Source organism: Gloeocapsopsis crepidinum LEGE 06123 (assembly GCF_015207655.1).
GTDB classification, from domain to species: Bacteria; Cyanobacteriota; Cyanobacteriia; order Cyanobacteriales; family Chroococcidiopsidaceae; genus Gloeocapsopsis; species Gloeocapsopsis crepidinum.
Genome location: NZ_JADEWN010000046.1, coordinates 1 through 49,317 on the forward strand (window position 1 = coordinate 1; position 49,317 = coordinate 49,317).

Consider the following 49,317-nt stretch of genomic DNA (forward strand, 5'->3'; position numbering starts at 1 on the left):
GCTTTCAAACTATTATTCTTTTCTTGGTTCAGTTGCCCTTCCGGAGGCGCTTTGCGCTTGCCTTTCCTTCTGGCGCTTTACTAATATATCTAACCTCAATTGAAATTGTCAAGCTTTTTGAGAGAAAAAAATGGAAAATCTTGAAAAGCTTACCGGATAATAGTTGTAGGCTATATTGCTAAAGAAAAAGCAGAAAAGGAACCATCAACTGTGAAAAATTTTGCGTTACCACCTCTTTTAATTCTCGATCCAATGCTTAGCGCTTGGTTAATAGAGGATATTGGACGAGGCGATCGCACAACTCAAGGTTTATTGACAACCGAAAATCCTTGGATAACAGCACAGTGGGTAGCAAAAGCTTCTGGAATCGTTGCTGGTCTACCATTTGCAGCGAGAGTATTTCAGCTTTTGTGTGAGAAAACTAGTTTCGTCGCTACTACTAATGAAGGGCAATGGTGTCAACCAGGACAAGTGATAGCACAAATAGAAGGTTCACTAAATGCGATCCTTACAGGAGAACGAGTAGCGTTGAATTTAGCTATGCGTTTGAGTGGGATTGCCACTTTGACACGAAAGTATGTAGAACAGCTAGCAGAACTGCCTACGCAGTTAGTTGATACCCGCAAAACAACACCAGGCTTGAGGTTACTTGAAAAATATGCAACTCAAGTAGGTGGAGCGAGAAATCATCGCATCGGTTTAGACGATGCAGTCATGATCAAAGATAATCATATTGCTGCTGCTGGAGGAATCAAAAACGCGATCGCCCGCATTCGCGCTCAAATTCCTTACCCTTTAACCATAGAAGTTGAGACAGAAACGATTGAACAAGTACAAGAGGCTTTACAGCATCAAGCAGACATTATCATGCTTGACAATATGCCTGTAGAAGTGATGCAACAGGCAGTTAAACTGATTCGTCAATACGATCCTCACATTAAAGTTGAAGCTTCGGGCAATATTACATTAGAAACAATTTATCAAGTAGCATCTACTGGAGTTGATTATGTTTCGACAAGTGCTCCTGTGACTCAATCTTCATGGCTTGATTTAAGTATGAAAATTAAAAGCTAGGGTTGTAGTATAGAACTTCTTGACTGCTGTGATGTTTCTTCTTCTTAACCCTTAACTTTATGAGTGCGACGCTGGATCAATTAAAACATCGATTTACACAAGCTTTAGTTGCTGCTTTTGGCAACAATTATGCTGAAGTAGATCCAATACTTGTACCTGCGAGTAATCCCAAATTTGGTGACTATCAATCTAATGTAGCTTTATCTTTGAGTAAGCAATTAAAACAGCCAGCACGAGCGATCGCTGAACAAATTACGGACAAGCTGGATGTAGCTGACATTTGTGAACCACCAAGTATTGCGGGTCCTGGGTTTATCAATTTATTGTTAAAGACCGAATATTTAGAAACACAACTGCGTTCTAGCCAGACAGATCCAAGATTAGGTATTGCATTAGCGAAAACTCCTAAGCAAGTTGTTGTTGATTTCTCTAGCCCGAATATTGCGAAGGAAATGCATGTAGGACATCTGCGTTCTACAATTATTGGGGATTGTATTGCACGAATTTTAGAATTTCGCGGTCATGATGTTCTGCGGCTAAATCACGTTGGAGATTGGGGTACGCAGTTCGGAATGTTGATTGCTTACTTGCGCGAAGCTTACCCTGATGCATTGACTACAGCTAATGCTTTGGAACTTGGAGATTTAGTTGCTTTTTATCGCAAAGCCAAGCAACGGTTTGATGAAGACGAGACATTCAGAGAGACAGCACGACAGGAAGTTGTAAAACTGCAAGCAGGAGTAGAAGATACTCAAAAAGCTTGGCGATTATTGTGCGAACAGTCACGGCGTGAGTTTCAAGTTATTTATGACTTACTTAATGTTCATTTAACAGAGCGGGGAGAATCTTTTTACAATCCATTGTTAGCAGCAGTTGTAGAAGATTTAGACCGCCAGGGCTTACTTGTAGAGGACGCAGGAGCAAAATGCGTTTTTCTAGAAGGCTTTACTAATAAAGAGGGAGATCCACTGCCGTTGATTGTGCAGAAATCAGACAGTGGTTACAACTATGCGACAACTGACTTGGCTGCACTCCGTTACCGAATTAAACAAGATCAGGCAGAACGGTTAATTTATATCACAGATGCGGGACAAGCAAATCACTTTGCACAGGTGTTTCAAGTAGCACGACGGGCGGGTTGGATTCCTAGTAATGTAGAAATTGTTCACGTTCCCTTTGGTTTGGTTTTGGGAGAAGATGGAAAGAAACTCAAAACACGCTCTGGAGAGACTGTTCGACTGAAAGATTTACTTGATGAAGCGATCGCGCGATCGCGTGCTGATCTAGAATCTCGGTTAAAAGCAGAAGATCGAAGTGAGACAGAAGAATTCAAAGCTAAAGTCTCCCAAGCCGTTGGTATCAGTGCCGTTAAATATGCTGACTTAAGTCAAAACCGGACAAGCAATTATATTTTTAGTTACGACAAAATGCTTGCCCTGCAAGGTAACACGGCACCTTATATGCTGTATGCGTATGTGCGAATTCAAGGCATTAGTCGTAAGGGACAAATAGACTTTGAACAACTAGGTTCAGAAGCACAAATTTTCTTACATGAACCAACAGAATTTACGCTAGCCAAACACCTATTGCAACTAAGTGAAATCCTCAGTGGGGTTGAGCAAGATTTGATGCCAAATCGCTTGTGTCAGTACTTATTTGAACTCAGTCAGAAGTTCAATCAGTTTTACGATCAGTGTCCAGTTTTACAAGCAGAAGAACCGACACGGACATCTCGGTTACTCTTATGCGACTTAACCGCGAGAACACTGCAACTCGGATTATCTTTACTAGGTATATCTGTTGTTGAAAGGATGTAGATTGTTGAAACCGCTATCAGCAACTCGCACAAGTTAACTCAGGCATTAATCGGTGTAAAATCTGCTTGAGTACCGTTGCTGTCCAATCAACATCTGCTGTTGTGACGTCTCTTCCTAAAGTGAGACGGAGTGCACCTAATGCTTGCTGGTGAGTATAGCCCATTGCAGACAATATTGGACTTGGAGAGAGCTTACCGCTATGACAAGCTGAACCAGAACTAATAGCAATTCCAGCTAAGTTCAGTTGGCGGACAATGGTTTTACCAGTAATGTTTTTATTGGTATGTGTGAGGCAAAAACTCACATGATGTGGGAGGCGGGATGTAGGATCGCCTGTAGGAATTAAATAAGGTGTGTCGCTGAGTAAATTAAAAAGGCGATCGCGCAGTTGAATCAAGCGTGGTGTCTCTATAGTCATGTCTTGTGCAGCCAATTCAGCCGCTACACCAAATCCTGCAATCATTGGTACAGCCTCTGTGCCAGAACGTCGGCGTGATTCTTGTCCACCACCACCAAGCAGAGGGACTAGCTCAATTCCAGGACGTATATAGAGTGCACCAGCACCTTGAGGACCATAAATTTTGTGACTAGAAACCGAAAGTAAGTCAATTGGGAGATGTTGTACATTAATCGGTAATCTTCCAGCAACTTGCACCGCATCAGTATGAAATAAAGCACCATGCATATGCGTAATTCTACTTAAAGAATCAATTGGCTGTAATGTTCCTACTTCACTTTGTCCATAAATAATTGAAACTAAGACTGTATTGCTGCGTAATGCAGCTTTTAATTCTAATGGACTTACTCTTCCTTGCGCGTCTACTGGTAAGCGAGTGACTTGCCAGCCCCATTGTTCTAGTAGTTTGACTGGCTCAGCGATCGCAGGATGTTCTACTTGAGAAATAATAATATGTTGTGGTTGTGAGTACTGACGCGCAACTCCCATAATTGCTAAGTTATCTGCTTCAGTACCGCCAGACGTAAAAACAATTGATTCGGCGGATGCATTAATTAAGCTAGCAACCTGCATTCGCGCTTGTTCCACTACTGTGGCTGCACGTCCACCCCACTCATGTAAGCTAGAGGGATTACCCCAATATTGTGTTAAAACTGCTTGCATTGCAGCGATCGCTTCAGGGCGTGGCGGTGTTGTCGCACTGTAGTCTAAATAAATTTGCATGGTGTCAAGCTCTAAATCATTCAGCAACCAGCTAGCTAGGGTTACTTCTTTCAGGATATCGCTTGAATGACTGTGCGATCGCACATTACTACTGGGAAAACTCGGTTTAGTAGCAATTCATAAATTATTCTGTGCGTCTATTATCTGTCACTGCCAGCCGCCTATTAGTTTTACTGTCCTTAAGTTTAACTGCGTGTCAATCGGTACAATCACAACAAAAACCGCAACCTCTACCACAAGATCCTTTTGTTGAAGCGTACTTTAATCACATAGAAGCAGCAAAGTATCAAGAACCTTATCGCCAGCAAAAACGTCAGGGTGACAATTTAGAGCAAAAAATTGTTGAGGCGATCGCTTCTGCCCAAGCTACAGTGGATGTGGCAATTCAAGAGTTACGTTTACCGAAAATTGCTCAAGCCTTAGTAGAACGTCATCAAGCTGGAGTACAAGTTAGAGTTATTTTAGAAAATAACTATAGTCGCCCGTGGAGTAGCCTTACTGCTGCAGAAGTTGAGAAACTCACACAGCGCGAACGCAGCCGCTATCTAGAATTTCGGGCTTTAGTAGATCGCAATAAAGATGGCAAAATAACTGCTGAGGAAATTAATCAAGGTGATGCTTTAGTCATCCTTAATCAAGCGCGAGTTCCTTGGATTGATGATACTGCGGATGGTTCAGCAGGTAGTGGATTGATGCATCACAAATTTGTCGTTGTTGACAAACAAACCGTAATTGTGACATCTGCTAACTTCACGACAAGTGATATTCATGGTGATTTTAGTTCTCCTGGCAGTATAGGTAATGCCAATAATCTTTTAAAAATTGATAGCCCAGAGTTAGCCAAGCTATTTACTGAAGAATTTAATTTAATGTGGGGTGATGGTCCAAGTGGTCAACTTGACAGCCAGTTTGGTTTAAAAAAGCCATTGCGATCGCCGCAATATGTTCAAGTTGGCAATAATCATATTTCAGTACAGTTTTCTCCAACTTCGCCTACTGTTTCTTGGCAAAACAGCACGAATGGTCTAATCGGACAATTTCTCAATACAGCTACTCGTTCAGTAGATTTAGCTTTGTTTGTCTTTTCAGAACAAAGGTTAGCAAATATTCTAGAGACTTCGCATCAGCAAAATGTCCAAATTCGAGCATTAATTGAGCGAAGTTTTGCGTTTCGCACTTATAGTGAAGCGTTAGACATGATGGGAGTGGCGTTAAGTGATAATTGTCATTATGAAAAAAATAATCGTCCTTGGCAAAATACGATCGCTACTGTTGGAACACCACAATTACCGCAAGGCGATTCCCTACATCACAAGTTTGCTGTTGTAGACAAACGAATTGTTATTACAGGCTCGCATAACTGGTCAGCTGCAGCAAATGCAAAAAACGATGAAACATTATTAATCTTACAAAACTCAACTGTTGCAGCGCATTATGTACAGGAATTTGAGCGACTGTATGCAACTGCACAACTAGGCGTACCAGTCAGTGTTCAAAAGAAAATTAGGGAACAACAGCAACAGTGTGCGCAATTTCAATCTGCTGATGCAGCCAACAAGAACACAGCCGACAAAGTTAATCTCAACACAGCTAGCTTAGAAGAACTCACTGCATTACCTGGCATTGGTGAGAAACTAGCACAAAGAATTATCACTGCACGTCAGGAACAACCTTTTACATCTCTAGCAGATTTAGAACGCATATCAGGAATCAGTACAAATTTAGTAACTAGGTTAGGCGATCGCGTGACTTGGTAATTAGCTTGTTATCCTGAAAGAAGCTCTGCTGCTTATGCTTGACTAGAATTATGACCCAGCAACCTGCACGCATTTGTATTCTCGGTGGTGGTTTTGGTGGTCTTTATACTGCCTTAAGATTGTCACAATTACCGTGGAAGTCACAAAAACCAGAAATTGTGCTTGTCGATCAAAGCGATCGCTTTTTATTCTCACCATTACTTTACGAACTCCTGACAGGTGAACTACAAACTTGGGAAATAGCACCACCATTCTCAGAAATATTCGCTGGCACAGGTATACGTTTTTATCAAGGAACTGTTACAGGTATTAATATTGACGAACAGCGAGTTCATTTACAAGAAGGTTCAGAAATTCCTTACGATCGCTTAGTTCTTGCATTAGGTGGCGAAACTCCACTCGATATGGTTCCTGGAGCAACATCATATGCTTTTCCTTTCCGAACGATTGATGATGCGTATCACCTAGAAGCGCGACTGCGACTGCTTGAAGAGTCCCCTGTTGACAAAATCCGCGTAGCAATCGTAGGAGGAGGTTACTGTGGCGTCGAGTTGGCGTGTAAATTGGCAGATCGCTTGCAAAATCGCGCCCGCATTCGTTTGGTCGAAATGACGGATCAGATCTTGCGGACATCACCAGAACACAATCGCATTGCTGCTAGTAAAGCTTTGGATGCGCGGGGAATTTGGATTGATTTGGAAACGAAAGTCCAAGAAATTGAACCACAGGCGATCGCACTCGAATACAAAAATCAAGTTGATACAATTCCTGTAGATATCGTCATTTGGACAGTAGGAACGCGGGTTTCACCTGTTGTGCGATCGCTTCCTCTCAAGCAACAGCACGGTAAATTAACAACAACATCCACTTTACAAGTTGTAGACCATCCCGAAATTTTTGCTCTAGGGGATTTAGCTGACTGTCGTGACGCAGAAGGGCAACAAATACCCTCTACTGCTCAAGCTGCATTTCAACAAGCAGATTACGTAGGCTGGAACGTCTGGGCTTCATTAACAGAACGTCCTTTACTTCCCTTCCGCTATCAACATTTAGGTGAAATGATGACGTTGGGAACAGACAACGCTACTTTTACAGGTTTAGGAATTAAGCTTGATGGTCCGTTAGCTTATGTAGCACGTCGCTTAGCGTATCTTTATCGTATGCCTACACTAGGTCACAAACTCAAAGTCGGGATTAATTGGATCACTAGCCCGTTTACTGAACTAGCTGAATAGTTTTAACAGTAACGATTACCAGGGTATGATTAGAGGCAAACAATTTCTACTTAGATTCCGCGATCGCCGTAGGCTAGCAGCTAATAACAGATGATGCAAAAACCAAAGATCATTTTTCTTGATGCAGTTGGTACGCTTTTCGGAGTTAAAGGTAGCGTTGGTCAAGCCTATAGTGAGGTAGCACAAAAATTTGGAATCTACATCTCAGCTAAAACATTAAATCAAGCATTTCTACAAAGTTTCCAAGCGGCTCCACCACCAGTCTTTCCAGAAATGGAACCAGATGAGATCGCAGCGTGTGAGTTTCATTGGTGGAAATCAGTTGCACAGCAAACTTTCCAGCAGGTGGGCGTTCTTAATCAATTTACTGATTTCTCTGCTTTCTTCACAGAATTGTATCGGTATTTTGCAACTGCTGATCCTTGGTATGTGTATCCTGACGTTGCTCCGGCCTTGGAGCGTTGGCAACAGATGGAAGTTGAGCTAGGAATAATATCAAATTTTGATTCTCGACTCTACTTAGTTCTAGCAGAGCTTGATTTAGACAAGTTCTTTACTTCTATCACTATTTCTACTGAAGCAGGCGCAGCGAAGCCCGATCAGGAAATTTTTATGACAGCACTCGCGAAACATAACTGCAGTCCTGAGCTAGCCTGGCACATTGGTGATAGTTGGAATGAAGACTATCATGGAGCAACAGCAGCTGGAATTAAAGCATTTATCATTGACCGTAGCACGTAGTTATACTCGTTATTAAACTAAAACCTAGCTAATGTTGATCTAGCTAGGCTTTGAGCAAGAAAGCTGATTGTTCAGTAATCTAGTTACGTGCAATAAGCTGACTTGCTTCTATTTCTAGCATTTGAACTAGTTTTTGGTCGCCTCTAGCCCGCGCTACTTCCAACCGATGTTCCAAATTTTGACGAATATTAGCAATGTGAGTGTGATTTAACTGCGTTAAAGCTTTTTGGCGGTTGCTCATTATTGATTCTTGCTGTGGCATTGACTTAGCTACCGCTTTATCTTCGTACTGTCGGCGTAAGATACTTGCTTCCACATCTATTGGATGTCCAGAGGAGTAGCTAACTCCGCGATACTTTAGTCCAACTACAGGTTGAGGTGTAGGAATATGTCTTGGGTAGTGATGTTTCCAACTTACACCTCGATATTGTCCGCCCGCTTCACCTTCTATCATCTCAGTAGCAGGTGTACATGATTCATAGTTAATCCCTCTGTACTTAAATTTCATCTCCCTAGCCTTTTCTATAAATTACTTGAGTTTAGGTTTTGATTATGTAAGGCGCGTTCCTTCGGGAGTGATCCCTACTTCCGTCTCTACAAAACATCTAACTTAAGGCAGATCTTGTAAAAAAGTAGAGATGAACGTTTTGTTTTCTGTATCCTACTTTACTGTTTATTATCAAAAACGTCAAACTTAACAAGACTTAATATAATAGCAAATATGTTTTGATAAATGACTTATAAAGACTTTTGTCTAAATTTAAAACTTTAAAATCTATTCAGTAAGAGCACTGCATCAATAAATTTATTAGTCACAACGCTGCATTAATCTTTAGACTGCAATAGAAAAGTAGATGTGTATAGATGTTTAGGTATCTTTGTACAACTTAAATTCCACTGAGAAACTTGAGAAGAACAATTATATGTATTGTTCCAATGAAATAATTCAGTTACTGGTATTGGTAAACCAATATGATAGCCTTGAGCATAATCAATACCTAATTGATGTAATAGCTGTATAGTTTCTGAATTAGCTACAAACTCAGCAATTGTAGAAATAGATAGCCCACGGGCGACTTCTACAATTGCTTTAACTAAGTGACGATCTAAAGTATCTTTCGCGAGATTTTTAATAAAACTACCATCTATTTTGAGGTAGTCTACTGGTAAGTGTTTGAGTTGCGAAAACGAAGAGTAACCTATGCCAAAATCATCAATAGCAAATTGGCAACCCATTTGCTTGAGCGTATTAATAAATTTACGGGCTTGAGAAAAATCAGCGATCGCAGCCGTTTCGGTAATCTCTAATATCAAAGATGCAGGATTTACCCCTGTTGTGGCAAGCTCTCTTTGAATCATCGGCAAAAGTTCGCTATCAGATAATGATTTGCCAGAAATGTTAACTTCTAATCTCAAATCATTACCTACTTTTGCATGACTAGCAATTAAATGAATTGCTTGACGAACAACCCAGCGATCAATATGAAAAATTAATCCACAGTTCTCAGCAATTGGTAGAAATGTATTAGGACAAATAACCTCTCCATCTTTACCTAGCATCCGAATTAAAACTTCGTAGCAAGAAGTACTGTTACTTTGCAAATCTAAAATGGGTTGACAGTAGAGAACAAATAAGTCTTGCTCAAGTGCTTCGCGAATTTGATTTTTCCAGAAATTTCGCGACTGGATTTGAGCTTGCCAATGAGGATCAGGAGTGTAAAAGCTAAAACAATTGCTACCAAGTTCTTTTGATTTATACATTGCAAGATCTGCATAAGCAAGGAGTTCATCTGCAACAACTCCATGCTCTGGAAACAGAGTAGCACCCAAGCTTGCTGTTACTCTTACTGGTTGACCATTTGCAATAACTACATGATTTTCAAGTGCATTTAAAATCTTTTGCTGAATTAAATGAACTTGACTCATAGAAGTTTGTGGGATAAGTATGGCAAATTCATCTCCACCCAAGCGTGCCAAAATATCTTTATTTTCTACTTGCTCTTGTAGTAAAGTGGCAAGATTTCTAAGCAGATCATCTCCTGCCTTATGCCCAAAAGTGTCATTAATATCCTTAAAGTCATCTATGTCTATTAAGATTAAGGCGCCACAATGGCGATCGCGCTGTGCTAGCTCTAAATAATACTCAAGTTGAGCTTGAAAGTAGCGGCGATTGAACAAGCCAGTTAAAGAATCGTGGTTAGCTAAGTATGAAAGTTGCGCTTCTAAACGCTTACGTTCAGTAATATCGCGAGCAATAGTAGCAACAAAATCAAGCTCCCCAGAAGTTGAGCTTTTGGCAACAACGACTTGTGAAACAGGAATTTCTTCTTTGTTGCGGTTGAGTAGTGCCATTTCTCCGTTCCAAACTCCATGTGAAAGAAGAGTAGGTACGACTTCATTAAGAAAAACTTTATTCACCCAGTTAGGGTGACAGTGAAAAACACTAAGCTGTGAAATGTCTTGTTGGGCATCTAACCCTAGCATATTTCGACCAGCTTGATTAAGATACAACGGTTTTCCTTGACTATCCGCAATTCCAACAAAGTCTGTTGTTGCTTCTAAAATTGCAGTGAAGCGGGCTTGCGCTGCTTCAGTTCGTTTGCGCTCAGTGATGTTTTCTACAGTACCTTCATAACATAATAATTCGCCATGCACGTTACGCACAGTTCGCGCATTTTCTGAGATCCAGATAGTACTACCATCTTTGCAGTAAACTTGCGATTCAAAGCCAGATACAGCATTGTGTTGTTGTATCAAATCAACAAACTCAGCACGACGATGACGATCGACATAAAGTTGATATTCAATATCAGTTACATTTGCAATAAGTTCTGCAGGTGACTCATAACCATAAATTCTTGCTAATGCTGGATTTGCGCTGAGATACTGTCCTGTGGGTGTAGTTTGAAAAATCCCTTCACTTGCATTTTCAAAAATACTACGATACTTTTCTTCTGCTTGCCGTAGTGCTCCTTCAGTTTGTATTCGTTTTGTTACATCGTAAGCAGAAACAACGACAGCCTGCTTTCCTATAAAAGTTAGGGAGTGGGAGGAAATTTCTACGTTAATGATAGCTCCATCTTTTTTACAGTGTCTCCAAACACCATGAGAACTCATCTCAGGCGTCAAATATTTGAGTTACTGCATCAAACGGGCTATATCTTCAGGCGGACGAAGATCTTTAATCGTCATCGATAAAAATTCATCACGTTTGTAGCCATAATGCTGAATGGCAGCATTGTTTACAGCAAGAAAAGAAAGAGTTTCAAGGTCGTACACCCACATTGGACAAGGGTGACTTTCAAATAATTCTCGGTATCTTTGTTCGCTTTCCTTGAGAGCAACTTCCGAACGCTTAAGTTCAGAAATATCGGTAATAAATCCCTCTAATCCAAGAATTTCTCCATTACTATTAAAAACTCCATTACCCTTTTCCCATAACCACTTTAGCTCACCTGACTTTGTGAAAATACGGTACTCAATGACATACGGTCGTTTTACTTCTACGGCTTTCGTAATGCTTTGTAGAACTCTAGATAAATCTTCTGGGTGGGTGATAGCGTTATACAATCCTGTAGTTCCTGTCAGCTCATCACTTCGATAACCTGTTAATTCTAAGCAACCTTCGCTGACGTAGGTCATTGTCCAACCAGGATCATTACTACAAACAAATGCAATTCCTGGTAGTGAGTCAATCAAAGTTGTTAATCGACGTTGACTTTCTGCTAACGCTACTTCTGTACGCAAGCGTTGTGCAGTGAAAACTTCCTGAAATTCTAAAAATAGAATAACTATAGTTGTAATGATAGTAGCTTCTGGTAGTGAAAAGTGAGTGAAATTGTTTACTACAAATGCTAACTGTTGCCCAGTATGTGTAGAAAATGCAGATTTCTCCATATAATAGTAGGTTCCAACACTAATCGCGATCGCAGTTGCAACATAGAAAATCCACCAGTTAGATGCCACTTTTGAGATAATATGATGTTCATACCATAATCTCAATAAGCAACCAAAACTCATACCTCCAATCAAAGTTGCTATCAACAACGAGTAATAATCAATTTGTAGTATTGGCAGTGATAACATTGGTACTCCAAAGCAGCTTACTCTTGTAAAAAACTTTTCTATAAGAGGATTAATGGTCAAGAAATAATGATATAAACTGTCAAAAATTAATATCTTAAATAAAAAAGATATCAAGAGAATTATAACGACAACAATCAAACTGTTAATTTGCATCTGTTGTGATTGATTGTATGCTATCAAGCCTATCAAATAAATTAAGTACATACTGGTTTCTAAAGCGATCGCACTACCAATAAGTACTTCTCTACGCAAATAAAGCGTTCTCCAGAATTCTGAAGGTTCTTCTAACACAGTAGAAGCAATTGTTATGACAGTCACTATTGAAATAATCAAATACAGATTATATGTAGCTATCATGACTAGGCATTTTTATATACGTTAATACATTGCTGCACTTTCAACGTGATATTTGATTTTCCATCAAACAAATTCTTATTATTCAATTTATTTGTGCCCTATCTTGTCATCTTTTTATTCTGTGTTAGTACTGATATTAAATATGGTAATCTTAGATTTTTTAACCTCACTTAGTTGATCAATACTGCTAAGTCACTGAGATGGTAAGTAAAAAATTGGTAAACTCTCAGATTCTTTTATAATATTTTAGTTAAAGATATATAGCAAAATTGGACAAAAATGGGTGTCAATTTTCAAGAATAATAGCAGTAGTGTGCGTGGGATTAAGAAATTAATTGATACCTGGCAAAGGTACTCGGAATTAACACGGTTTATAAATTAGCCAATAACGTGCAGAATATAGAAAGAATTACGCTTAGGTGACACAGTAAAACTATGGCTGTTAAAAAGGGAGACTTAGTTCGTGCCGTTCGGGAAAAGCTAGAAAGCACTTTAGAAGCTCAAGCTAGCGACGCACGTTTTCCGTCATACATTTTTGAAACTAAAGGGGAAGTTTTGGAGATTAAAGGGGATTATGCACTTGTTGTATTTGGACAAGTGCCTACTCCAAACATATGGTTGCGGGTAGATCAGCTAGAGTCATTTAAGTAAATTGTCGATTGTTATTGATTCATTTTGTGTCTTAGTAGCAAGCAATGGGAAATTGTCTTCTACAATAATGGTCATTAGCACTCAGTGACAGTGTCTTATGAGACTAACTGGCTAACAGCAGGTCAGTTACACTGTAGATTAGTCTACATAACACGTAAGTGACGCTTTATCTTCGGTAAATGCATTTTCATCTATGCCTATCGCCTCTACTTCCTCTCATTTAGTAAATGCTTCTCCCCGCGTTACGATTGTGGGCGTCGGTAAAGTTGGTAGCACTTTAGCTCAACAAATTGGTGAGAAAAATCTTGCTGATGTAGTGTTATTAGATGAAGTAGAGGGTTTACCTCAAGGTTTAGCGCTCGATTTGATGGAAGCAAAAGGAATATCGCAGCATAGTCGTCAGTTTATTGGCACAACAAATTATGCTGATAGTGCTGGTTCAGACATCGTAGTCATTACAGCAGGGCAACCACGTAAACCAGGGATGAGCCGAGATGCGTTGCTTAAAACCAATGCCAAAATCGTAGTTGAGACAGCAACAAATGCGATCGCTCATTCTCCTAATGCAATCTTAATTGTGGTGACTAATCCCTTAGATGTGATGACGTATCTTGCTTGGCAAGCCACTCAACTTTCTGCCCAACGAGTAATAGGTATGGCTGGAGTTCTAGACTCAGCGCGCTTCCAGGCTTTTGTTGCGATGGAGTTAGGCGTCAGTATTGCAGATGTACGAGCAATAGTGTTGGGTAGTCATGGCGATTTGATGGTACCTTTGCCACGCTATTCTACAGTTAATGGTGTTCCAATTACAGAGTTGATCAATGCTACAACAATCGAGCGCTTAGTAGAAAGAACTCGGAAGGGAGGCGCAGAAATTGTCGAGTTGATGCAGACAGGTAGTGCTTATTTTGCGCCTGCGGCGTCTACATTTTTAATGGTTGAAGCTATTCTACTTAATCAGTTCCGTTTAGTGCCTGTAGCAACTTATCTGCAAGGTGAATATGGCTTGCATGACATCTTCATTGGCGTGCCTACCTTGCTTGGGGCTAGTGGTGTCGAGAAGATATTAGAACTACAACTAACAGATACAGAAATTGCTGCATTACACTTAGCAGCGCAAGAAGTTCGACAAAATGTTGAGCAAGCACGATCGCTTGTAAAAATAAACTAAGTACAAAAAGTATTTTGCTTCTTAAAAAGACATACTTAATTTCACTGAAAATTTACGTACGTCTACGGTAGAGCAGCTTTTTTTCTATCAATATACTGAAATAAGCAGTATTTTATTGGTATTAGTACTTTGCCGTAAAAGCTTAGAGCTAATCCTACAAAGATTAAAGGATAAAGGTCTTACTTTTTAAGTATTACTGAAAAACTCCTCACCGAGTTTCCCTACTTTTCCTTATTGAGAAATTACAAATCTCAGTAGTAATCTAACAATACGTAGCAAAATCTTTACTGAATTTTCATTACTACTGTTTGATTAAACCTTAGTTTCTTTACTCAAAATCAGGCATGCTCTAATTGTTGGTACTTATCTTATTTAAAAGTATTTATGAATACTATTTTCTTGCTCTATCTGGTTACTGCCTATCTCTTTTCAGGATTTGTTTGCTGGCTAGCTATATTAAAAAGCTGTAATCGGCGCTTTTCACCTCCGCGCTGGCAATGTCCTCTAATAGTGACTTTTTGGCCAATTTGGATTATGTTTGAGATTAGAAACTAGCAGAATTATGTCAGTGGATTAGCCATTTAGAAGCTTTACTTAAAATACATCAAATAGTAACTATTTTTTTATACTTTAATAGCAAAATATTAACTTACTACACGTCCTAGCATTTCTCTCAGAACTGAAGAATGATTTATTGCTGACAGTTAGGACAAAAGTGAGAAGAACGTCCTGCTAATCTAATCCGTTGAATTGGTGTTTGGCAGATGCGACAGGGTTGTCCGGTACGGTTATAAACCCAAGCAATACCGCTGTATTTACCATTAACACCTTGTACATTCAAAAAGGTACTAAAGGTCGTCCCACCTGCTGCGAGACTTGTTTTTAATACTTGGATAATGGCATGGTGCAGCATTTCTATCTGAGATAAACTCAACTCAGTACAAAGAGTTGTTGGTTGCAGTTTACTGAGAAATAATGCTTCATCAGCGTAGATATTACCTAATCCAGCAACAAGTGCTTGGTCTAGAAGAGCAGTTTTGATTGCGCGGTGGCATTTCTTGAATTTTTGTGCTAAGTACTCGACAGAGAATTGGGGAGCAAACGGATCTAATCCTAGTCTGGCTAGACCTGTCATAACGCTTTCAGATGGAATTCCTGGTGGTACCCACCACATTTGACCAAAAGTTCGTTGGTCAACAAAGCGCAACTCTAGCCCATGAGCAAAAAAAAGTCTAACGCGAGTGTGCTTTTGTAAATCTTCGTCTTGGTTTAACCACAACAACTGACCAGTCATGCGCAAATGTACGCCCAACCAGCCAGCTGCAGCTTCTGTAGAATTTTGAGTTAGTTCAGCTAATAAGTACTTGCCATAACGATGCCAATGAGCGACCGCACTTCCTTGAATACCTGTAAGAAAGTCTGCTATAGAAATAGGGTGGGCGATCGTGCGCTCTAATAACACATCCCCACCCATAATTTTTTTGTTCAAGGTCAGTTGATTTAGACCCTGTCGTACAGTTTCTACTTCAGGTAGTTCCGGCACAATTTAACGAGAATCGGTTCCTTGGTTAGCATCACCCACTACAGTAGAACTACCTTCTCCAGACTCTGGTGCAGCTGTCGTCTTGCCTTCAGGTTTTAGCGGAGTTCCCTGACCAGTTGTCCGAGTGCGCTCATCGATGGTAGTTTGTTTACCACCGGAAGCGGATGGAGTGGCTTTTTTCGCTTTGGATACAGGTTTTTCAATCTCTACTAGTTCTGTTTCAGAAAAGTTATTGGTGTTTACACCTGCGTAGTTGACTTTATCAAAGCGGACAATCACTGGGTAGCGAATGCCACTTTTGTCAACAGAGGCAACAACTCCTGTATCTTGAAACCAGTAGGACTCTTTGCGGAGGATTCGCACTTTTGAACCACGTTCAACCATTTGTACTTTTCCTTTTAATTATCAATGCCACTGATACGGCTAATAGATTTCACTCTACAACCTGTTGTCAGCAATAAAGTCAAGTATTAAGTTATTTGTCTGACTGAGGCTATCAACTATTTTTCAGCGTACTACTCAGCAGCAACTTACTGTACTCTTCAAGCTTTAAGTTTTATGAATTTGTGATAAGTCGATCTACTCATTAATTAATGTTAAGTTATGGATTTTTAGTTGTCTGATGGCTCAATCCAGCGTACTGCAATAAAATGTGCCGTTTGACCCCAAGCATCGCGCGTTATCCTGACGTTCTCCACTGCCAAGTTAAAAGGAATTGCTGTTGTGAGGTAACGTTGAGCTAATATTCCAACATTTGGTGCTAAATGAGCAGCTGTAGTTGCCGCTAATCCTAAACCAAAAAGTTGCTCAATTGGTCCACGTGGTAAAAGCAGATGAAATCCTACAGTTAGCCCTGCCGCTAGTAAAATTCCCACAGAAAGATTCGTACCACAACGCGGATGTATGGCTAGACTCCATTCTCCTCCTACTAGTCGTTGCAAAGCTGTTTCAACCGCGCTACTTAGAGTGGCTTGACTGAAATGACCGTAGAGATAAAATCCTTGCTCAGTAGATAATCCTCCTAGCAACTGACTCTCAGTTGAGTTTTGACTCGTATTATGTAGTTCGCTTAGTACCCATACAGTTGCATGTTCAAGGGCATGAACCTGCCTCAGCATTACAATATCTTTTATTCTTGGAATAAAAGCTAGCTGTCTAACAATTTCTGTATCTTGGTTTTGTATAGGCTGGATTAGACTATCAAAATCACAAAAGTTGAAAATACCCTGAGAAGATTTTGTATCAGTGATATTCATGGCAGCATTTCTCCAAAAGCTGCTAAGTAAAGAGTTGCCATAGGAGTTTGTTTCTAGCTGCGTGCTGGTTAAAACAGCACTACGGTGTAGTTATGCTCACATCTAACGCGCGTTGCTTTTTAGCTCATTTAGGTTTCCTACCAAATTGAGAAAGATACAAATACTATATTCACTGTACAAAATTTGATTAAGAAACTGTGCCATCACTATGATTCGGCAGAATACAGCAATTTACATCATTTAAGCAGACTTTTCCCCACTGCAAAGCCCACCTTACTAGGGCAACACGGTTTTCCGTCGCTGTTTTAGTCAGAATGTTACTAATGTGATTGTCAACAGTACGCTTACTAATATCTAACTTTTCTGCTATCTCTTGGTTTGTTAAGCCAGCAGCTACTAGATCGATAATTTGTAATTCTCGTTCAGATAAGGAAACAGGGGTTTGAGATTCGCCACCAGCCATACTAGCAATTAGTCCTTAGTATATCTACTTACTCTCCTTCTTCAATTCTAAAGGATTCTTTGAAGGGTGGCTTCTCTAGCCTTTGGATCAGTTGTCTTTTTTTGTCTGAACAATGAAGATAGCTGTAATCTACTTCGTACCAAAAAAGTCAGTTTTTCTTCAAAAACTAATTTGATAAAGTTTTAAGTAGAAATACTCACAACACTTAAAGAAAAATTGTCAATTTGAAACACCAAAAATAGTAAAAAAATAGCTATTTGCTTTTTGTATGAACTTGTACTTAAAAACGACATTTTTAGAAAAGTCAAATTAAGTTTTCTACTTTTATTTAAATACAACTTACTTACGAAAGTACTTTTAGGCGATCGCAAAAATAAATATTGCGACATCAGCGCTATTTGCCAGAGCGTAATTCTTATTATATTTAAGTTGAAATGGGTAATATAAGTAAAGTTTAAGTAACTTTGGTTAAGCTGTATTGTACGTAATTATGCTTAAATTTTATCCAACTCCAGCAATATTAATTATTTCAAGTACACTTGCGATCGCTGGTATTGCTTGCAGCAGCAAACCAAATATTAATTCATTAAATAGAACGCCCACAGTTTCCATATCACCTGTGCCCAGTGCGGCAGTCAACCCATCTACCGTTCAGAAGGCATTGCCGTTTACACCAGAATTACAACCTAGTCAATTTGATTTGGCACTAGACAAAGCAGCGTCAGCATATAGCATCAGCCAATCTGCACAATCAGCAGATGATTGGAAGTTGGTCGCGAGCAAATGGCAAGAAGCGCTAACCTTAATGCAGGCAGTACCTGTAGACAGTCGTTATCGAGCGATCGCCCGAAAAAAAATTGCTGAATATCAACGAAACATTAATTATGCTCAGCAGCAGATAAAAATTAGCTTGACTGCTGTACCTCAATTAGAAAGCTTACCTTTGAGCCTTCAAGAGTCTCAAGTCATTGAAGATACATCATCAGGACAACAGACTCAAACCATTGTTCGAGTTCCAGTTCAACGCCGAGAAAGCGGTACACCAGTAATAAATGTTACTTTTAATGGCACAAAACAGTTTGAGATGATCGTCGATACAGGGGCAAGCAGTACGGTGATCACTCAAGAAACTGCAACTCAGTTGGGAATAGTGCCAGTAACAACTGCAAAAGCAAATACTGCCAGTGATAGAGGTGTGGATTTTTTTATAGGATATGTCGATTCTATAGAAGTTGGAGGAGTAGTTGTTAACAATTTACCGGTAGCGATCGCACCATCATCACAACTAGAAACTGGTCTACTAGGACACGATTTCTTTAATAATTATGACATTACATTCAAGCGTGATGTCATTGAATTTCGCCTGCGTTAGCCGACTATTATGCGAAGCTAAAAAGCGAAAGCTAAATCATATAAACAATACTTACTTCTTGATTAATTAAAGCTAGTTTTAGGCACAACTAATGCAGCGAATCGTTTTAATTTCGATCAAAATTATTGTGACTGTTGCTGGAATCAACCTCATTTTGTCGAAAGCGGTACCTACAGTAAGCTACGCTAACACTCAAAAAGCAGAAAACTGCTACATGATCAATGCAGCGGGCGCAGTTGTTAACCTGAGCAACCTTTGTCCAGACAGCCAGCGATCGCAGTCAAAAACCCCAGAGGTATTTACTGCTAGAATCAAACGTCGTTATGGTGGGATACCAGTTATTGACGTAACGTTCAACGGTCAACAGCAATTTGAAATGATTGTAGATACAGGAGCAACACAAACATCAATCACCCCAGCGATGGCAGATCAACTAGGGTTGATACCTGTGGATAGCCAAATTGTTCAAGTTGCCAGTGGAGAGGCTGTCAGATTGCCCGTAGGACGCGTTACTTCAATTGAAGTTAGTGGTGCTATTCTTGGAGATACCCAAGTACTAATCGCACCATTGCCACTATTAGGGCAAAACTTTTTTAGCCATTACGATGTAACAATTAGGCAAAATGTCGTTGAGTTTCATGTTCGTTGAAGAAACTCGACTAATTGCTCCAGCTTAGTCCAAGCAGCCCCACTCAGAAGAATATCCTTCGCCAACGTAATTCCAGTTGCCAGATCTTCCGCAGGAACAAGCCCTGCTACTTGTAAGGCTAACGAAGCATTAAGGGCTACTACGTCTTGTTGAGCTACTGTTCCTCTACCCTGTAAAACCGCCTGCAAAATTTCTGCGTTTTCTTGCACATCACCTCCACGAAGTGCTGTTGTCGGAGCAGGAGTTAAGCCAAATTGTAGAGGATCAATAGTTGTCAAATGAACTTGACCTTGAGACAGAATAGCCAAATCAGTGAGATCAGCTAAGCCTGCTTCATCTAGCTTTTCACGCCCATGAAGTGCGATCGCTCTTTGTGTACCCAATTGACATAATGCCTGAGCAACAGTTTGTAAAATTGTGGCATCAAATACTCCAATAACTTGCCCTGTAGGACGCAACGGATTAATCAAAGGTCCCAAAAGATTAAACACAGTTCTTACTTTAAGCGTTTGCCGCAGCGGCGCTACAACCTTCATGGCAGGATGCCAACCACGCGCAAACAAAAATGTAATTCCTACTTCCTCAAGCGCAGCTTGAACTTGTTGTGCTGACGCGTTTAAATCAACACCTAGTGCTTCCAAAACATCAGCAGAACCAACGCGACTTGAAGCAGAACGATTGCCGTGTTTCGCAACACGAACTCCAGCAGCAGCTGCCACAAAGGCAACTGCAGTTGAGATATTGAATGTAGCAGCACCATCACCGCCAGTGCCACATGTATCAATCACTGGCTGATCGTGAATAATTTGCTCTTGGCATTGAGACTGAACGAGTAGAACCTCAGCCATTCCTGCAAGTTCTTCTGCCGATACGCCTTTCACTTGAATTGCGGCTAAGATTGCACCTGATAGAACAGGTGGAATTGTTTCATTTAGCCATCCTTGCATCAGTTGCGCGGCTTGTTCCCGAGATAGCGACTGGCGATCTAAGAGTTGTTGTAATAACTCGCTATTCCAGTTTGCAGGAGGCTCTGAAGTGGCAGTTGCTAATGATGGAGAGTAGGTCATAGATTAAGTTAAATGATCTAGCACTGGATGAGATACAAAGCAACTAAACTGCTACGATTCAATAGCTACAGGAAAAAACCGCTTATCTTCAGAAGAGTATTGCCAAGCAATTCCTTCAGGATCGCGGCTACGACTCCATTCAGAGAAATCTGGATTTGAGCGATGCTTGTAAACTGTACTAGAGTTGACAGCTAATCGCTTGGCAAGTTCAGATTGCAAAAGTGAGTCTGGCACTAAGTGCTCTTGAGTATGTGTTGGTGCGGCAAAGCTAGGATCTGCCTCACCAAGTCTTGTCAGTTCAGCTTGTGCTTGTGAATGGTTTTGTAGATTTTGCTTTAAGTTTTCAGTTGCTCTAGGCAAATCTTCAACTACAGTTTTTTGCTCAGATTTTAGTTCTGGTAAGGTTACAGGTATTTCGCTGTCATCAAAAATACTACCCAGAGTTTTAGCTGTGATAAAGAAATAACCACTATTTCCATCTTCTGGTTCAAGAACCCGTGCTCCAAATTCTGCTGCTTTGTAGTCAAGATAGCGTTTTGCCTTTGCTGCGGGGAGGTTTGCCCGCATTACTAAATCAAGAGTTGTGATTCGTCCTTGATTTTCTTGAATTAACTTATGGAAAGTAGGATTTAGAGTTTTACTCCACTTTTGCCATCGATAGCGTTGGAAAATATTCAAAAGCAAAATAAAACCAGCAATTGCCAGTAGCAATCGCCAGGTGGAGAAGAGGAAAGTAATCGCAAGCGCGACTGGCAATATGAGAATTAGAAAACTATCAGCGCTGTCGGTTGATTTTACTGTCATGCCCATTGTTGCAAATCAATTTGCTGGCAAACAATCTTATCTTGGCAAAAATTGCGCCCAATTTTACCAACGACTTTATAAAAAACAAACTATTCGAGCAATTTTTTTCTAGCTCGGTTTGCCCTAGCCTCTACACTTGCCATCACTTCATCTCTTTTTTCCAGCATTTCGCCAGGATAATTTTCTAAAACCTTTGTAGATAGGGAGATTCGGCTTTGAGTTTCATCTACATCAACAACGATCGCATGAATCTCTTGACCAACTTGGAACAGCAAGGGCAAAGATTCTATATAGTTTTGGCTTATTTGCTTGATGTGCAACAACCCATTGATATTGTTTAAGTCAACAAAAACCCCAAACGGCTTGATAGCAGTAATTTTGCCTGTTACTAGCTGACCTAGTTCAAACTGAGTGATTGCTTGCGATCGCGTTGCCAAACGTTGCGAAAGAACTAGCTTATTGCTACTGGAATTGATCTCTAGCAAACTTGCAGTGAGATTTTGCCCCACAAGATTTTCTAAGTTTTCTCGTTCGAGTAAGTGCGATCGCGGAATAAACCCTCGCAAGCCATGTACATCTACTATGACACCACCTTTGTTGACTCCACTCACTCGCACTTCTAAACTTTTACCGTCTTCTTGCATTTCTCCCAACTGTTCCCATAGTTGTTTAATTTGCAGTTGACGGCGAGATAAGGTAACTTGCCCATCAGCATTTTGTTCGCGGATAATCAGAAATTCTCGTTCTTCCTGCAAAGGCAAAACAGTAGACAGATCGGTTACTGAGTGCAAGCCTACTTCAGTTAGGGGGATAAAAGCTGCCGATTTTCCGCCAATATCTACATAAGCACCATCACTCTCATATTGAAATACCTTTCCTCGCACGACTTGTCCTTTGCGAAATTGAAAGTCTTGTTGATCCAAAGCTTTGGCAAAATCATCCATAGAAAAGGATGAACTAGTAGCAGAAGGTTTAAATTCAGATGTCATGAGATAGTACTAATTCACAAAAACAAACAAGCCGTTTATATATCGTATGTCCTCAAAATCTGGAGGAGCAAGCCATTATAGTTCTTTCAGCTTTAAACTTCCTTAAGATGGTTCTGAAATAATTGTTTGACATGTTCCCACGCATCAGCAGCAGCTTCCGGATTGTAGCTAGCACGGCGATCGCAGAAAAAACCATGATCGGCTTGCGCGTAGCGAAAGATCTTATGCAAAACTTGATACTTTTTTAATTCTGCCTTAATTTGATTGACATCTGTTTCAGGAATACTCGCATCTTCCGTGCCAAAAAAAGCGTAAATTGTACCGCTGATTTCAGGAGTACGCTTAATAGTAGGAGAGCCACCTCCAGGAGTTTGATGTACAATTCCTGCTCCGTAGAAAGATGCAGTCGCTTGGATATCTTGGAGAGTAGCAGCTAAGTAAGCAACATGACCACCGAAGCAAAAGCCAATACATCCGAAGCCGTTTTTTCTCACTTGTGGTTGGTCTTTGAGATAGTCAATTGCAGCTTGAATATCACTCAAGAGTTCAGTAGCTTTGGTTTGTTGTTTGTATTTTCTGCCAAGTTCAAGATCTTGTGGCGAGTATCCTACTTCAAAATTAGGCACAACACGGTGAAAAATTGCGGGAGCGATCGCAACATATCCTTCTTTGGCAATTCTTTCTGTCACATCCCGAATATGTTCGTTGACACCAAAGATTTCCTGAATCACAACAATTCCAGGGTAAGAACCTCCACCAACAGGCATTGCCAAATAAGCTGGGATTTGAAGCTCAACGTTAGGAATTTTTACATGAGAAGTCTGAATTTCTACCATAGCTATGATGAATGTTAGCTGTCTCGTGGGATGCTGAGATAAATGTGTTAATAAATTGATGTTATCGAGATATTGAATAATGGTGCAGTAAGCTCAAAGTCTAAAGAAATTTTGCTAATTGTTGAGAACTTATGCAGATTTGCTAAGAACCCAAGGAATGCAGTAAAGATTTTAAGCACAGTTAACTCTTAACACAACAAATATGCATTGCCCTTGGCTGCAGGTATTATCTGTTTTTTGTCTTTTAGTCTTTTCATAGTCAATCTGTAGTAAACCATTTGAGTATTAAATGCATTCGTTGATTCTCGCTACGGATTGTCTTTTGGAGGAACAATGGTTCAGTTTCATATTCAACCAGATAGTGAAATTCCAGCTTCAACTCAGTTACTCAACCAAATTTGGTACGCGATTACTTCTCGGCAATTTCCCCCAGGGCATCGGCTACCCAGTACGCGTGCTCTTGCGATGCAAACAGGGTTACACCGGAACACAATCAGTAAAGTCTACCGCCACCTAGAGGACGACGGACTTGTTGAAAGTCGAGCTGGATCTGGTATTTACGTCCGTGCCCAACCATCAATGCGGAACCCAGCGCCAATTCCTATTTTGGAGAAGTATCCTCAAGCAGAAAAAATTGTCCAAAATAGTCTCGATGAATTGCTTAAAATTGGTTGTTCGTTAAATCAAGCAAGGGAACTATTTCAAGCAGAAATAGATTGGCGATTGCGTTCGAGTGCCAGAGTGTTGGTGACAGTACCAGCAGATGATATTGGTGCAGGTAAGTTGATGGTTGACGAATTAGAGCAATCTCTAAAAAGACCTGTACAGTTAGTTCCATTAGAAGAACTTGCACAAGTACTAGAGCAAACACCTGCAGGAACAGTGGTAACAACTCGGTACTTTATTGCCAGAGCTGAAGCGATCGCTACTCCTAAATCTGTTCGTGTTATCCCTATTGATATCTATGACTATGCCAAAGAAATTCAATTACTGAAAAAATTACCTAAAGGCACTAATCTAGGTATGGTTAGCCTCAGTTCTGGTATTCTTCGAGCAGCAGAAGTGATTGCTTACAGTCTTAGAGGTGATGAACTGCTAGTTATGAGTGCACAATTAGGAGATAATTACAAACTCAGCGCTATTGTTAAAAGTGCTCAGGTTATCATTAGTTTTGATCAAGCAAGTTTTCCTGCTATTAAAGCAGCTGTACAGGCAGCTAGAGAAGACATTATCCGTCCTCCGCAGCTGATTTGTAGTGAGAATTATATTAGTGAAAAATCGATTGATTTTTTAAAGAGAGAACTTGGCTTAGGATAGACCTAGATGTAGTCAAGGTTGCTTTAGCGCAATAGACTAGGTGCTGCTTCTCTCAATAAAGAAAACGTACCATCAGCAACAAACTGAACAGCGATCGCCAAAATAAAAAACCCTAGCACTCGATTTAAGGCTCCCAGCCCATTTTTTCCCAACACGCCAACTAAAGGTTCTCCCAAAGCTAAGCATAGATATATCGTCACTCCAAGCAAGACAATTCCAAGTAAACAACCCGCATCATCAACCCATCTGGTGTTACTTGCTGCAAAACCAATAACGACACCAATCGCACCAGGTCCACTAATCATAGGAATTGCCATCGGTGTAAAAGAAATATCTTCTTTATCTACTGCTTCATCACTTTCTGGGCGCGTGAGTCGTTGACGCGCTGTAACCATTTCCCAAGCTGTATGGGCAATCAATAACCCTCCTGCAATTCGCAACACTCCTAGTGAAATGCCAAAAAAGCTCAGGATTTCTCTTCCTGCCAGCAAAAAAACTCCCAAAATCAAAACGACATTAATTGCTGTCTGACGTGCTTGATGTAGACGATAAAGTTTCGTATTCACTGCTGTCAAACCATAAAAAATTGGTATTGCACCGACTGGATTGGTAACGGGAAATAAAGTCAAAAATGTTCCGATCGCAGCGGAGGTTAGCTGTTGCCACATAGGTTCCTTCAGCCAGCTATTTTTATTGGTTGCTCAATCTGCAAGAATGTACGAACCTTTTGCAGATAAGTTTCTGCATCTTCCAACATAGGAAAATGAGCAGTTTTAGGAATCATGACATATTGTACCAACGGGTTTAATTCTGCGGCTTGGCGTCCCATTTCTGCTGGAATAATTTTGTCATACTCTCCAGCTACTAATAGAGTTGGTACTGCAATTTGCGCAAACTCTTGCGGCATCATTTCAGCTGCTTGTTTGCTCACTGAAGTAAAAATTGTGCCTAAGGCTGCTTGATAATCGGCAATGAGAAAATCTTGTAAAAAAGCCTTGCGTTCAGCCGCAGGTATCGGACGATGCAAAAACCGAGCGATAAACATCCGATCCACTAAAGGTATTTGACTGAGCCACTTTGGACGAAATTTAACAACATACCCACCAAACTTGTGAAAAGCAGTAAATGCTTTCTCGTCATATTCAAAAATGCCGCTACAAGTAAGAATAGCTCGATTTACCCGCTGTGGGTAGCGGTTGAGAAATAAAGTAGCAATAGATGCTCCCATTGAGTGAGCATTAAGATACACCTGCTGAATTTGCAAGCAATCTAGTAGGACTGCTAAGTCTTCTGCGTATTCTTCTAACTCGTAAGTTAACTCTTTCACTGCTGCTGACTTTTCTTGAGATTCTGAGTCAGCAACTGTCATACTGGTTGATGTTAGCGGAGATTTACCTAAAGATCTGCCAAACCCTCGAAGATCGTAAAGCAAACAATCAAAGCTATCTGCAAGGGCATAGGCTACACTTTGCCAATACCGCGCTGAGCCAGCCCAACCGTGGATAAATACCATCACAGGTTTAGCTTGTAACTCTGTTGGTGTCCGAACCCACTCGTAGTAATGTTCAACGCCACGAATACCAATGTAAGGCATTTTCCCCAAACTTTTGCAAAAATAATTTCCTAAGTTGAAATTCAGCTAAAGATAATAGCAATTAAGCTTGCACCTTTAACCTTTTTCTTTTAACCTACGACTGATTGGCAACTTTTGCAAAATGTCTAATCTGATGCCTAGGCTGATTCTGGCTTAGGAAGTGATGAAGGATGCATTAATAGTTCTGCTGTCGAGCGTTTTTCTACCATTTCTGGTGTCACGGTGCAGCGAGTAAGATCCTTGCGTGAAGGCAGCTCATACATAACGTCTAACATCAATTCTTCCACAATGCCGCGTAGTGCTCTTGCACCAGTTTTACGACGATACGCTTCTTGTGCGATCGCTCGCAGTGCATCTGGTTTGAACTCAAGTTGAACGTTGTCCATCTTAAGTAATTTTTGATATTGCTTCACCAACGCACTGCGGGGCTGAGTCAAAATTGCCATTAAAGCTTCCTCATCCAGCGGATCGAGCACAGCTACCACAGGTACTCTGCCAATGAACTCAGGAATCATGCCAAACTTTACTAGGTCATCCGGTTCTAAATGCCTTAAAACATCGGCAGTTCGCTGATCTCGTGATGAGCTTTCTCCAGGCTGAATAAAGCCCATTGATTTTTTGCCAGTACGCTGTTCTACAACTTTTTCTAAGCCGACAAATGCACCACCACAAATGAATAGAATGTTACTTGTGTCTATTTGAATGCAGTCTTGATAAGGGTGTTTGCGCCCTCCCTGAGGCGGTACATTTGCTAGCGTTCCTTCTAACATTTTGAGCAATGCTTGCTGCACGCCTTCACCAGAAACGTCGCGTGTGATTGAGGGATTTTCACTTTTGCGAGCAATTTTATCGATCTCATCAATATAAATAATTCCCCGCTGTGCTTCTTCTACATCCAAATCAGCCACTTGCAAAAGCCGCAGCAGAATGTTTTCAACATCTTCCCCAACATAGCCTGCTTCTGTAAGCGTTGTTGCATCGGCAACAGCAAAAGGTACGTCTAAGATCTTTGCTAAAGTTTGTGCTAAAAGCGTTTTGCCGCAACCTGTAGGACCAATTAAGAGAATGTTCGACTTTTGTAGTTCTACAGCCTCTTCTGACGCCTTACCACTGTTTTTGGCTTGTACAACACTTAACCGCTTGTAGTGGTTATATACCGCAACTGATAAAACCTTTTTTGCCTCATCTTGACCAATAACATGATCGTCAAGATGGTTTTTAATTTCTCGCGGCTTAGGCATTTGACTAAACGAGAAATTACTCGAACGGTTGCGCCGCTTTGGTGGAGTTTCAACTCGATTTGTCTGCTGTGGCGCTGTTTCTTTTGAATCGAGTAATTCCTCATCTAATATTTCGTTACATAAGTCAACACACTCGTCACAAATGTAGACTCCCGGTCCAGCAATTAGCTTGCGCACCTGCTCTTGAGATTTACCGCAGAATGAACATTTTAGATGGGAGTCGTACTTTGACATACCTGCCTCTTAATTTACTGTGCTTACTGGTTCGTTGGCTTTGGGGAGATTTTGTCTAGAAATAACTTGGTCGATTAAACCATAGTTGCTTGCTTCTTCAGCTGACATAAAGAAGTCTCTTTCAGTATCAGCTTCAATACGCTCTAGTGGTTTACCTGTATGATGCGCCAATATTTCATTGAGCTTCCGCTTAAGGTATAAAATCTCTTTCGCTTGAATTTCAATATCGACTGCTTGACCTTGAGCACCACCAAGTGGTTGGTGAATCATTATCCGTGAGTTTGGTAAAGACATCCGTTTACCATGCGCTCCTGCTGCCAAGAGAAAAGCACCCATACTGGCAGCTAATCCAAAGCAGATCGTAGCAACATCACAGCGAATTTGCTGCATAGTGTCATAAATCGCCATGCCAGCTGTTACAGATCCCCCTGGCGAATTGATGTAGAGCTGAATGTCCTTTTCTGGATCTTCTGCATCTAGAAATAATAACTGTGCAACAATCGAGTCGGCTACAGTGTCATCCACCTGAGTTCCCAAAAAGATAATACGCTCTCTGAGTAATCGCGAGTAGATATCAAATGCCCGCTCACCCATACCCGATTGCTCTACAACCATAGGAACAATGTTACTGGCACCAAGCGAGTTGATTTCTAAGTAGTGTGAACTAATAATCGGGTGATTTGAAGTTTGAGATACGAGCATATCACAGTGTCTCAGAACGATACTGAATGTGTGGTGCATCTAAACAATTTGAAGCTATGAGCATTTAATGTTATTGGATACACTATCTGTGAACTATTATGCCTTATCTATCAAAGAATCAACTTTGAGATATGTTCTTAACTTAAAAAAACAATGTTACTTTAAGTAGAGTACATTGTTTTTATCTTTATATTTTTAAGATAGCAGCAATAGCATCTTTACGGCTGTAGACAGGGTAATTTCATCCAGCAGTTTTTCTACCTAAACGTTACCGATGCTAATTGCTGCTGCTTGAGCAGACATTTATGCAGATGCTGTAATTATGCCGTTGTCTCAACTTCAGATAGCGGAGAATCATCGCTAGCAGAGTCAGAAAGTGCAGCTTCTACTTCTTGTTGCGAATCTGCTGAAGCACTCAATGAGCCTTCAGGCAACAACTCCATAGTACTACGATCTTCCAACCAACTCATAATTTTTTCTTTGAGTAAGTCTTCTTCTACAACTTCTCGCAATCTGTTTATGTCAATGTCATCGTTTGAGTACTCTGACAAAAGTTCTTTCACTTTTGCCTCTACTTCTGATTTTTCTACCTTGATTGACTCGCGTTGAGCTATTTCTTGAAGTGCTATTGCGCTTCTAAGCCGCTCAATAGCTTCTGGACGGGAATTTTCTCTTAGCTTGGCAACACTCTCTTGAGTAAACAGTTTTTTGACATCAATTCCTTGTTGACTCAACTGTACTGCTGCTTGAGTAAGCATATTGTTGACTTCTTGTGCTATGAGCGTTTCAGGCAAGTCTACCTCTAGATACTTAACCAGCTCATTTGTCAGTGCTTGCTCTTTGTTTGCTTTAGTTTGGCGCTCAGCCTCTGCTTTAAATCGCTCTTCTAACGAACTACGTAGTTCTGCTAGAGTTTGAAATTCGCTCACTTCTTGAGCAAAATCATCATCAAGCTCTGGAAGTTCTTTTTCTTTAAGCTCTTTCAAAGTTATTGTAAAAGTAGCTGCACGCCCTGCAACTTCTTGTTGAGGATAGTCTTCAGGGAACTGGGCTGTAACTTCTTTGGTTTCTCCAGGTTGCATCCCGACAATGCCATCAATAAAGCCAGGAATAAAGCGTTCTTGTTGCAGTTCTAGTTGAAAATCATCAGCCGATGCACCAGCAATTTCTTGTGGCTCCTGTTCCTCTTCTTGAGCTAGATAGCCTTTAAAGTCAACTATAGCAACATCTCCAAGTTGTGCTGCTCTTCCTTCTACTGGAATCAGAGTTGCCATTTCACTGCGTTGCTCTGCCAGTAAATTATCGACTTTTTCAGGGTTATACTTAACCTCCTCAGCTTTAACATGCAAATCGGTGTATTGGGTAAGATTTACTTCTGGTTGGACGTCAACTGCTGCAGAAAACTGTAAGGCTTGTCCAGGTTCATACTGCGCGATCAGTTCTTCAAATGAAGAGCGTAGCTGAGGTTGACCAATGGCTTGGATATCTTCTTGCTTAATTGCTTCAGTGATTCCTGTTTGAATAAGTTCTTCTAAGGCAGCTGCCTTGACTTGCACCGAACCTAATCGCTGAAGTAAGATTTGGCGCGGTACTTTTCCCTTGCGAAACCCAGGAACATTCATTGTGCGCGTTAGTTTTTGAATGACCTGGTCATAGGTTTGTTGAGACTTTTCTGCTGAAATTTCTATAGCCAAACCAATTTGACTAGCGGGAAGTTTTTCCTGGGTGACTTTCATGTTGCGCTTGTATTTCCGAACAATTTGACTACTCAAGCAAGACTGAACTAATTGCTACTTAGGATTTGCTCTTGAGCATTGAACTATTCTATCTTTAAGCTTAGTCTATGCCAGATAGTGCCAGAACATAAATTGTGGGCGATCGCATTACTTTTTGTCTAAATAAAAAAGTGCTTCACTCACTTGTCTTGATTAGGTTCTGTAGTGTGATATTCTGGTTGGCACTTTATGAATAACACTATTCGTTGTCCAAGCATGACATTTTAGATTAAAGCATCTGAAAGGTTCCAGCTACTTATGATGGTGTCAGTAGCAATTATGTACAGTATAAGTTCAAGAGGCGTTTAGGGTTAAAGTGCATACGTATCTATACATTGGTTACTCAATTTCGCGTGTCTTAATTAAATTCATCTGGCAGTAGAACCATGACTTTTGTTAACTGGCACAATAGCAGATGCGCCATCTAAGTTGTTAAAATTAGTTTAAAATAAAAAATATCCTATCTAATTTTGCATACTAAATTTAAAGAAAATTAAGAATTGTTTGATTGATAAAAATTACCTTGTTGTTAGTCAAAAAAGTTATTAGTTGTCATCAGAATGGATAGGAAACTAAGTAGGTAAATCTAAGATTAGAAAAAGTATCTATTTTTTTATAAAAAGATAAGTTAATTAAATAATTTTGTTTAAGGAGGAAAGTTTGACAAAATCATATCGTGTTGCAATCTTAGGTGCGACAGGCGCTGTCGGTGCAGAATTACTAGATCTGTTGGCTAGTAGAAATCTTCCAGTAGCTGATTTGAAACTACTAGCATCGTCTCGTAGCGCAGGCAAAAGTTTACAGTTTCAGGGAGAAAACATTGTAGTAGAATCAGTGAGCGATCGCTCATTTAATAATATAGATATTGTTTTGGCTTCGGCTGGAGGTTCTACCTCAAAAGCTTGGGCGGCAAAAGCTGTAGCATCTGGTGCAGTTGTTATTGACAATTCCAGTGCTTTTCGTATGGAGCCGCGCGTCCCTCTGGTAGTTCCTGAAGTAAATCCGCAAGCTGCTGCTAGCCACCAAGGTATTATTGCTAATCCTAACTGTACAACTATTTTGATGACAGTTGCTGTTTGGCCGTTACATCAAGTTAAACGAGTGCAGCGCATCGTTGCTGCAACATATCAATCAGCAAGTGGGGCTGGAGCAAGAGCAATGGAGGAAGTAAAAATTCAAGCTCAGGCAATACTCAATGGTGAAACGCCAACAGCAGAAGTTTTACCTTACCCATTAGCTTTTAACCTGTTTCCTCATAACTCTCCTATCAATGAACTGGGATACTGCGAGGAAGAAATGAAAATGGTCAACGAGACTCGCAAGATCTTTGACGACCAAAATATTCGAGTTACGGCAACCTGTGTTCGGGTTCCCGTCTTACGCGCGCACTCAGAAGCGATTAACTTAGAGTTTGAGACACCGATGAGTGTTCAGGAAGCAAAGGAAATTCTAAGCAAAGCTCCTGGCGTGCAGATTGTGGAAGACTGGAAAGCAAACTATTTTCCGATGCCAATTGAAGCGACAGGGCGCGATCCAGTTTTAGTAGGTCGCATCCGCCAAGATATTTCACATTCTCATAGTTTAGAGCTGTGGATTTGTGGAGACCAGATCCGCAAAGGTGCAGCACTCAATGCGGTACAAATTGCCGAACTATTGATTAAAAACGATTGGCTACAACCAACCTCTGGAAACCAACAACCAGTGACCATAGTTAATAGCTAACACACTGCTAAGATATGGACTGCTACTCAATGAGGAGTTAAAGGGTGATAGACTTTGGACGCGTTATGACGGCTATGGTTACGCCATTCAAGGAAGATGGCAACGTAAATTATGCCGTGGCAGAGCAATTGGCAGTGTATCTAACGGAAAACGGCACAGATACCCTCGTCGTCTGTGGTACTACTGGAGAATCACCCACTCTCTCTTGGGATGAAGAATATGAATTATTTCAAGTCATCCTTAAAGCAGTAGCAGGAAAAGCTTTGGTTATGGCGGGGACAGGCTCTAACTCAACTAAAGAAGCGATCGCAGCCACAGAAAAAGCCGCTAAAATAGGAGTACATGGATCTTTACAAATTGTTCCTTACTACAACAAACCACCACAAGCTGGTATTTATCAGCACTTCAAGGCAATTGCTCAAGCTTGTCCTGAACTGCCGATTATTTTATACAACGTGCCTGGACGCACTGGGCAAAACTTACAACCAGAAACGGTGGCTCGTTTGGCAGAAGTCGAAAATATAGTAGGGATCAAAGAATCAAGTGGTAATCTAGACCAAGCTAGTGAAATTCGCCGATTGACTTCAAGCGAATTTAAACTATACTCAGGTGACGACTCTTTAACATTACCCTTGTTATCAGTTGGTGGGAGTGGGGTTGTTAGTGTTGCTAGTCATTTGGTGGGTACACAACTCCAAAAAATGATTCAAGCTTTTACGACAGGACAAATTCAAGTAGCAACTCAAATTCATTTGAAACTTTTTCCATTATTCAAAGCTCTATTTGTTACAACCAATCCAATTCCTGTAAAAGCAGCACTTAAAATTCAAGGTTGGGAAGTTGGCTCAACACGCCTGCCATTACATGAAGAAGCAAATGAAGTTAGTCAAAAGCTAAAGAAAATACTAATAGAAATAGGCTTGAAATCTAATTCTTGAAAGATAAATTAAGTATAATTAAATATTAAATTTTAATTGAAGAAAGCTTTGTCAGAACTTGAGAAATACAGGTTTGTTGTATTTCTCAAACATCTTATTAAAACTTAAACAGTAGATATCTTATCGCTCGTTTGTAAAAAACTCACACGTAAAACTAGTAAAGTATGAAAAACAACGAATCGACATCAGCAGTAAAAATTATTCCCCTTGGCGGTCTACATGAAATCGGCAAAAATACATGTGTTTTTGAGTATAAAGACGAAATCATTTTATTAGACGCAGGATTAGCATTTCCTACCGATGAAATGCATGGCGTAAATATTGTTCTACCAGACATGACATATTTGCGTGAAAATCGCCATAAAATTAAGGGAATGATTGTTACCCACGGTCATGAAGATCACATAGGAGGAATTGCTTTTCATTTGAAGCAATTTGAGATTCCAGTCATTTATGGTCCTCGCTTAGCGATGACAATGCTAGAAGGTAAGCTAGAAGAAGCAGGAGTACGCGATCGCACCGAATTAAAAAGTGTTCGTCCCCGCGATGTTGTGCGGTTAGGCTCGTCATTTTTAGTCGAGTTTATTCGTAACACCCACTCAATTGCTGATAGCTTCACGATAGCAATTCACACTCCAGAAGGTGTCATTATTCATACTGGAGACTTCAAAGTTGACCATACACCGGTAGATGGTGAGTTTTTTGATTTACATCGTCTTGCAGAACATGGAGAAAAAGGAGTTCTTTGTTTAATTAGTGACTCCACTAACTCAGAAGTCCCAGGACACACACCTTCAGAACGCTCTGTTTACCCCAATTTAGACCGCACTTTTAGCCAAGCCTCTGGACGACTACTAGTAACAACCTTTGCCTCTTCAGTACATCGCATCAATATGATTTTAGAGCTGGCGAAGAAGCACGGTCGCTCTGTTTCCGTAGTTGGACGGTCGATGCTTAATGTTATTGCCCACGCTCGCAACCTAGGCTATATCAAGTGTGAAGACGATCTTTTACAACCGTTACATGTTGCGCGATCGCTACCTGATGATAAGGTACTAATTTTAACTACTGGTTCTCAAGGAGAACCAATGTCTGCTTTAACTCGAATCTCCAGGGGCGAACATTCTCAACTGCGCATCCGCGAAGGAGATACTGTGGTATTCTCAGCTAATCCAATTCCAGGAAATACAATTGCTGTTGTTAACACCATTGATCGACTAATGATGCAGGGAGCAAAAGTCGTTTACGGTAAGGACAAAGGAATTCATGTTTCTGGCCACGGCTGTCAGGAAGACCAAAAGTTAATGCTAGCGCTGACAAAACCCAAATTTTTCCTCCCAGTGCATGGTGAGTATCGCATGCTAGTAAAGCACGCAGAAACTGCGCAAAGTATGGGTATTCCTGCAGAAAATATGGTCATTATCCAAAATGGTGATGTTGTTGAAGTCTCTAAGGAATCAATTCAGATTGCAGGCAAAGTGCCTTCAGGAATTGAATTAGTTGATACTTCTGGTTCAGGAATGGTCAGTGGTAAAGTTCTCAAAGAGCGTCAGCAGCTTGCCGAAGAAGGCATTGTTACTGTTGCAGCAGCAGTAGATTGGAATGGTAAGTTGATGATCAGACCAGAAGTTCATGTAAGAGGTGTTGTTATCTCAATTGAGCGATCGCTACTGCAAAAATGGGTAGAGGAGCGAATTGAAGATTTCTTACACTATCGTTGGTCAGATTTTGCTCAATCTGCTAATGGAGAACAAGCTGAAGTAAATTGGGCTGGACTTCAAGGTCAACTAGAACGCGAACTTTACCGAGAAATTCGGCGCGAACTTCAGTGTCAACCCTCGGTTACTTTGCTATTACAATCTCCAGAAGAACCCGCGAAAGCTACTGACGGTAGACGTCGGCGACGTACTGCTGCCCAAGTTGCTTCGTAGTGAGATTAAGCTACAACCACACAGGCAGGTTTGCGTATAGAAAGCTCTAACAATTAACAATAAGATGAAACTCACAACAACAGTGAGTTTCTTTTTGTTTAGCACCTACATATGCAATCTTATGATTATGTGAATTCACTGAAACTAGAGTTTACTGGTGAACAAAATTCAGTAATGTTTCTCATTCTGTTTTGAAACAAATTGATGAAGATAATAACAGTTGTTAGTCGCACTGCTCAAGGAAAATACTCCTTAAGCATGAGTACGTTATAGTTTTATAGTCTCTCTTTTTTATCTATGGATATTTCATAATTGGTGTTAGCGGCTAAGAAATAGACTCAATGTATCCTTGTCTTTAACTCTTAGCTTCATTAAATTTTTAAGTAAAGCAAGTTATAAACAAGATAAGCTTAGTAGCCTTACCTACGGCAAATTTTCTAGTTAATCTAAGTCTTGTAGAGAAACGTTTCTCAACCAATTACGTCAATAAATAATAAGACTGCATCTTAATTTAGAGCAGGATAATTCCGATATGGCTAATTAACGCCTTGTAGATCCAATTTGGGAGTTCAAATTGCCTCGCTGTTTTTGAGGAGTGAACGATGAATGTATCGCAATATACAACAAAGATTTTACTAACTAGCTGGGTGGGAATTGATCAAGCTATTGCTTCAGATAAAAATATCAAATTACGACCTCAGCCTGAGAACAAAACCAAGTTTGATATGCTGCAACCATTGCGCCAACGGGTCAATAAGATCAATATCTGCGATCGCACTTTTGCTCATCGCTTGTGTAAACTAATTCCTGCACAATGTCCTTTTGAGCGTGACTTAAAACTTTTTGGTCGCACACTTCATATTCCTCCGATGTGTAAGCTTAATCCACTTTATGAAGAAGTTGTAGGTTTACGCTTTCGTGCGTTGTGTTACTTAGCTGACGAGTGTGGTGAAGATATTACGTCCTACTGCTAAGTTCAGCATTGTTGCAAATACAGATTAGTCGCTGTGTTATTCAATTTGATGGCTGTAATACTAAGATCGCATAGTGGAACTATGAATAACCTTTAGCCATCTAACTTCCAAAATTAAGTTATGAGTATGACTCACTGGGTATGTTGGTTTCCTCCAGTGAGTTTTTTATTACAGTTTGAACCTATTGTACTGTCTACTGACTCTACGAGCAAAGGGCAATTCTTGACAAAGACAATGCGATCGGAACAGGACATTATGGCACGATGGATACTGCCCTTATAGCTTAGGAATACTTAAGAATGACTAGTTTACCTGTATCGAGTAGGTTGCAATTTACTTCTGATCTAAATATTTGCCGTATTTTGAATGGAATGTGGCAAGTTTCTGGTGCGCATGGGCGTATTACGCCAAAAGTGGCTATCCAGAACATGTTTGATTACAAAGATGCAGGCTTCACAACATGGGATTTAGCCGATCATTATGGTCCTGCAGAAGATTTTATTGGCGAATTTCGGCGACAACTATTAGCTCAGTACGGACAAGCTGCCTTATCTGAAATACAAGCCTTTACTAAGTGGGTACCAAGACCTGGCAAAATGACGAAAAAAATAGTTGCAGATAACATCGACATTTCTCGCCGCCGGATGGATACAGAAACTCTCGATCTACTTCAATTTCATTGGTGGGAATATCGCGACTCGAACTATTTAGAAGCATTGAGATACATGACAGAGCTTAAAGAAGAGGGCAAAATTAAGCATTTAGGTCTAACTAACTTTGATACAGAGCACCTAAACATTATTCTGCAAAACGGTATCAATATTAAGTCTAATCAAGTGCAATACTCTTTGGTTGATCGTCGTCCTCAAGTGCACATGAGTTCGTTTTGCCAGCAGCATAACCTACAGCTATTCGCTTATGGTTCTTTGTGTGGTGGGTTTTTAACTGAGAAATACTTAGGCAAGCCAGAACCACGAGGAAGTGAACTTAATACTGTTAGTTTGCGGAAGTACAAGAACATGATAGATGCTTGGGGTGGATGGCAATTATTACAGGAGTTGCTAAAAGCGTTGAAATTAATTGCAGAGAAACATCGTGTCAGTATTGCGAATATTGCAGTTCGCTATGTTTTAGAACAACCAGCCGTAGCTGGTGTAATTATTGGTACGCGGCTTAGTATTTCCCAACACATTGAAGATAATGCTGCAATTTTTAACTTTGGGTTAGATACAGCAGATTATCAACAAATCAACACAATTTTGAATCAGTCACGAAATCTGTATCAACTTATCGGTGATTGTGGCGATGAATACCGCCGTTGAAGGATTACATAATTATAACGGAACACAATTTTACCGCATTCAAACTAAGTTTTATCTAACATAAGATAGATATTTGTGGAAAAACAGAACAAAAGTCTGAAATAATCAGTTATATTTGACGACAAAATTTAACATTCAAGGCAAGGCTAAGTCATAGGCTTGTCTAGTCAGGTGTTTACTAAGGAGAAGTGCGGTTATGATGTGGTTTCACCATCAGCCCTCAAAGAAAACTCAACTTACCTGTGACAACTGGACAAAGTATCGCAAGATCGCTGCGAATGTAAGTAAGACAACATTATTAACTGTGTTATTGGGACTAGGATGCGATTTTTTAGTAACTCGTGCAGCAATAGCACAGAATGCACCACAATCTGATCAAGCTCAAGCCAGACCAGCTCGCATGAATCTTGCTGTAAACAGACAACCACAGGAAACCTACGAAAGTTTAATGAATCGAGCAGAAACAGTTGCTATAACTGCGGTAAAACAGCGTTTTAGCCAAGACAAACATGCACCAGCAGTTTCTGTAATGATTGTGGCCCACAGTTATGGGGCGATCGCTCCAGTTTTATCTTTGGAAGTTAGCCGTAATCAATGGCAGTACAGTAAAGCTGAAACCAAAGATCAAATGAAGTACTTCTCAACAGCAAAGATGCTATTGGGATTTGATGGTACTGCTAGTAGTAACTCGGATCAGCCGCAAACTTCTCAAGCAACTCCTGAGATCACACCAGAGATGGAGCAAATTGATCGATTTATTCGAGAATCTGATGCCAAATCAGAGAGCGCACCAGAGGAAATACCTGATGGTGAAACACCAGAAGCACCAGCAGTCGTACCTGTAGAGACACCTACTCCTGAGTTACCTACAATCATACCTGGTGAAACTTCTGTTCCTGAAAATAGTACATTGCCTAGTGATAGTATTGTTCCTAGTCCAGCAGTATCTACAACAGTACCTGAAAACGGCTCCATGTCTCCCAGTCCTACACTGCAACAAAACAGTATAAATTCAATTCCTGTTCCAACAGATGGAGCCTTGCCAGAAAATACTATTCCTAATATTAGTGATGTAGTTCCAGAAGATAATCAAGACTAATATTTTGGATAGAACCCCTTTTACCTCTTAAACGTGAAGGGAACGAAGCAAGTATACGAGTAAGCAATAGTCGAATTGTGTTAATGACAGGTTACACATCAGGGTTGCACGCTCACTATGGTGAATTGGTAGTGATGCTCTAGAATAGAAAGGTTGTCAATAATTGCAGTGTAGCTTGTTATGGCGGTTCCTAAGAAGAAAACATCTAAATCAAAGCGCGACCAAAGAAGAGCCACTTGGAGACGTAAAGCAGCGGCGGAAGCGCAAAAAGCCCTTTCCTTGGGTAAATCAATTTTGACTGGGCGCTCTACTTTTGTCTATCCGTCTAAGGAAGAAGAAGCTGAAGAAGAGGAATAAATATCTGTGGGGTGACAAGCTTAAGACAAGACAAGCTCTAGTTTGAGGTTTTCCCTAGCAATCTCAAAGAGTTTGATCTCAAAATGGAGTTAGATATATCCCATAGCAAAGTAATCTACCCAAGCAAATGCTAGGAAAATTTTTTCAAAAACCAGGAGGCGAACAAAGCGATCGCGTTCCTCCTGGTCAGTATTTAACTAAAGGGTTTCCAGTACTTACCTACGGTCAAACTCCAAAAATCGATGTAGAAGAATGGCAGTTTCGAGTGTGGGGTTTGGCAAAGCCAGCAACATTCACTTTATCAGATTTTATAGCATTGCCCCAAAATGAATTCACTGCGGACTTTCACTGTGTTACACGCTGGTCTAAGCTTGATGTGAAATGGACTGGGGTAAAAGTAACAGATTTCATGAAATTGATAGAAGTAGATCCTAAAGCTATTCATGTCATGGAACACTGTTATGGGGGTTATACGACAAATATTCCCTTAGAAGACTTTGTTCGCGAAGAAAATTTTTTCGCTCACACTCTGTTTGGCGAACCGCTACCGGCTGAACACGGTGGTCCGTTGCGACTTGTTGTTCCTCATCTATATGCTTGGAAAAGCGCAAAGTGGATTAATGGTTTAGAATTTCTCGATCGTGAAGAGTCGGGCTTTTGGGAAAGAAATGGTTATCATCGACGCGGTGAACCCTGGGCAGAAGAACGCTATAGCAGCAGTTTTTTTGGATAATTAATCTTGTAAACCGAGCGATCGCTTTTGTTTTATAAATCAAGCAGAGCGATCGCGTCTCATATTAGCGCAGCCTAGCCAATTAATCGTTTGATAAGGTCTAATTTACCTGCATAAGGTGCGTATCGCCACTTTAAATCGAAAAGAAAAGGTTTTTTTAAGACACTTTTCTGATGTGAAAATGTATCAAAACTAGCCTTCCCATGATACTTACCAACTCCACTATCACCAACTCCACCGAAAGGCAAGGAGGAAACTGCAACCTGCATAACTGTATCGTTAATACACACTCCACCAGAGGAAGTTTCTTGTAAAACTCGTTGTTGAATCTTCCTGTCGCGAGAGAATAGATATAGTGCCAAAGGTTTAGGTTTCTCGTTGATGATTGCGATCGCTTCACTTAAATCGTTATATTCTATGATGGGCAAAATTGGACCAAAGATCTCTTCTTGCATAACTGGCGCTTCTAGTGAAACGTTATCCAAAATTGTTGGTGCAAGGTAACGAGTACTTTGATTAATTTGTCCTCCAGTTACAATCTCTCCATCTTGCAATAACTTTGATAAACGAGTAAATTGTTTTTGATTTATAATCCTGGCATAATCAGAACTTTGTTCAGGATTTTCTCCATAAAAGCTTCGAATAACTTCTTGTAAGCTTTTTAATACTTGTGACTTTACTTTGCTATTAACTAAAAGATAGTCAGGTGCAATACATGTTTGCCCAGCATTAATGAATTTACCCCAAGCAACTCTATTTACTGTGTGCTCAATATTGATATCAGTATCTATAATACAAGGACTTTTACCTCCTAATTCTAAAGTTACAGGTGTTAAATGTTTTGCGGCTGCTGCCATCACAACTTTACCAACTGCTGTGCCTCCAGTAAAAAAGATATGATCGAACTTCTCAGCAAGTAGCTGTTTGCTGACATCAATACCTCCTTCTATGACTGCAATATAAGCAGGGTCAAAATATTTTTGAATAATTTGCGAAACGACTTTTGAAGTGTTTGGTGCAATTTCTGAAGGTTTGAGGATACAACAGTTTCCAGCAGCGATCGCGCCAATCAAAGGAGCAATTAATAACTGAAATGGATAGTTCCACGGACCAATAATTAAGACAACTCCTAACGGTTCGGGACGAATGTATCCACTACCAGGAAGCTGCTCTAATGAAAGTTTAACTTTTTGAGGTCGTACCCACGATCTAATATGCCTGAGTGCGTAATCAACTTCTCTAACAATACTAATTTCTGTAGCATATGTTTCTAATTCTGGTTTATGCAAGTCTTTGTGAAGAGCATCTACAATACTTGCCGTATTTTCTTGAATTGCTCTTTTTAGAGTGTTTAATTGCTCAATCCGAAATGCAATTTCTTTTGTATGACTAGAATGAAAATATGTACGTTGTTTCCGAATGATATCATTGATAGTCAGCTCAGCTAGCATTCTTAATTCCCAGGACTAGATTGACTCTTAACTTTATAAATTTTTGATGATAGTCTAAGAATTCATTTTGGAAACTATCTTGCCAATTTTACATCATTCTAAATGTAGAAACACTAATATTCTTAAGCTAAAAATAAGATATTTTTGCGAGTCAAGGTACTTAACAGATCTATAAAGCTCTTGGTTTAATACCTTTTTGGATTGCTAAAACAGCAGCTTGGGTGCGATCTCGTACGCCTAATTTTTGAATAATTGTATGAACGTGTACTCGTACTGTACCAGTGCTGATATAAAGTGCTGCAGCAATTTCTTGGTTTGATTTACCAGCAGCAATAAGAGCAAGAATTTCTTGTTCGCGTCGAGTCAAAGGTAGATTTAGTTCTTCTCTATTTTTGGTAACATCTGTAGTGACTGCGCTGTCAAATTTAGCACGGATCTCACTTGTTGCAGCCCGATCCCACCACGATGCACCTGCGGCTACTGAACGCAGTGCTAAAATCAAATTTTCTGCGGCGATTCCCTTTAAACAGTATCCCTGCGCCCCCACTGCAATCAACCGCTTGATCAAAGACTCGTGGGAATGCGAAGTTAGCACTAAGATGGGCAAATCAGGATTTAGCTGCTTGATTTGACGACAAGCTTCTGTTCCTCCGATTCCTGGTAATCCGATATCTAATAGCACAACATCAAGTGGAGAATGCTTGACTATCTCTATCGCCGTCTCGCCATCTTCAGCCTCAGCGACAATTTCTATGTCTGATTCTTGTTGCAACTTGACTTGCAAACCAAGGCGAAAGAGTTCATCATCTTCAACAAGTAGAATCCGCAATGTCTTTGCAGGTAACATATCACGCCTTCTCAAGCGGTTGAAATGGTAAGGTTGGTAATCGAAATGCAAAGAGTCCGCCACTAGATGTTTGCATAGGATTTCCTACACTCCGATTCTCTGCCCAAATTGTACCGCCATGCGCCGCAATAATCTGGCGAGTCAAGTAGAGTCCTAATCCAGAACCTTTAACTTGGCGATCGCCATGTCCTTGGTAAAATCTTTTAAATAAGTGTGGTAGTTCTTCCGGTGTAATTCCTAAGCCATTATCTAACACTTTAACAATGTGGTAGTCAGATTGCGACTGCAATATAACTTCAACCTTACCACCACGTAGCGAATGATGAATTCCATTGGTAATCAGATTGGCAAAGACTCTTTGGAGTTGCAGCGGATCGCCATTAACCCACAGCGATCGCCGAAATTCTGATTCTCCAAAGCTTAAATTAATACAAACTTGGCGTGATAAGGCTAAATCTGTGAGTGTTGCGATCGTTTCTTCAGCGATAGTGACGAGATCTACTGGTACTAGTTGTAGTTTTAATCCTTCAATATCATTACGATACACATCTAACAACGTTTCCACAAGCTGTAATGTAGACAAATGACTGCGAATCATTGTTGCTAACACCTTTTGATGCGTTGGTGTGACTGTACCAAATTTTCCTTGTTCAAACGCTTTAAGCGTTTCGATTGCACCTAACATCGGCGTTTTCAGATCGTGAGTTAAGGTAGAAGCAAAATCTTCTCTCACTTGAATCAACTGTGCTTGTGCTTGCAGTTTTGCTTGTTGTTGGGCGATTGCTTGCTGATAACAACGATTGCGATCGCTCAAAATTCCCGTTACGATTAATGCCATTGCTGCAATGCAGCGACTTGCCACGATAGAAGGCTCGATTGTCTCTTCTACCGGAAACCACAAGTTTAAGATTGTTAAAAATACTGATAGCAAAGTTGCATAAACTGTTGCTGCTCTACCTAGATGCGAAGTAGTTAATAAAATTGGTCCCGTGTAGAGATAACCAAACACATATTCTACAGGTGTCGTAAACTCTAATATCAAGACCACTAAAAATAGACAAACAATCAACCCCAGCGATCTTGTGCGTAAATTTCTGTCAAAAGAGTTTATCTGGTGCTGTAGCGATCGCAACAACATTCTGTTTTTAGCATACCCTACTTTAAATTTTAAGATAAATCATTATAGATGACTAAAACCTGCTCACCTTTTAACTAAAGTCCTGCGTTCTCGTAGCTTTTAGGCAAATAATATATCCCTAGATATAGTCGCTTCATCAACTGACTAGTAATTTTATACTACTGTGTATATATCAAATAGCGTTTCAACTATAGCTATTTTTAGCAAATATTTTATATCTTTAATTAGTTGTCAGTTTCAGATAATATTCAGATAATTTTTATGAAAGGCAAAAGCACTTATTACTCAAGGCATTATAAATAGCTTTGCTTCAGCCTTGATTTTTAAGTTACTCTCAAAAAATAACTGCTGGTGTGACATAAGTTTGAATTGAACTATTTTGACAGTAAACCTTTGAAAGAAAAACATCTTTTGCGTACATTAATAACATTTAATAATATATGCTACAAGGATTTTTTCAAATTGCCTTAACATTAATAATTCTAGCAGTCATCGCGCCAGTCTTTGGTAAGTACATGGCACGAGTGTTTCTTAAGAAAAGCACGCTATTTAATCGAGCTATCAATCCTATAGAGCGATTTATTTTTGCGGTTGCTGGAGTACGGTATAAAGACAATATGACTGGTAGGCAATACATCCAAGCCATATTAATCAGTAATTTAGTTATGGGTGTTTTTGTCTTTTCACTACTCATGCTACAAGGTCTTCTTCCTTTAAATCCTACTATTCTAAATGCACCTAGTTGGGACTTAGCATTGCATACTGCTATTTCTTTTGTTACTAACACAAACCAGCAACATTATTCTGGTGAGACTACATACAGCTATGCTAGTCAAATGCTAGCACTATGTTTTTTAATGTTTACTTCTGCTGCCACTGGTTTAGCTGTAGGTATTGCATTCATTCGAGGTTTGACTGGTAGATTACTAGGTAATTTTTACGTTGACTTAACCTTATCTATTACTCGAATTTTATTGCCAATATCGTTTTGCGGAGCTTTACTATTATTATTAGCTGGTGTACCAGAAACTTTAGCTTCTCCAGCAATAGTAACAACGCTAGAAGGTACAACACAGACAATTGCAAGAGGTCCCGTTGCACATTTTGAAATTATTAAGCAGTTAGGAGAAAATGGTGGTGGTTTTTTTGGTATTAACTCTGCGCACCCGTTTGAAAATCCTAATACTTTTACTAATTTGCTAGCAACTATTACTATGTTATCTATTCCTATGTCATTGATTTTTACCTACGGGATATTTGCTAACAATACCAAACAAGCTTGGTTACTATTTTGGATGGTATTTAGTATATTTATAGTTTTAGTAGGTATAACTGCAGTTGCTGAATATCAAGGTAATCTCTTCGTCAACAATACAATTTTTGGTGGAGAGCAGCCAAATTTAGAAGGCAAAGAAGTACGTTTTGGTTGGGCACAAACAGCATTATGGGCAGTTAGTACAACAGCAACAATGTGCGGTGCAGTGAATGGAATGCATGATTCTTTAATGCCTACAGGTGGATTTTCAACCTTATTTAATATGTTTTTACAAATTATATGGGGTGGTCAAGGAACAGGTACAGCTTATTTATTTATTTATTCAATTCTGACAGTATTTATCACAGGCTTAATGGTAGGACGTACTCCAGAATTTTTAGGTCGTAAAATTGAGAAAAAAGAAATTGTCTTAGCAAGTCTTGTACTACTCGTTCACCCGATTTTTGTTTTAATTCCGAGTGCGATCGCCTTATCTTTTCCTGACACATTAGCTGGTATTAGTAACCCAGGCTTTCATGGATTATCGCAAGTTGTTTACGAATACACGTCTGCAAGTGCAAACAATGGTTCTGGTTTTGAAGGATTAGGAGATGCCACACTTTGGTGGAATCTGAGTACCAGTATTAGCCTTTTAGGAGGACGCTACATTCCCATCATTGCTTTACTGCTTTTAGCTGACAGTATGGCGCATAAACAACCTGTACCTGAAACCGCTGGAACTCTGCGTACCGATACTTTATTATTCACCAGCGTGACAGCAGGAGTCATCTTAATCTTAGGAGTGCTGACATTTTTCCCTGTTCTAGCATTAGGACCGATCGCCGAAGGCTTTCAACTACTGAGGAATTAATAATTACCCATTACCTATTACCTATTACCTTCCATCTCCTCATCATGGATTCTACAACTTCTTCACCAATAAGCCCGCGTCGCCGTCCTACTGGTCCTCGAGAAGGGCGCAAGCATACACCAAAAGTGAGCAGAAAAGGACTTTACCAACGAGCTATCCGAGATGCATTTACCAAACTAAATCTGCGACAAATGGTAAAAAATCCGGTGATGTTTTTGGTATGGGTAGGTACGATTATTACCGCATTGCTCACAATTGATCCTGCGCTGTTTGGTACAGTACCAGGTGAGAATCTGCGGGTGTTCAACGGCTTGATTACAATTATTTTGTTTTTGACGGTTTTGTTCGCCAATTTTGCCGAAGCAGTCGCCGAAGGACGTGGAAAAGCGCAAGCTGATGCGTTACGTTCAACAAAATCAGACACTCTAGCACGAAAACTTTTAAACGATGGTTCGATCCAAGAAGTTTCTTCTACCACTTTACGCCGAGGCGATCGCGTTCAAGTCATTGCCGGCGATCTCATTCCAGCAGATGGCGAAGTGATTGCGGGAGTTGCTTCTGTAGATGAATCAGCAATTACTGGAGAATCAGCACCGGTATTAAAAGAACCAGGTTCAGATGTCGCAAGTTCAGTTACAGGCGGTACGCGAATTATATCTGACGAACTCACGATTCAAATTACTGCCGATCCTGGTAAAGGCTTTATTGATCGCATGATTTCTTTAGTAGAAGGTGCAGAACGTAGTAAAACTCCGAACGAAATTGCGCTAACCGTCTTACTTGCAGTGCTCACGCTGGTGTTTCTGTTGGTTATCGCAACGCTACCATTCCTCGCCAATTATGTTCAAAGTCCTGTAAGTGTAGCAATTCTGATTGCTTTGCTAGTCGCACTGATTCCAACCACGATTGGCGGGTTACTGAGTGCGATCGGCATTGCAGGCATGGATCGCGTCGCTCAATTTAACGTCATTGCGACCTCTGGCAGGGCAGTAGAGGCATGCGGCGATGTGAATACGCTTGTTTTGGACAAAACAGGTACAATCACTTTAGGGAACCGCTTAGCTGAAGAATTTATTCCAGTCAAGGAACACTCAGAGGATGATGTTGCTAAAGTTGCTTTTGCAGCCAGCATCTTCGATCAAACACCTGAAGGCAAGTCAATTGTCCGTTTAGCTAACAAACTAGGATCGGCGCTTGAGTTTGATTGGAGTAAAGCTGAAGCCGTTGACTTTTCTGCCAAGACGCGTATGAGCGGAACGAACTTACCGCATGGAGTGGAGGTGCGTAAAGGTGCGGTAGAAGCAATTAAGGGATTTGTGCGTTCGCGCAATGGTCAAATTCCCACAGATCTTGATGCTGCTTACGAACGTGTCTCCCGCTTGGGTGGTACACCGTTGGCTGTGGCACTCAATGGCGATATTTATGGCGTAATTTATCTCAAAGATATTATTAAACCTGGCATTAAAGAACGGTTTGATCAGCTACGACGTATGGGCGTGCGGACGATTATGCTGACTGGTGATAACCAAATCACTGCAGCAGTGATTGCCCAAGAAGCAGGCGTAGATGATTTTATTGCCGAAGCGACTCCCGAAGATAAAATCGCAGTCATTCAACGCGAACAAGCTGCCGGAAAATTAGTTGCAATGACAGGAGATGGGACAAATGATGCTCCCGCACTCGCACAAGCAAATGTCGGTGTGGCAATGAATTCGGGTACTCAAGCTGCAAAAGAAGCTGCGAATATGGTTGATTTAGACTCTGATCCAACGAAGTTGATTGATATTGTTGCGATCGGCAAACAACTACTGATTACTCGCGGCGCGTTGACGACATTTTCGATCGCGAATGATATCGCTAAGTATTTTGCGATTATTCCGGTCATTTTTACAGCCGCTGGCATTGAGAGGCTTAACATTATGAATTTGGCAAGTACTCAATCGGCGGTTTTGTCTGCACTTATTTATAACGCGTTGATTATTCCAGCGCTAATTCCTTTGGCATTGACAGGAGTTAAGTTTAGACCGTTAAACGCGAATCAACTTTTGCAGCGGAATATTCTGCTTTATGGTTTGGGTGGTGTTGTTGCTCCGTTTGTTGCAATTAAGGTGATTGATGTGGTTATTGCGGCGGTAGGTTTGGGGTAGAAGCAATATTAAACGAACCACAGAGACGCATAGACGCCCGTAGGGCGGCTTCTCGTAGAGTAGGACGCAAAGAAGAAGAAATTGTGAGAAATATTCTGTAAATGAGTTGGGGTTAGTGTATGAAGAGATTTTTGGTGATGGATGTATTGGAGGGTGTTTCTTTTATTTGGGTGCAATGGCGTAGACAAAAATTGCCTCTACAGCTTTTAATTGCACTGTGTTTGAACTTGGCGATCGCACCAGCGGTTTATGCGGCGGTTGATGGGGTGCAGCGTCGTCAGGCTTGGGCAATTGGTTTACTTGGATTGGTTACTTTGGGGTTAACAATTTATTTGTTTGATGTCGTTTTTCGACCGGAGCGCTATTAGTTATGTTTATAGTGCGAGATATCATAAAAGCAATTCGTATCACTTTTGTGCTGTGGCTACTGACAGCAGTGATTTATCCACTCATCATGATTGTTATTGGTCAAGTTTTTTTTCCGTTTCAAGCTAACGGTAGCATCGTTCAAAACCTGGAAGGACAAAATGTTGGTTCGGCATTGATTGGGCAAGTCTTTACGTCAGATCGCTATTTTCATAGTCGCCCTAGTGCAGTAAACTACAGCAGCTTTACACAACAAGAACGCGATCCAGAAAATATCGGACAAAGGACAGGTGTATCGGGTGCGAGTAACTTTGCTCCGAGTAACCCTGATTTACTCGCACGTATCAATGAAACTGCTGCACAGCTAGAAGAACGCGGGATTCTACCTACTGCTGATCTTATTTATGCTTCGGGTTCCGGTTTAGATCCGCATATTACAGTAGAAGCTGCATTCAATCAGCTAGAGCAAGTTGCAAAGGCGCGTAATTTATCCCCTGATGAAATTACTCCTTTAATTGCTAAACACACACAGGGCAGATTTCTTTGGATTTTTGGAGAACCAGGAGTAAACGTGTTGAATTTAAATCGCGAGCTAGACGTTTTACAAGCTCCGCTAGAGTAGTACTAATTTGTTTGAGTTAATTTCGGCTTTTAGATTGCAGATCAACGCCAATTACCACTACAGCTCATTTCATACAACCTCGTAACAATGTTTCAAAATGAAATAGCAAGCGAACCAATTCCTACTAGCAGTTCGATCATTCGCTCAGCACGTAAGGGTAAGCATAAAATTTTTATTGGGATGGCTCCAGGGGTTGGTAAAACATACCGAATGCTTGAAGAAGCCCAAGCACTTAAACAAGAAGGCGTTGATGTTGTCATCGGGCTATTAGAAACTCACGGGCGTAAGGAGACGGCACAAAAAGCTTATGGATTAGAACTTATCCCGCGCCAGGAGATCGTTCGGAGCGGGTTGACATTAACGGAAATGGACACAGAGGCAATTTTAGCGCGATCACCACAACTTATACTCATCGACGAATTAGCGCATACTAATGTCCCTGGTTCTGAACGTGAAAAGCGCTATCAAGATGTCGAAGTTATTTTAGCCGCAGGTATTGACGTCTACTCAACAGTAAATATTCAGCACATCGAAAGTCTCAATGACTTAGTCGCAAGAATTACAGGTGTAGTCGTCAGAGAACGCGTTCCCGATCGCTTGATTGAGGAAGCGGATGAGGTAGTTGTCATTGATGTGACTCCTGAAACACTAGAAGAACGTTTACTTGAAGGTAAAATCTACGCTCCCGAAAAAATTCATCAAGCACTCGCTAACTTTTTTCAACGCCGCAACTTAATTGCTTTACGCGAACTCGCACTGCGCGAAGTTGCTGATAATGTCGAAGAAGATGCGATCGCACTCAATGCTAATTTCTCAAATGAGCAACTTGCAGGACAAACTTGTAACATCCACGAGCGTGTTTTAGTCTGTGTATCTACTTATCCCAATTCATTACAATTGCTGCGTCGCGGGGCGCGGATTGCAGGTTATATGAATGCTCCTTTATACGCTGTTTTTGTTGCTCATCCCGATCGCTTTCTCACCAAAGCGGAAAGCTTACACATCGAAACTTGCAAGCATCTGTGTCAAGACTTCGGCGGGACTTTTATCCAAGTCACAAGCTACAATATCTCTTCTGCGATCGCCAATGTTGCTAAACAATACCGCATTACTCAGATTGTCATCGGCGAAAGTCAGCGATCGCGTTGGAAAATGCTTTTGCGTGGTTCTCTTACACAACACTTAGTACGGTTGCTGAAAAATATTGATATTCATATTATTGGCTCGGAGAAGAACGCTGAGTTTAATAGTGTTGCTCCAGTAGAATAAATTTTACAGTCGAGTCGATAAATTAATGCTTGTAATTGGCTTAATCAGCGGTACCTCGGTTGATGGCATCGATGCTGCTTTAGTTGATATTTCTGGTACAGATACCGATATCCAAGTAGAATTCTTAGCAGGAGATACTTATCCTTATCCTGCAAAGTTAAAAGAAAAAATACTTGCAGTTTGTGCGGGAGAAGCGCTTTCGATGGCACAATTGGCAGAATTAGATGATGCGATCGCCCTAGCTTTTGCTCAAGCTGCGCAACATTTACAAATTAATCATCCTTCAGTAGAACTCATTGGCTCGCACGGTCAGACAGTGTATCATCAACCACCGCAGAGAAGGGGCGAGGGGTTAGGAGTGAGG

45 protein-coding genes and 1 riboswitch are annotated in these 49,317 nt (G+C 40.5%); of the genes, 25 read left to right on the forward strand and 20 right to left on the reverse strand.

Translation table 11 applies throughout. The features are described from left to right. Positions 1-252 precede the first annotated feature (252 nt). Together nadC and argS are read left to right on the forward strand one after the other, a co-directional pair. Positions 253-1,074: a carboxylating nicotinate-nucleotide diphosphorylase gene (nadC, locus tag IQ230_RS17215; RefSeq protein WP_228055086.1), complete on the forward strand. Its 822-nt coding sequence runs from the start codon at positions 253-255 to the stop codon at positions 1,072-1,074. 59 nt (positions 1,075-1,133) lie between these two features. Further along, positions 1,134-2,891, forward strand: a complete 1,758-nt coding sequence (gene argS / locus IQ230_RS17220; RefSeq protein ID WP_193933498.1) for an arginine--tRNA ligase — start codon at positions 1,134-1,136, stop codon at positions 2,889-2,891. A 16-nt stretch (positions 2,892-2,907) separates the two neighbouring features. Here the strand turns inward: argS and IQ230_RS17225 are convergent, their stop codons facing one another. After that, on the reverse strand, positions 2,908-4,071 hold the full coding sequence (locus IQ230_RS17225) for a cysteine desulfurase family protein (protein WP_193933500.1): 1,164 nt from the start codon (positions 4,069-4,071) through the stop codon (positions 2,908-2,910). 131 nt (positions 4,072-4,202) lie between these two features. Between IQ230_RS17225 and IQ230_RS17230 the strand changes: the two genes are divergently transcribed. The 3 genes from IQ230_RS17230 to IQ230_RS17240 all read left to right on the forward strand — a co-directional run bounded on the left by IQ230_RS17230 (position 4,203) and on the right by IQ230_RS17240 (position 7,804). Continuing rightward, positions 4,203-5,828: a DUF655 domain-containing protein gene (locus IQ230_RS17230; RefSeq protein WP_193933502.1), complete on the forward strand. Its 1,626-nt coding sequence runs from the start codon at positions 4,203-4,205 to the stop codon at positions 5,826-5,828. A gap of 50 nt (positions 5,829-5,878) precedes the next feature. Next, positions 5,879-7,063 (forward strand): NAD(P)/FAD-dependent oxidoreductase, encoded by a 1,185-nt coding sequence (locus IQ230_RS17235; RefSeq protein ID WP_193933504.1) that lies wholly within the window; start codon positions 5,879-5,881, stop codon positions 7,061-7,063. A gap of 93 nt (positions 7,064-7,156) precedes the next feature. Continuing rightward, positions 7,157-7,804: an HAD-IA family hydrolase gene (locus tag IQ230_RS17240; RefSeq protein ID WP_193933553.1), complete on the forward strand. Its 648-nt coding sequence runs from the start codon at positions 7,157-7,159 to the stop codon at positions 7,802-7,804. Positions 7,805-7,883: 79 nt separating this feature from the next. Here the strand turns inward: IQ230_RS17240 and pirA are convergent, their stop codons facing one another. From pirA to IQ230_RS27715, 3 genes are all read right to left on the reverse strand, one after another. Beyond that, positions 7,884-8,312: an arginine synthesis PII-interacting regulator PirA gene (gene pirA / locus IQ230_RS17245; protein ID WP_193933506.1), complete on the reverse strand. Its 429-nt coding sequence runs from the start codon at positions 8,310-8,312 to the stop codon at positions 7,884-7,886. Between the two features lie 50 nt (positions 8,313-8,362). Then, a riboswitch (Glutamine riboswitch) is annotated at positions 8,363-8,451 on the reverse strand. A 178-nt stretch (positions 8,452-8,629) separates the two neighbouring features. Then, positions 8,630-10,921, reverse strand: a complete 2,292-nt coding sequence (locus IQ230_RS17250; RefSeq protein WP_193933507.1) for an EAL domain-containing protein — start codon at positions 10,919-10,921, stop codon at positions 8,630-8,632. Between the two features lie 21 nt (positions 10,922-10,942). Beyond that, complete coding sequence (locus IQ230_RS27715) at positions 10,943-12,208, reverse strand: PAS domain-containing protein (protein WP_193933509.1); 1,266 nt, start codon at positions 12,206-12,208, stop codon at positions 10,943-10,945. A 474-nt stretch (positions 12,209-12,682) separates the two neighbouring features. Between IQ230_RS27715 and ndhO the strand changes: the two genes are divergently transcribed. After that, entirely contained in the window at positions 12,683-12,898 is a 216-nt protein-coding gene (gene ndhO / locus IQ230_RS17260; protein ID WP_099702765.1) for an NAD(P)H-quinone oxidoreductase subunit O, read from the forward strand. A gap of 193 nt (positions 12,899-13,091) precedes the next feature. Further along, complete coding sequence (gene mdh / locus IQ230_RS17265; protein ID WP_193933511.1) at positions 13,092-14,069, forward strand: malate dehydrogenase; 978 nt, start codon at positions 13,092-13,094, stop codon at positions 14,067-14,069. A gap of 691 nt (positions 14,070-14,760) precedes the next feature. On the opposite strand, the gene IQ230_RS17270 is transcribed toward mdh, so the two are convergent. The 4 genes from IQ230_RS17270 to pedR form a co-directional block, all read right to left on the reverse strand. Then, a complete protein-coding gene (locus tag IQ230_RS17270; protein WP_193933513.1) occupies positions 14,761-15,612 on the reverse strand; it encodes a DNA-formamidopyrimidine glycosylase in 852 nt (283 codons plus the stop codon). Positions 15,613-15,615: 3 nt separating this feature from the next. Next, the gene (locus IQ230_RS27950) at positions 15,616-15,996 is read right to left on the reverse strand and encodes a photosystem I reaction center subunit IV (protein WP_193933515.1); all 381 of its coding nucleotides are present in this window, start codon (positions 15,994-15,996) and stop codon (positions 15,616-15,618) included. A 227-nt stretch (positions 15,997-16,223) separates the two neighbouring features. After that, entirely contained in the window at positions 16,224-16,868 is a 645-nt protein-coding gene (locus IQ230_RS17280) for a DUF6391 domain-containing protein (RefSeq protein ID WP_193933517.1), read from the reverse strand. A gap of 187 nt (positions 16,869-17,055) precedes the next feature. Continuing rightward, positions 17,056-17,331: a photosynthetic electron transport-dependent transcriptional regulator PedR gene (pedR, locus tag IQ230_RS17285; RefSeq protein ID WP_099702760.1), complete on the reverse strand. Its 276-nt coding sequence runs from the start codon at positions 17,329-17,331 to the stop codon at positions 17,056-17,058. A gap of 490 nt (positions 17,332-17,821) precedes the next feature. On the opposite strand from pedR, the gene IQ230_RS17290 reads away from it, so the two are divergent. Continuing rightward, complete coding sequence (locus tag IQ230_RS17290) at positions 17,822-18,703, forward strand: retropepsin-like aspartic protease family protein (protein ID WP_193933519.1); 882 nt, start codon at positions 17,822-17,824, stop codon at positions 18,701-18,703. Positions 18,704-18,794: 91 nt separating this feature from the next. After that, complete coding sequence (locus IQ230_RS17295; protein WP_193933521.1) at positions 18,795-19,352, forward strand: retropepsin-like aspartic protease family protein; 558 nt, start codon at positions 18,795-18,797, stop codon at positions 19,350-19,352. On the opposite strand, the gene trpD is transcribed toward IQ230_RS17295, so the two are convergent. The 4 genes from trpD to IQ230_RS17315 form a co-directional block, all read right to left on the reverse strand. Then, positions 19,340-20,419: an anthranilate phosphoribosyltransferase gene (gene trpD, locus IQ230_RS17300; protein ID WP_193933523.1), complete on the reverse strand. Its 1,080-nt coding sequence runs from the start codon at positions 20,417-20,419 to the stop codon at positions 19,340-19,342. The two genes, IQ230_RS17295 and trpD, sit on opposite strands and share 13 nt — an antisense overlap. Before the next feature lie 51 nt (positions 20,420-20,470). Beyond that, on the reverse strand, positions 20,471-21,223 hold the full coding sequence (locus IQ230_RS17305) for a hypothetical protein (RefSeq protein WP_228055084.1): 753 nt from the start codon (positions 21,221-21,223) through the stop codon (positions 20,471-20,473). Between the two features lie 89 nt (positions 21,224-21,312). Continuing rightward, the gene (locus tag IQ230_RS17310; protein ID WP_193933528.1) at positions 21,313-22,212 is read right to left on the reverse strand and encodes a S1 RNA-binding domain-containing protein; all 900 of its coding nucleotides are present in this window, start codon (positions 22,210-22,212) and stop codon (positions 21,313-21,315) included. Positions 22,213-22,304: 92 nt separating this feature from the next. Further along, complete coding sequence (locus tag IQ230_RS17315) at positions 22,305-23,048, reverse strand: dienelactone hydrolase family protein (protein WP_193933530.1); 744 nt, start codon at positions 23,046-23,048, stop codon at positions 22,305-22,307. Between the two features lie 333 nt (positions 23,049-23,381). On the opposite strand from IQ230_RS17315, the gene IQ230_RS17320 reads away from it, so the two are divergent. Continuing rightward, complete coding sequence (locus IQ230_RS17320) at positions 23,382-24,365, forward strand: GntR family transcriptional regulator (protein ID WP_099702753.1); 984 nt, start codon at positions 23,382-23,384, stop codon at positions 24,363-24,365. A gap of 23 nt (positions 24,366-24,388) precedes the next feature. On the opposite strand, the gene IQ230_RS17325 is transcribed toward IQ230_RS17320, so the two are convergent. The 5 genes from IQ230_RS17325 to tig all read right to left on the reverse strand — a co-directional run bounded on the left by IQ230_RS17325 (position 24,389) and on the right by tig (position 29,872). Next, positions 24,389-25,033 (reverse strand): MarC family protein, encoded by a 645-nt coding sequence (locus IQ230_RS17325; protein ID WP_193933532.1) that lies wholly within the window; start codon positions 25,031-25,033, stop codon positions 24,389-24,391. An 8-nt stretch (positions 25,034-25,041) separates the two neighbouring features. Beyond that, on the reverse strand, positions 25,042-25,959 hold the full coding sequence (locus IQ230_RS17330; RefSeq protein WP_193933533.1) for an alpha/beta fold hydrolase: 918 nt from the start codon (positions 25,957-25,959) through the stop codon (positions 25,042-25,044). A gap of 137 nt (positions 25,960-26,096) precedes the next feature. Further along, positions 26,097-27,434 (reverse strand): ATP-dependent protease ATP-binding subunit ClpX, encoded by a 1,338-nt coding sequence (gene clpX, locus IQ230_RS17335; RefSeq protein ID WP_193933534.1) that lies wholly within the window; start codon positions 27,432-27,434, stop codon positions 26,097-26,099. 9 nt (positions 27,435-27,443) lie between these two features. Beyond that, positions 27,444-28,136 (reverse strand): ATP-dependent Clp endopeptidase proteolytic subunit ClpP, encoded by a 693-nt coding sequence (gene clpP / locus IQ230_RS17340; protein ID WP_099702749.1) that lies wholly within the window; start codon positions 28,134-28,136, stop codon positions 27,444-27,446. Positions 28,137-28,456: 320 nt separating this feature from the next. Beyond that, positions 28,457-29,872 (reverse strand): trigger factor, encoded by a 1,416-nt coding sequence (gene tig / locus IQ230_RS17345; protein ID WP_193933535.1) that lies wholly within the window; start codon positions 29,870-29,872, stop codon positions 28,457-28,459. Between the two features lie 699 nt (positions 29,873-30,571). Here tig and IQ230_RS17350 point away from each other — a divergent pair. The 9 genes from IQ230_RS17350 (at position 30,572) to IQ230_RS17390 (ending at position 38,987) form a co-directional block, all read left to right on the forward strand. Continuing rightward, a complete protein-coding gene (locus tag IQ230_RS17350) occupies positions 30,572-31,633 on the forward strand; it encodes an aspartate-semialdehyde dehydrogenase (protein ID WP_193933536.1) in 1,062 nt (353 codons plus the stop codon). Positions 31,634-31,698: 65 nt separating this feature from the next. Continuing rightward, complete coding sequence (gene dapA / locus IQ230_RS17355; protein ID WP_228055090.1) at positions 31,699-32,571, forward strand: 4-hydroxy-tetrahydrodipicolinate synthase; 873 nt, start codon at positions 31,699-31,701, stop codon at positions 32,569-32,571. A 164-nt stretch (positions 32,572-32,735) separates the two neighbouring features. Then, the gene (locus tag IQ230_RS17360) at positions 32,736-34,502 is read left to right on the forward strand and encodes a ribonuclease J (RefSeq protein ID WP_193933538.1); all 1,767 of its coding nucleotides are present in this window, start codon (positions 32,736-32,738) and stop codon (positions 34,500-34,502) included. A 602-nt stretch (positions 34,503-35,104) separates the two neighbouring features. Beyond that, positions 35,105-35,476, forward strand: coding sequence for a Mo-dependent nitrogenase C-terminal domain-containing protein (locus tag IQ230_RS17365; protein ID WP_193933539.1), 372 nt, complete (start codon positions 35,105-35,107; stop codon positions 35,474-35,476). Between the two features lie 120 nt (positions 35,477-35,596). Then, the gene (locus IQ230_RS17370; RefSeq protein ID WP_193933540.1) at positions 35,597-35,758 is read left to right on the forward strand and encodes a hypothetical protein; all 162 of its coding nucleotides are present in this window, start codon (positions 35,597-35,599) and stop codon (positions 35,756-35,758) included. Positions 35,759-35,775: 17 nt separating this feature from the next. Continuing rightward, on the forward strand, positions 35,776-36,798 hold the full coding sequence (locus IQ230_RS17375) for an aldo/keto reductase (protein WP_193933541.1): 1,023 nt from the start codon (positions 35,776-35,778) through the stop codon (positions 36,796-36,798). A 196-nt stretch (positions 36,799-36,994) separates the two neighbouring features. Then, positions 36,995-37,897 (forward strand): hypothetical protein, encoded by a 903-nt coding sequence (locus IQ230_RS17380; protein ID WP_193933542.1) that lies wholly within the window; start codon positions 36,995-36,997, stop codon positions 37,895-37,897. A 180-nt stretch (positions 37,898-38,077) separates the two neighbouring features. Continuing rightward, a complete protein-coding gene (rpmF, locus tag IQ230_RS17385; RefSeq protein WP_193933543.1) occupies positions 38,078-38,254 on the forward strand; it encodes a 50S ribosomal protein L32 in 177 nt (58 codons plus the stop codon). A 127-nt stretch (positions 38,255-38,381) separates the two neighbouring features. After that, entirely contained in the window at positions 38,382-38,987 is a 606-nt protein-coding gene (locus tag IQ230_RS17390) for a sulfite oxidase-like oxidoreductase (RefSeq protein ID WP_193933544.1), read from the forward strand. A 74-nt stretch (positions 38,988-39,061) separates the two neighbouring features. On the opposite strand, the gene IQ230_RS17395 is transcribed toward IQ230_RS17390, so the two are convergent. The 3 genes from IQ230_RS17395 to IQ230_RS17405 form a co-directional block, all read right to left on the reverse strand. Next, a complete protein-coding gene (locus tag IQ230_RS17395; RefSeq protein WP_193933545.1) occupies positions 39,062-40,438 on the reverse strand; it encodes an aldehyde dehydrogenase in 1,377 nt (458 codons plus the stop codon). Positions 40,439-40,607: 169 nt separating this feature from the next. Then, positions 40,608-41,285 carry a response regulator transcription factor gene (locus IQ230_RS17400; protein WP_193933546.1) on the reverse strand — a complete coding sequence of 226 codons (678 nt, stop codon included), beginning with the start codon at positions 41,283-41,285 and terminating at the stop codon, positions 40,608-40,610. 1 nt (position 41,286) lies between these two features. Continuing rightward, the gene (locus tag IQ230_RS17405) at positions 41,287-42,423 is read right to left on the reverse strand and encodes a sensor histidine kinase (protein WP_193933547.1); all 1,137 of its coding nucleotides are present in this window, start codon (positions 42,421-42,423) and stop codon (positions 41,287-41,289) included. Positions 42,424-42,863: 440 nt separating this feature from the next. On the opposite strand from IQ230_RS17405, the gene kdpA reads away from it, so the two are divergent. From kdpA to IQ230_RS17435, 6 genes are all read left to right on the forward strand, one after another. Continuing rightward, the gene (kdpA, locus tag IQ230_RS17410) at positions 42,864-44,549 is read left to right on the forward strand and encodes a potassium-transporting ATPase subunit KdpA (protein ID WP_193933548.1); all 1,686 of its coding nucleotides are present in this window, start codon (positions 42,864-42,866) and stop codon (positions 44,547-44,549) included. Positions 44,550-44,593: 44 nt separating this feature from the next. Continuing rightward, positions 44,594-46,696 carry a potassium-transporting ATPase subunit KdpB gene (kdpB, locus tag IQ230_RS17415; RefSeq protein ID WP_193933549.1) on the forward strand — a complete coding sequence of 701 codons (2,103 nt, stop codon included), beginning with the start codon at positions 44,594-44,596 and terminating at the stop codon, positions 46,694-46,696. A 119-nt stretch (positions 46,697-46,815) separates the two neighbouring features. Next, positions 46,816-47,064 carry a potassium-transporting ATPase subunit F gene (locus IQ230_RS17420; RefSeq protein WP_228055085.1) on the forward strand — a complete coding sequence of 83 codons (249 nt, stop codon included), beginning with the start codon at positions 46,816-46,818 and terminating at the stop codon, positions 47,062-47,064. Positions 47,065-47,066: 2 nt separating this feature from the next. Beyond that, positions 47,067-47,684: a K(+)-transporting ATPase subunit C gene (gene kdpC / locus IQ230_RS17425; RefSeq protein ID WP_193933550.1), complete on the forward strand. Its 618-nt coding sequence runs from the start codon at positions 47,067-47,069 to the stop codon at positions 47,682-47,684. Between the two features lie 87 nt (positions 47,685-47,771). Next, positions 47,772-48,953 (forward strand): universal stress protein, encoded by a 1,182-nt coding sequence (locus IQ230_RS17430; protein ID WP_193933551.1) that lies wholly within the window; start codon positions 47,772-47,774, stop codon positions 48,951-48,953. Positions 48,954-48,978: 25 nt separating this feature from the next. Beyond that, positions 48,979-49,317 (forward strand): anhydro-N-acetylmuramic acid kinase (locus tag IQ230_RS17435; RefSeq protein WP_193933552.1); only part of this gene is annotated, 339 nt, incomplete at its 3' end.

Excerpts from the sequence above, each read along its gene's own strand:
- nadC (WP_228055086.1), top strand. The coding sequence starts at position 253 with ATGCTTAGCGCTTGGTTAATAGAGGATATTGGACGAGGCGATCGCACA.
- argS (WP_193933498.1), top strand. The coding sequence starts at position 1,134 with ATGAGTGCGACGCTGGATCAATTAAAACATCGATTTACACAAGCTTTA.
- IQ230_RS17225 (WP_193933500.1), bottom strand. The coding sequence starts at position 4,071 with ATGCAAATTTATTTAGACTACAGTGCGACAACACCGCCACGCCCTGAA.
- IQ230_RS17235 (WP_193933504.1), top strand. The coding sequence starts at position 5,879 with ATGACCCAGCAACCTGCACGCATTTGTATTCTCGGTGGTGGTTTTGGT.
- IQ230_RS17240 (WP_193933553.1), top strand. The coding sequence starts at position 7,157 with ATGCAAAAACCAAAGATCATTTTTCTTGATGCAGTTGGTACGCTTTTC.
- pirA (WP_193933506.1), bottom strand. The coding sequence starts at position 8,312 with ATGAAATTTAAGTACAGAGGGATTAACTATGAATCATGTACACCTGCT.
- IQ230_RS17250 (WP_193933507.1), bottom strand. The coding sequence starts at position 10,921 with ATGAGTTCTCATGGTGTTTGGAGACACTGTAAAAAAGATGGAGCTATC.
- ndhO (WP_099702765.1), top strand. The coding sequence starts at position 12,683 with ATGGCTGTTAAAAAGGGAGACTTAGTTCGTGCCGTTCGGGAAAAGCTA.
- mdh (WP_193933511.1), top strand. The coding sequence starts at position 13,092 with ATGCCTATCGCCTCTACTTCCTCTCATTTAGTAAATGCTTCTCCCCGC.
- IQ230_RS27950 (WP_193933515.1), bottom strand. The coding sequence starts at position 15,996 with ATGGTTGAACGTGGTTCAAAAGTGCGAATCCTCCGCAAAGAGTCCTAC.
- IQ230_RS17280 (WP_193933517.1), bottom strand. The coding sequence starts at position 16,868 with ATGAATATCACTGATACAAAATCTTCTCAGGGTATTTTCAACTTTTGT.
- pedR (WP_099702760.1), bottom strand. The coding sequence starts at position 17,331 with ATGGCTGGTGGCGAATCTCAAACCCCTGTTTCCTTATCTGAACGAGAA.
- IQ230_RS17290 (WP_193933519.1), top strand. The coding sequence starts at position 17,822 with ATGCTTAAATTTTATCCAACTCCAGCAATATTAATTATTTCAAGTACA.
- IQ230_RS17295 (WP_193933521.1), top strand. The coding sequence starts at position 18,795 with ATGCAGCGAATCGTTTTAATTTCGATCAAAATTATTGTGACTGTTGCT.
- trpD (WP_193933523.1), bottom strand. The coding sequence starts at position 20,419 with ATGACCTACTCTCCATCATTAGCAACTGCCACTTCAGAGCCTCCTGCA.
- IQ230_RS17305 (WP_228055084.1), bottom strand. The coding sequence starts at position 21,223 with ATGACAGTAAAATCAACCGACAGCGCTGATAGTTTTCTAATTCTCATA.
- IQ230_RS17310 (WP_193933528.1), bottom strand. The coding sequence starts at position 22,212 with ATGACATCTGAATTTAAACCTTCTGCTACTAGTTCATCCTTTTCTATG.
- IQ230_RS17315 (WP_193933530.1), bottom strand. The coding sequence starts at position 23,048 with ATGGTAGAAATTCAGACTTCTCATGTAAAAATTCCTAACGTTGAGCTT.
- IQ230_RS17320 (WP_099702753.1), top strand. The coding sequence starts at position 23,382 with ATGGTTCAGTTTCATATTCAACCAGATAGTGAAATTCCAGCTTCAACT.
- IQ230_RS17325 (WP_193933532.1), bottom strand. The coding sequence starts at position 25,033 with ATGTGGCAACAGCTAACCTCCGCTGCGATCGGAACATTTTTGACTTTA.
- IQ230_RS17330 (WP_193933533.1), bottom strand. The coding sequence starts at position 25,959 with ATGCCTTACATTGGTATTCGTGGCGTTGAACATTACTACGAGTGGGTT.
- clpX (WP_193933534.1), bottom strand. The coding sequence starts at position 27,434 with ATGTCAAAGTACGACTCCCATCTAAAATGTTCATTCTGCGGTAAATCT.
- clpP (WP_099702749.1), bottom strand. The coding sequence starts at position 28,136 with ATGCTCGTATCTCAAACTTCAAATCACCCGATTATTAGTTCACACTAC.
- tig (WP_193933535.1), bottom strand. The coding sequence starts at position 29,872 with ATGAAAGTCACCCAGGAAAAACTTCCCGCTAGTCAAATTGGTTTGGCT.
- dapA (WP_228055090.1), top strand. The coding sequence starts at position 31,699 with ATGACGGCTATGGTTACGCCATTCAAGGAAGATGGCAACGTAAATTAT.
- IQ230_RS17360 (WP_193933538.1), top strand. The coding sequence starts at position 32,736 with ATGAAAAACAACGAATCGACATCAGCAGTAAAAATTATTCCCCTTGGC.
- IQ230_RS17365 (WP_193933539.1), top strand. The coding sequence starts at position 35,105 with ATGAATGTATCGCAATATACAACAAAGATTTTACTAACTAGCTGGGTG.
- IQ230_RS17370 (WP_193933540.1), top strand. The coding sequence starts at position 35,597 with ATGAGTATGACTCACTGGGTATGTTGGTTTCCTCCAGTGAGTTTTTTA.
- IQ230_RS17375 (WP_193933541.1), top strand. The coding sequence starts at position 35,776 with ATGACTAGTTTACCTGTATCGAGTAGGTTGCAATTTACTTCTGATCTA.
- IQ230_RS17380 (WP_193933542.1), top strand. The coding sequence starts at position 36,995 with ATGATGTGGTTTCACCATCAGCCCTCAAAGAAAACTCAACTTACCTGT.
- rpmF (WP_193933543.1), top strand. The coding sequence starts at position 38,078 with ATGGCGGTTCCTAAGAAGAAAACATCTAAATCAAAGCGCGACCAAAGA.
- IQ230_RS17390 (WP_193933544.1), top strand. The coding sequence starts at position 38,382 with ATGCTAGGAAAATTTTTTCAAAAACCAGGAGGCGAACAAAGCGATCGC.
- IQ230_RS17395 (WP_193933545.1), bottom strand. The coding sequence starts at position 40,438 with ATGCTAGCTGAGCTGACTATCAATGATATCATTCGGAAACAACGTACA.
- IQ230_RS17400 (WP_193933546.1), bottom strand. The coding sequence starts at position 41,285 with ATGTTACCTGCAAAGACATTGCGGATTCTACTTGTTGAAGATGATGAA.
- IQ230_RS17405 (WP_193933547.1), bottom strand. The coding sequence starts at position 42,423 with ATGTTGTTGCGATCGCTACAGCACCAGATAAACTCTTTTGACAGAAAT.
- kdpA (WP_193933548.1), top strand. The coding sequence starts at position 42,864 with ATGCTACAAGGATTTTTTCAAATTGCCTTAACATTAATAATTCTAGCA.
- kdpB (WP_193933549.1), top strand. The coding sequence starts at position 44,594 with ATGGATTCTACAACTTCTTCACCAATAAGCCCGCGTCGCCGTCCTACT.
- IQ230_RS17420 (WP_228055085.1), top strand. The coding sequence starts at position 46,816 with ATGAAGAGATTTTTGGTGATGGATGTATTGGAGGGTGTTTCTTTTATT.
- kdpC (WP_193933550.1), top strand. The coding sequence starts at position 47,067 with ATGTTTATAGTGCGAGATATCATAAAAGCAATTCGTATCACTTTTGTG.
- IQ230_RS17430 (WP_193933551.1), top strand. The coding sequence starts at position 47,772 with ATGTTTCAAAATGAAATAGCAAGCGAACCAATTCCTACTAGCAGTTCG.